55 protein-coding genes and 1 pseudogene (2 of these 56 only partly in view) are annotated in these 55,829 nt (G+C 69.3%); 23 read left to right on the top strand and 33 right to left on the bottom strand.

What is annotated here, in order from left to right; genetic code table 11:
• From AMYAL_RS0111555 to hppD, 4 genes are all read right to left on the bottom strand, one after another.
• Positions 1–1,432: the start of a DNA/RNA non-specific endonuclease gene (locus AMYAL_RS0111555; protein WP_026466970.1), read on the bottom strand. The gene continues 3,350 nt to the left of window position 1, outside the view; the window shows 1,432 of its 4,782 coding nt (coding positions 1–1,432); its start codon is at positions 1,430–1,432; its stop codon lies off the left edge, out of view.
• Entirely contained in the window at positions 1,432–1,746 is a 315-nt protein-coding gene (locus tag AMYAL_RS0111550) for a type VII secretion target (protein WP_005167944.1), read from the bottom strand. Before AMYAL_RS0111550 ends, AMYAL_RS0111555 begins: the two co-directional genes overlap by 1 nt.
• A gap of 33 nt (positions 1,747–1,779) precedes the next feature.
• A complete protein-coding gene (locus AMYAL_RS0111545) occupies positions 1,780–2,322 on the bottom strand; it encodes a YbaB/EbfC family nucleoid-associated protein (RefSeq protein ID WP_020631462.1) in 543 nt (180 codons plus the stop codon).
• A gap of 238 nt (positions 2,323–2,560) precedes the next feature.
• Positions 2,561–3,760 carry a 4-hydroxyphenylpyruvate dioxygenase gene (hppD, locus tag AMYAL_RS0111540; RefSeq protein WP_026466969.1) on the bottom strand — a complete coding sequence of 400 codons (1,200 nt, stop codon included), beginning with the start codon at positions 3,758–3,760 and terminating at the stop codon, positions 2,561–2,563.
• A 122-nt stretch (positions 3,761–3,882) separates the two neighbouring features.
• Here hppD and AMYAL_RS0111535 point away from each other — a divergent pair, with 122 nt between their 5' ends.
• A complete protein-coding gene (locus tag AMYAL_RS0111535) occupies positions 3,883–4,356 on the top strand; it encodes an Lrp/AsnC family transcriptional regulator (protein WP_020631460.1) in 474 nt (157 codons plus the stop codon).
• On the opposite strand, the gene AMYAL_RS0111530 is transcribed toward AMYAL_RS0111535, so the two are convergent.
• From AMYAL_RS0111530 to AMYAL_RS0111520, 3 genes are all read right to left on the bottom strand, one after another.
• Entirely contained in the window at positions 4,353–5,156 is an 804-nt protein-coding gene (locus AMYAL_RS0111530) for an MBL fold metallo-hydrolase (RefSeq protein ID WP_020631459.1), read from the bottom strand. The genes AMYAL_RS0111535 and AMYAL_RS0111530 overlap by 4 nt on opposite strands.
• A 140-nt stretch (positions 5,157–5,296) precedes the next feature.
• Positions 5,297–5,797: a transcription elongation factor GreA gene (gene greA / locus AMYAL_RS0111525; protein WP_020631458.1), complete on the bottom strand. Its 501-nt coding sequence runs from the start codon at positions 5,795–5,797 to the stop codon at positions 5,297–5,299.
• Between the two features lie 199 nt (positions 5,798–5,996).
• Entirely contained in the window at positions 5,997–6,452 is a 456-nt protein-coding gene (locus AMYAL_RS0111520; protein WP_020631457.1) for a DUF4307 domain-containing protein, read from the bottom strand.
• A gap of 145 nt (positions 6,453–6,597) precedes the next feature.
• Here AMYAL_RS0111520 and mca point away from each other — a divergent pair, with 145 nt between their 5' ends.
• Together mca and AMYAL_RS0111510 are read left to right on the top strand one after the other, a co-directional pair.
• On the top strand, positions 6,598–7,491 hold the full coding sequence (gene mca, locus AMYAL_RS0111515) for a mycothiol conjugate amidase Mca (RefSeq protein WP_020631456.1): 894 nt from the start codon (positions 6,598–6,600) through the stop codon (positions 7,489–7,491).
• The gene (locus AMYAL_RS0111510; RefSeq protein WP_020631455.1) at positions 7,492–7,821 is read left to right on the top strand and encodes a hypothetical protein; all 330 of its coding nucleotides are present in this window, start codon (positions 7,492–7,494) and stop codon (positions 7,819–7,821) included.
• Between the two features lie 466 nt (positions 7,822–8,287).
• Here AMYAL_RS0111510 and AMYAL_RS0111505 read toward each other — a convergent pair whose 3' ends face one another.
• Positions 8,288–10,780: a polynucleotide kinase-phosphatase gene (locus tag AMYAL_RS0111505; RefSeq protein ID WP_020631454.1), complete on the bottom strand. Its 2,493-nt coding sequence runs from the start codon at positions 10,778–10,780 to the stop codon at positions 8,288–8,290.
• Complete coding sequence (locus AMYAL_RS0111500; RefSeq protein ID WP_026466968.1) at positions 10,777–12,144, bottom strand: 3' terminal RNA ribose 2'-O-methyltransferase Hen1; 1,368 nt, start codon at positions 12,142–12,144, stop codon at positions 10,777–10,779. The genes AMYAL_RS0111505 and AMYAL_RS0111500 overlap by 4 nt, the downstream gene beginning before the upstream one ends.
• Positions 12,145–12,207: 63 nt before the next feature.
• On the opposite strand from AMYAL_RS0111500, the gene AMYAL_RS0111495 reads away from it, so the two are divergent.
• Positions 12,208–14,226, top strand: coding sequence for a thioredoxin domain-containing protein (locus tag AMYAL_RS0111495; protein WP_020631452.1), 2,019 nt, complete (start codon positions 12,208–12,210; stop codon positions 14,224–14,226).
• On the opposite strand, the gene AMYAL_RS0111490 is transcribed toward AMYAL_RS0111495, so the two are convergent.
• A complete protein-coding gene (locus tag AMYAL_RS0111490) occupies positions 14,207–14,692 on the bottom strand; it encodes a hypothetical protein (RefSeq protein ID WP_039795419.1) in 486 nt (161 codons plus the stop codon). The genes AMYAL_RS0111495 and AMYAL_RS0111490 overlap by 20 nt on opposite strands.
• A 181-nt stretch (positions 14,693–14,873) precedes the next feature.
• Here AMYAL_RS0111490 and AMYAL_RS0111485 point away from each other — a divergent pair, with 181 nt between their 5' ends.
• From AMYAL_RS0111485 to AMYAL_RS0111475, 3 genes are all read left to right on the top strand, one after another.
• Positions 14,874–15,434 carry a hypothetical protein gene (locus AMYAL_RS0111485; RefSeq protein WP_020631450.1) on the top strand — a complete coding sequence of 187 codons (561 nt, stop codon included), beginning with the start codon at positions 14,874–14,876 and terminating at the stop codon, positions 15,432–15,434.
• A 69-nt stretch (positions 15,435–15,503) separates the two neighbouring features.
• Complete coding sequence (locus AMYAL_RS0111480) at positions 15,504–16,859, top strand: glycoside hydrolase family 28 protein (protein ID WP_020631449.1); 1,356 nt, start codon at positions 15,504–15,506, stop codon at positions 16,857–16,859.
• 65 nt (positions 16,860–16,924) lie between these two features.
• Positions 16,925–18,811: an acyl-CoA dehydrogenase family protein gene (locus AMYAL_RS0111475; protein ID WP_020631448.1), complete on the top strand. Its 1,887-nt coding sequence runs from the start codon at positions 16,925–16,927 to the stop codon at positions 18,809–18,811.
• Here the strand turns inward: AMYAL_RS0111475 and AMYAL_RS0111470 are convergent.
• Positions 18,768–19,514 (bottom strand): potassium channel family protein, encoded by a 747-nt coding sequence (locus AMYAL_RS0111470; protein WP_026466967.1) that lies wholly within the window; start codon positions 19,512–19,514, stop codon positions 18,768–18,770. The two genes, AMYAL_RS0111475 and AMYAL_RS0111470, sit on opposite strands and share 44 nt — an antisense overlap.
• Before the next feature lie 38 nt (positions 19,515–19,552).
• The gene (locus AMYAL_RS47780) at positions 19,553–19,924 is read right to left on the bottom strand and encodes a pyridoxamine 5'-phosphate oxidase family protein (protein WP_084702316.1); all 372 of its coding nucleotides are present in this window, start codon (positions 19,922–19,924) and stop codon (positions 19,553–19,555) included.
• Between the two features lie 146 nt (positions 19,925–20,070).
• On the opposite strand from AMYAL_RS47780, the gene AMYAL_RS0111460 reads away from it, so the two are divergent.
• Both AMYAL_RS0111460 and AMYAL_RS0111455 read left to right on the top strand, forming a co-directional pair.
• Positions 20,071–20,487 (top strand): prevent-host-death protein, encoded by a 417-nt coding sequence (locus tag AMYAL_RS0111460; RefSeq protein WP_020631445.1) that lies wholly within the window; start codon positions 20,071–20,073, stop codon positions 20,485–20,487.
• The gene (locus AMYAL_RS0111455) at positions 20,484–20,909 is read left to right on the top strand and encodes a hypothetical protein (protein ID WP_020631444.1); all 426 of its coding nucleotides are present in this window, start codon (positions 20,484–20,486) and stop codon (positions 20,907–20,909) included. Before AMYAL_RS0111460 ends, AMYAL_RS0111455 begins: the two co-directional genes overlap by 4 nt.
• Before the next feature lie 7 nt (positions 20,910–20,916).
• On the opposite strand, the gene trhA is transcribed toward AMYAL_RS0111455, so the two are convergent.
• Entirely contained in the window at positions 20,917–21,558 is a 642-nt protein-coding gene (trhA, locus tag AMYAL_RS0111450; protein ID WP_026466966.1) for a PAQR family membrane homeostasis protein TrhA, read from the bottom strand.
• Positions 21,559–21,689: 131 nt separating this feature from the next.
• On the opposite strand from trhA, the gene AMYAL_RS0111445 reads away from it, so the two are divergent.
• The gene (locus AMYAL_RS0111445) at positions 21,690–22,466 is read left to right on the top strand and encodes an isoprenyl transferase (RefSeq protein WP_026466965.1); all 777 of its coding nucleotides are present in this window, start codon (positions 21,690–21,692) and stop codon (positions 22,464–22,466) included.
• Between the two features lie 60 nt (positions 22,467–22,526).
• On the opposite strand, the gene AMYAL_RS0111440 is transcribed toward AMYAL_RS0111445, so the two are convergent.
• Positions 22,527–22,775: a hypothetical protein gene (locus AMYAL_RS0111440; RefSeq protein WP_020631441.1), complete on the bottom strand. Its 249-nt coding sequence runs from the start codon at positions 22,773–22,775 to the stop codon at positions 22,527–22,529.
• A gap of 727 nt (positions 22,776–23,502) precedes the next feature.
• Between AMYAL_RS0111440 and phoH2 the strand changes: the two genes are divergently transcribed.
• Positions 23,503–24,789: an RNA 5'-3' helicase PhoH2 gene (gene phoH2, locus AMYAL_RS0111430; RefSeq protein ID WP_020631439.1), complete on the top strand. Its 1,287-nt coding sequence runs from the start codon at positions 23,503–23,505 to the stop codon at positions 24,787–24,789.
• A gap of 28 nt (positions 24,790–24,817) precedes the next feature.
• Here phoH2 and AMYAL_RS0111425 read toward each other — a convergent pair whose 3' ends face one another.
• Together AMYAL_RS0111425 and guaB1 are read right to left on the bottom strand one after the other, a co-directional pair.
• Positions 24,818–25,849: a glycosyltransferase family 2 protein gene (locus AMYAL_RS0111425; protein WP_026466964.1), complete on the bottom strand. Its 1,032-nt coding sequence runs from the start codon at positions 25,847–25,849 to the stop codon at positions 24,818–24,820.
• Between the two features lie 33 nt (positions 25,850–25,882).
• On the bottom strand, positions 25,883–27,322 hold the full coding sequence (gene guaB1 / locus AMYAL_RS0111420) for a GMP reductase (RefSeq protein WP_020631437.1): 1,440 nt from the start codon (positions 27,320–27,322) through the stop codon (positions 25,883–25,885).
• Positions 27,323–27,357: 35 nt separating this feature from the next.
• Here guaB1 and AMYAL_RS0111415 point away from each other — a divergent pair, with 35 nt between their 5' ends.
• Positions 27,358–27,831, top strand: a complete 474-nt coding sequence (locus tag AMYAL_RS0111415) for a DUF309 domain-containing protein (RefSeq protein WP_020631436.1) — start codon at positions 27,358–27,360, stop codon at positions 27,829–27,831.
• 73 nt (positions 27,832–27,904) lie between these two features.
• Positions 27,905–29,143: an NADH:flavin oxidoreductase/NADH oxidase family protein gene (locus AMYAL_RS0111410; protein ID WP_020631435.1), complete on the top strand. Its 1,239-nt coding sequence runs from the start codon at positions 27,905–27,907 to the stop codon at positions 29,141–29,143.
• Here AMYAL_RS0111410 and AMYAL_RS0111405 read toward each other — a convergent pair.
• Positions 29,087–29,812, bottom strand: a complete 726-nt coding sequence (locus AMYAL_RS0111405; RefSeq protein WP_020631434.1) for a Pr6Pr family membrane protein — start codon at positions 29,810–29,812, stop codon at positions 29,087–29,089. The genes AMYAL_RS0111410 and AMYAL_RS0111405 overlap by 57 nt on opposite strands.
• Positions 29,813–29,828: 16 nt before the next feature.
• On the opposite strand from AMYAL_RS0111405, the gene AMYAL_RS0111400 reads away from it, so the two are divergent.
• From AMYAL_RS0111400 to AMYAL_RS0111390, 3 genes are all read left to right on the top strand, one after another.
• Positions 29,829–30,743: an NBR1-Ig-like domain-containing protein gene (locus AMYAL_RS0111400; RefSeq protein ID WP_245192881.1), complete on the top strand. Its 915-nt coding sequence runs from the start codon at positions 29,829–29,831 to the stop codon at positions 30,741–30,743.
• Between the two features lie 87 nt (positions 30,744–30,830).
• Positions 30,831–31,265, top strand: coding sequence for a hypothetical protein (locus AMYAL_RS0111395; protein ID WP_245192879.1), 435 nt, complete (start codon positions 30,831–30,833; stop codon positions 31,263–31,265).
• On the top strand, positions 31,262–31,639 hold the full coding sequence (locus AMYAL_RS0111390) for a hypothetical protein (protein WP_020631432.1): 378 nt from the start codon (positions 31,262–31,264) through the stop codon (positions 31,637–31,639). The genes AMYAL_RS0111395 and AMYAL_RS0111390 overlap by 4 nt, the downstream gene beginning before the upstream one ends.
• 243 nt (positions 31,640–31,882) lie before the next feature.
• On the opposite strand, the gene AMYAL_RS0111385 is transcribed toward AMYAL_RS0111390, so the two are convergent.
• The 4 genes from AMYAL_RS0111385 to AMYAL_RS0111370 form a co-directional block, all read right to left on the bottom strand.
• Complete coding sequence (locus tag AMYAL_RS0111385) at positions 31,883–33,400, bottom strand: ATP-dependent DNA ligase (protein ID WP_020631431.1); 1,518 nt, start codon at positions 33,398–33,400, stop codon at positions 31,883–31,885.
• A gap of 47 nt (positions 33,401–33,447) precedes the next feature.
• A complete protein-coding gene (locus AMYAL_RS0111380) occupies positions 33,448–34,290 on the bottom strand; it encodes a helix-turn-helix transcriptional regulator (RefSeq protein ID WP_020631430.1) in 843 nt (280 codons plus the stop codon).
• A gap of 70 nt (positions 34,291–34,360) precedes the next feature.
• A complete protein-coding gene (locus tag AMYAL_RS0111375) occupies positions 34,361–35,104 on the bottom strand; it encodes a hypothetical protein (protein WP_020631429.1) in 744 nt (247 codons plus the stop codon).
• Positions 35,101–35,865, bottom strand: coding sequence for a hypothetical protein (locus tag AMYAL_RS0111370; RefSeq protein ID WP_020631428.1), 765 nt, complete (start codon positions 35,863–35,865; stop codon positions 35,101–35,103). The genes AMYAL_RS0111375 and AMYAL_RS0111370 overlap by 4 nt, the downstream gene beginning before the upstream one ends.
• Before the next feature lie 44 nt (positions 35,866–35,909).
• Here AMYAL_RS0111370 and AMYAL_RS0111365 point away from each other — a divergent pair.
• Positions 35,910–36,806 (top strand): annotated as a pseudogene (locus AMYAL_RS0111365) (DMT family transporter); the annotation flags it as partial.
• Here the strand turns inward: AMYAL_RS0111365 and AMYAL_RS51060 are convergent.
• A complete protein-coding gene (locus AMYAL_RS51060; protein WP_425332188.1) occupies positions 36,804–37,262 on the bottom strand; it encodes an SRPBCC family protein in 459 nt (152 codons plus the stop codon). The pseudogene AMYAL_RS0111365 and the gene AMYAL_RS51060 overlap by 3 nt on opposite strands.
• Positions 37,263–37,305: 43 nt before the next feature.
• Between AMYAL_RS51060 and AMYAL_RS0111360 the strand changes: the two genes are divergently transcribed.
• Positions 37,306–37,887, top strand: coding sequence for a TetR/AcrR family transcriptional regulator (locus tag AMYAL_RS0111360; protein WP_020631426.1), 582 nt, complete (start codon positions 37,306–37,308; stop codon positions 37,885–37,887).
• On the opposite strand, the gene AMYAL_RS0111355 is transcribed toward AMYAL_RS0111360, so the two are convergent.
• Positions 37,884–39,281, bottom strand: a complete 1,398-nt coding sequence (locus AMYAL_RS0111355; RefSeq protein ID WP_020631425.1) for a class II fumarate hydratase — start codon at positions 39,279–39,281, stop codon at positions 37,884–37,886. The two genes, AMYAL_RS0111360 and AMYAL_RS0111355, sit on opposite strands and share 4 nt — an antisense overlap.
• A gap of 113 nt (positions 39,282–39,394) precedes the next feature.
• Here AMYAL_RS0111355 and AMYAL_RS0111350 point away from each other — a divergent pair, with 113 nt between their 5' ends.
• Positions 39,395–40,384, top strand: coding sequence for an NAD(P)/FAD-dependent oxidoreductase (locus AMYAL_RS0111350; protein ID WP_020631424.1), 990 nt, complete (start codon positions 39,395–39,397; stop codon positions 40,382–40,384).
• A 4-nt stretch (positions 40,385–40,388) separates the two neighbouring features.
• On the opposite strand, the gene AMYAL_RS0111345 is transcribed toward AMYAL_RS0111350, so the two are convergent.
• The 6 genes from AMYAL_RS0111345 to AMYAL_RS0111320 all read right to left on the bottom strand — a co-directional run bounded on the left by AMYAL_RS0111345 (position 40,389) and on the right by AMYAL_RS0111320 (position 44,874).
• Positions 40,389–41,153 carry a S1 family peptidase gene (locus AMYAL_RS0111345; RefSeq protein ID WP_020631423.1) on the bottom strand — a complete coding sequence of 255 codons (765 nt, stop codon included), beginning with the start codon at positions 41,151–41,153 and terminating at the stop codon, positions 40,389–40,391.
• 9 nt (positions 41,154–41,162) lie between these two features.
• Positions 41,163–42,233, bottom strand: a complete 1,071-nt coding sequence (gene glpX, locus AMYAL_RS0111340) for a class II fructose-bisphosphatase (RefSeq protein WP_039793924.1) — start codon at positions 42,231–42,233, stop codon at positions 41,163–41,165.
• A gap of 85 nt (positions 42,234–42,318) precedes the next feature.
• Complete coding sequence (locus tag AMYAL_RS0111335) at positions 42,319–42,552, bottom strand: exodeoxyribonuclease VII small subunit (protein WP_020631421.1); 234 nt, start codon at positions 42,550–42,552, stop codon at positions 42,319–42,321.
• Entirely contained in the window at positions 42,549–42,950 is a 402-nt protein-coding gene (locus AMYAL_RS0111330) for a hypothetical protein (RefSeq protein WP_026466962.1), read from the bottom strand. Before AMYAL_RS0111330 ends, AMYAL_RS0111335 begins: the two co-directional genes overlap by 4 nt.
• The gene (xseA, locus tag AMYAL_RS0111325; RefSeq protein ID WP_020631419.1) at positions 42,947–44,212 is read right to left on the bottom strand and encodes an exodeoxyribonuclease VII large subunit; all 1,266 of its coding nucleotides are present in this window, start codon (positions 44,210–44,212) and stop codon (positions 42,947–42,949) included. The genes AMYAL_RS0111330 and xseA overlap by 4 nt, the downstream gene beginning before the upstream one ends.
• Positions 44,209–44,874, bottom strand: a complete 666-nt coding sequence (locus AMYAL_RS0111320; protein WP_020631418.1) for a lipid droplet-associated protein — start codon at positions 44,872–44,874, stop codon at positions 44,209–44,211. Before AMYAL_RS0111320 ends, xseA begins: the two co-directional genes overlap by 4 nt.
• A 152-nt stretch (positions 44,875–45,026) precedes the next feature.
• Here AMYAL_RS0111320 and AMYAL_RS0111315 point away from each other — a divergent pair, with 152 nt between their 5' ends.
• Positions 45,027–46,040 (top strand): 4-hydroxy-3-methylbut-2-enyl diphosphate reductase, encoded by a 1,014-nt coding sequence (locus AMYAL_RS0111315; RefSeq protein WP_020631417.1) that lies wholly within the window; start codon positions 45,027–45,029, stop codon positions 46,038–46,040.
• A 470-nt stretch (positions 46,041–46,510) separates the two neighbouring features.
• On the opposite strand, the gene AMYAL_RS0111310 is transcribed toward AMYAL_RS0111315, so the two are convergent.
• Positions 46,511–47,386: a DUF6542 domain-containing protein gene (locus AMYAL_RS0111310; protein ID WP_020631416.1), complete on the bottom strand. Its 876-nt coding sequence runs from the start codon at positions 47,384–47,386 to the stop codon at positions 46,511–46,513.
• A 227-nt stretch (positions 47,387–47,613) separates the two neighbouring features.
• Positions 47,614–48,528 carry a DNA recombination protein RmuC gene (gene rmuC, locus AMYAL_RS0111305; RefSeq protein WP_020631415.1) on the bottom strand — a complete coding sequence of 305 codons (915 nt, stop codon included), beginning with the start codon at positions 48,526–48,528 and terminating at the stop codon, positions 47,614–47,616.
• A 178-nt stretch (positions 48,529–48,706) separates the two neighbouring features.
• On the opposite strand from rmuC, the gene AMYAL_RS0111300 reads away from it, so the two are divergent.
• Together AMYAL_RS0111300 and AMYAL_RS0111295 are read left to right on the top strand one after the other, a co-directional pair.
• Positions 48,707–49,858 (top strand): exonuclease SbcCD subunit D, encoded by a 1,152-nt coding sequence (locus AMYAL_RS0111300; RefSeq protein ID WP_020631414.1) that lies wholly within the window; start codon positions 48,707–48,709, stop codon positions 49,856–49,858.
• Complete coding sequence (locus AMYAL_RS0111295; RefSeq protein ID WP_026466961.1) at positions 49,855–52,806, top strand: AAA family ATPase; 2,952 nt, start codon at positions 49,855–49,857, stop codon at positions 52,804–52,806. The genes AMYAL_RS0111300 and AMYAL_RS0111295 overlap by 4 nt, the downstream gene beginning before the upstream one ends.
• Positions 52,807–52,812: 6 nt before the next feature.
• On the opposite strand, the gene AMYAL_RS0111290 is transcribed toward AMYAL_RS0111295, so the two are convergent.
• Positions 52,813–53,313: a methylated-DNA--[protein]-cysteine S-methyltransferase gene (locus AMYAL_RS0111290; protein WP_026466960.1), complete on the bottom strand. Its 501-nt coding sequence runs from the start codon at positions 53,311–53,313 to the stop codon at positions 52,813–52,815.
• Between the two features lie 11 nt (positions 53,314–53,324).
• Positions 53,325–54,770, bottom strand: a complete 1,446-nt coding sequence (locus AMYAL_RS0111285) for a DNA-3-methyladenine glycosylase 2 family protein (protein WP_020631411.1) — start codon at positions 54,768–54,770, stop codon at positions 53,325–53,327.
• 105 nt (positions 54,771–54,875) lie between these two features.
• Here AMYAL_RS0111285 and ychF point away from each other — a divergent pair, with 105 nt between their 5' ends.
• Positions 54,876–55,829: the 5' portion of a redox-regulated ATPase YchF gene (gene ychF, locus AMYAL_RS0111280; protein ID WP_020631410.1), read on the top strand. It continues 129 nt past the right edge of the window; only the first 954 of its 1,083 coding nucleotides appear in the window; it begins with the start codon at positions 54,876–54,878; its stop codon lies beyond the right edge, outside the window.

The following is a 55,829-nucleotide window of genomic DNA, read 5'->3' as shown; positions in this document are numbered from 1 at the left end:
GGGTGTGACTGGGGGCGCTGCCGCTGTCGGCGCGGGTGTGTGGTGCCGGGGAGCCGCTGTCCGGGGTGTGGCTCGGCGAACCGCCGGTGTCCGCCCGATTCGGGCTCGGTGAGCCGCCGTCGTGCGCGCGGTTCGGAGTGCCGGAATCGCCGGGAGAGCCGCCGCCGTCGGAGCGGGCCGCGCTGGGAGAGCCGCCACCGTCCGGCGCGTCGCCGAGGTTTCCGTCCGAAGTGGACGGTCCGTCGCCATCGCCGGTTCGACTGGAAGAGCTTCCGTCCGAACGGGATGGCGATCCGCCACTGTCCCTTGTGGACGATGAGCCGTCGCCGCGGGTCGCGCTCGGGGAGTCGCCGTTCGAGCCGGAATCGCCGGAACGGCCGGAGTCGCCGTCGGAGCCGTTCGAGCCGTCGCCTGAACCGTTCGAACCGTCGCCTGAACCGCTGCCGGATCCGTCGCCGTCCGAGCCACCGGAACCGTCGCCGGATCCACTGCCGGAACCGTCGCCGTCCGGACCGTCCCCGGAACCGGTGCCGCCACCGTCGGGCCCGCCGGATCCACCGCCGCGGCCGCCGCGCTGGACGAAGCCGCCCGTCTTGATGTTCCTGGTGTTGATCACGTCCAGGCCGGTGACCTTGCCCGCGATCTTGCCGAAGACCTTGATGATCTTCTCGAAGACGTCGGCCAGCTTGCCCAGCAGCGGCGAGACCCGCCGCATCGCGTCGCAGAGTTCCTTGAGCTTGTCGGCGATCCTCGCGGCCCATTCGGCGATCGCGGTGACGGCCTGCGCGACCACCAAGGGCGTGCCGAAGCCGAGGGAGAACACCGTCTCCATGACCCAGGAGATGAGCTTGCCGACCGCGTCCGCGATCAGCTGGCGGATGAATTCGCGGACGAACGTGACGATCTCGCCGAAGATCATCACCACGGTGCTGATCGCGCCCGCGACCGTCGCCGCGCCGCTGATGGCCTCCGCCTGTTCCGCGGCCTGTTTGCGGTACTGGTCGGCCGCCTCGCCGGTCCAGCCGGTGGTGCCGTTCTTGACCGCGTTCGAGAGCTCGACCTGGCTGTCTTCCAGCTTCTTGGCGACGTTGCCCCAGGTCTCGGAATACGACTGGATCACCGGCGGATCGCCTGCCACCGCGTCCAGCATGTCCTTCAGCGGCTGCATGTGTTCCATCAGGAACGACGCCACCGACGACATCAGGTAGCCGAACGGGTCGATCGCGGCGCTCGCGATCTCGCCCGCGAGGCTCAGCACGCCGAGCCCGCCGCCGATCCAGTCGCCGTTCGAGATGCCGTTGAAGGCGTCCATGGCCGACTCGGCGACGCCGATTCCCGCGCCGTAGCCGTACTCGCTGTTCCCTGCCGTCAGCGGTCCGGGGCCGTCGCCATCGGTCGGCGCCTTCGCGACGAGCGGGTTTCCCTCGGGCATCAGTCAGGCACCTGCGCGTTCTTGAACTCGGCGGCGAAGTTCTCGTCCTGCGTCCGGTAGGCGTTGGACGCCGAACGCACGTTGTTCGCCACCGCCGTCGCGGCCTCGACGGCCTTGTTCAGCGCGTTGATGCCGAACTCCTCGACCGGGTCGAGCATCATCCGGAACGGCTGGCAGATGATGCCGTACGCATCGGTCGGCATGCTCACCTGTTGCGCGGCGTCGACCGCGCCGCGCAGCCCGTCGGCGATGCCGTCGATCTGCTTGGAGTGCGCGTCGAGGTCGGCGCCGAGTTCGTACCCCTTGCCTGCCATGGTTTCTCCCCTCTACCAGGCCGGATGAACGTGCTAGGAAAGAATGTTGCCGCCGAAGTCGTCGTCATCGTCGTCCTGCGTGCGGCGGCGGCGCGGGATCGGCTTGGGCTGGGGCGGAGCCGACGGCGCGGGCGGCGGGGGCTCTTCGTCCTCCGGGCCGAAGCGGTGGTGCCGCTCGGGCTCCGGCGGGGCGAGGTCCTCCTCCGGGGGAGCCTCCGGGAAGGTGCTCTGCGCTTCCGTGATGACCCGGTTCGCCGTCTCGTCCGTCGTGCCGACGGTCTCGGCCATCGCCTGCTGCAGCAGCTCGGGGATCCGGGACTGCGCGAGCTGCACGAGCCGCATGACCTGCGCCGAGACCTCGGCCATCCGCTTGCCGCTCGCGGCTTCGGAGATGACGAGGTTCTTGAGCAGGCCCTTCGCATCGACCGTCACTTCGACGGTGTTGTCCTTCGACCGCTCCGTCACGGTCTGCCCCTGCATGCGGGCGGCCATCGCCTGATAGCGCGCGGCGGTCTCCTGGATCTGCTTCGTCCAGTTGTCCACCATGCGTTCGCTGGCGTCGACGTTGTCCGGCATCGGGACCCTCTCAAGCTGCGTGCTGACGTCTTCACACTGACGGTCCGGAGAGGCCCCCGGTTCCGGTGTGCTCGAAGTTTAGTTCCCGTCCGGTGTACCACCCCCGGCCGACAAAGTTGGCCCCATCACGCAGCGAAAGGGCCCCTCACCGCACAAAGTGCGATGAAGAGCCCTTTCACGCCCTGCGAACTGCCGGGGTCAGAGGTTGCCTCGGCGCTGCGCTGATGGCGCCTCGCCGTTAAAGATTGCCTCGGCGCTCCTGCTCACGCTCGATGGCCTCGAACAGGGCCTTGAAGTTGCCCTTGCCGAAGCCGAGCGAACCGTGGCGCTCGATGAGCTCGTAGAACACCGTCGGGCGGTCGCCGATCGGCTTGGTGAAGATCTGCAGCAGGTAGCCGTCCTCGTCGCGGTCGACCAGGATGCGGTGCTCCTTGAGCTTCTCGATCGGCACCCGGACCTCGCCGATCCGCGCGCGCAGCTCCGGGTCGTCGTAGTAGGAGTCCGGGGTGTCGAGGAACTCGACGCCCGCCGCGCGCATCGCCTTCACCGTCGCGACGATGTCGTTGGTGGCCAGCGCGATGTGCTGGCAGCCCGCGCCGCCGTAGAACTCGAGGTACTCGTCGATCTGCGACTTCTTCTTCGCGATCGCCGGCTCGTTGAGCGGGAACTTGACGCGGTGGTTGCCGTTGGAGACCACCTTGCTCATCAGCGCCGAGTACTCGGTCGCGATGTCGTCGCCGACGAACTCCGCCATGTTCACGAAGCCCATGACGCGGTGGTACCAGTCGACCCAGTAGTCCATCTTGCCGAGTTCGACGTTGCCGACGCAGTGGTCGACGGCCTGGAACAGCCGCTTCGGCGCGCCCTCGGGGCGGACGATCTTGCTCTCGCGCGGCTCGTAGCCGGGCAGGTAGACGCCGGTGTACTTCGACCGGTCGATCAGCGTGTGGCGGGTCTCGCCGTAGGTCGCGATCGCGGCGATCCGCACGGTGCCGTGCTCGTCGGAGACGTCGTGCGGCTCCTCGAGGACGGTGGCGCCCTGCGCGCGGGCGTGGTCGATGCAGCGGTCGACGTCGGCGACCTCGAGCGCGAGGTCGATGACGCCGTCACCGTGACGGCGGTGGTGGTCGAGCAGCGGGGAGTCCGGCTTGACGCCGCCGGTGATCACGAAGCGGGCCGAGCCGGACTTCAGCACGAACGACTTGCGCTCGAAGTTCCCGGTCTCCGGGCCCGAGTACGCGACGAGCTGCATGCCGAACGCGACCTGGTAGAACCACGCGGTCTGTGTGGCGTTGCCCGCGATGAACACCACCGCGTCCATCGACTTCACCGGGAAGGGGTCGGTCGAAGAGTCGTGGTCGACGAGGCCGACGAGCTGACGCAGCTGGTCGTAGCTCACGTCGTCAAGAGCACCCTGGGGTTCCGCTGTGTGCGTCATGCCCTGAAGCATCCGAGGGCATGACAAAATGTGCAACGGTCAAAGATTTGGCTGCGCACTATGTCCAGTGAAGAAGTGGTCGGCGCAGTCATAGTGGACAACCTGTTCAGGAGGTAGGCACGATGTCGGACACCCCTGATGATCTGGACGCGCGGCTGCTGTTGTTGCTCACCGACTCGCCCCGGCTCGGGGTGCTCGAATGCGCCCGGCGTCTCGGCGTCGCGCGGGGCACCGTGCAGGCCCGGCTGGACCGGCTGACCGAACGCGGGATCCTCGGCGGGTTCCCGCCCGAACTCGACCTCGCGGCGATGGGATACGGGCTGACCGCGTTCGCCGTCCTGGAGATCGCTCAGGGCCGCCGGGCCGAGGTCGCGGAGGCGCTGTCCGCGATCGACGAAGTGTGCGAGGTCCACGCGACGACCGGTCAGGGCGATTTGTTCGTGCGGATGGTGGCGCGCAGCAACGACGACCTGCAGCGAGTGGTGGACGAGGTGGTCGGCGCGCCGTACGTGCGGCGGACGTCGACGTCGATCGCGTTGTCGACGCCGGTTCCGCCGCGCGTACGGCCGCTGCTGGAACGGCTGGCGAGGAGCTAGCTCACCTGGCCCAGGTACCGCTTCGCCGAGCGTTGGACGGCTTCGCGCCCGTCGGTGCGGATGATCGCGTCCCACCAGGCGCCGTAGATCGCTTCGAACTCGTACGGTTCGAGCATCTCGGCGGCGCGGCGGACGATCTCCGGGCGCTCCGGGATCAGGTTCGGGTAGCTGTACATCATGCCGACGAAGCGGCGGTCCGGGACGACCTGCAGGATGTCGCCCGAGAGCACCGCACCGCGGCCGTTCTCCCCGCCGGGCCAGTGCAGCACCGTCCCGCCGGCGAAATGCACGCCGAGGTTGATCAGCCGCAGGTCAGGGGCGACATCGAGGGTCGCGCCGCTCCACAGCTTGATCGCCGGGTCCGGCCTGCCGATCCACTGCTGGTCACCCTCGTGCAGGTACACCGGCACGTCGAAGGCGTGGGCCCATTCGACCATGGTGGTGTAGTAGTGCGGGTGACTGATCGCGATGCCGGTGATCCCGCCGAGTTCGCGGACCTTCGCGACCAGGTCGTCGTCGATGAAGCCCGCGCAGTCCCACAGGAAGTTGCCGGATTCGGCCTTGACCAGCAAGGCCCGCTCGCCGATGGCGAAGTTGGGCGTGGACCCGACTCCGACGAGACCGGGTCCCTGCTCCTCGATGCGAGCCGTGTACGTGCCACTGGCGCGAACGGTGTTCAGATCGGTCCACTGCTGCCCGGTCCGCGGGACGTACTGACGTTCGTCTTCGCAGATCGGGCAGTCGGACCGGGGTTCCGCGTACTGCATGCCGCAGGCCACGCAGATCGGTAGCTCGCTCATCGTTTCCCTCCAGATTTCTCCGGAGGTCACGCTAACGGCTCATATGCGCGCCCGGCCATATCGGGCCGGGCGCGCAGTGTCGCCGAAGGGGCGCCGGTTCGCTTCCGAGGCCTTCGGCCGCAAAGCGGCGCGCGGGCGGCTCACTTACCGGTGTACGGCACGGCCTTGACGAGCGTCACCTTCTGGATGTTGCCGTTGGGCAGCTCGTACTCGCGGGTCTCGCCCTCTTTGGCGCCGAGCAGCGCCTTGCCGAGGGGGGACTCCGGCGAGTAAACGTCCAGGTCACCCTCGGTGCCCTCTTCGCGGGTCGCCAAGAGGAAGTTCTCGTCCACGTCGTCGCCGTCGTAACGCACGGTGAGGACCTTTCCTGGTCCCGCGCTGCCGTCGTTGGCGGGAGCCTCGCCCACCTTGGCCGAACGGAGGAGTTCCTGGAGGTGGCGGATGCGGGCTTCGTGCTGGCCCTGCTCTTCACGGGCGGCGTGGTAACCCCCGTTCTCCTTGAGGTCACCCTCCTCCCGGCTGTCGTTGATCTTCGCGGCGATGACCGGGCGGAGCTCGATGTAGTGGTCGAGTTCCTGCTTGAGTTTGTCGTAGGCATCCTGGGTCAGCCAGGTCACCTTTGTGTCGCTCACGGTCACCATCTCCTAGTAGGGCCTGCCAGGCTTGGGTGTACAAGCCGGCCACCGGGCCGGCATGGCGCGACGGCCTGGCTGAGATAAAGGAAAAACACGGCCCGTCTTGGGCCGTGCCGGTAGATCAGAGTAACACGGCGCGAGGTATCGCCGCCGGAGGAATTCGGTCGCGCCTCGGCGTTGGGCGCCTGTTTCACCCCGTTGGCCGCTATGGCCTTGACAGGTACCGTGGTACGTCGTATGAGCATCCGAAGATATCAGCCGTGACCGGCTTTCCGATGCTCTTGATGGTGGTAGTCACCCTGCTGTTCTTCGAACCAGGCTGAATCAGGACCTCTTTACGGCCGCTCTCCGCCCCCGCTTTGTCACGGACCCGGACGACACACACGCCGGGACGGTTCACGTCGTCCCTGGTCACGTTGATGGTGATCTCCATCGCGTCGCCGGGCTTCTCGGCGAACGAGACGCGCTCGCCGTCGATGGGCGCGCTGCCGAAGTTCAGGTACATGGCGTACGCGATACCGCCGCTGACCAGCAGTGCGATCACGCCGAACACCAGGCGGCGCCAGCGGGCGGGCCGCGCGGCGCGGGTCTTGCCGTACCGGTCCTCCGGCAGGTCCGTCCGGGTGCTTTCCGCGGTGGGAGCGTCCTGTCCCGTGCTCAACGCGGGCCTCCCGGTTGGTGTCGTCGTGCTCGCAGGGACAATGGAGCCGTATGCGAGTGGTTCCCCTCGAGTATCCGCGCCAGGCCGGGCGGGCCATCAGGCAGGGTGGCAGGGGAATAGGGAACGAGAAGGGGACGTTCGGAGCATGGTGTCAGCCGATGAACCGTTGAAGTCACGCCTCCGCCTGATGGCGGTGCACGCGCACCCTGACGACGAGTCGAGCAAGGGCGCGGCCACGATGGCCAAGTACGCCGCCGAAGGGCACGAGGTCATGGTCGTGACCTGTACCGGCGGCGAAGCGGGCAGTGTGCTGAACCCGGCCATGGACCGTCCTGAAGTCTTGACCAACATGACCGAGATCCGCCGGGAGGAGATGGCCCGCGCGGCCAAGATCCTCGGCGTGAGCCACGTGTGGCTCGGGTTCATCGACTCGGGGCTGCCCGAGGGTGACCCGCTGCCCCCGGTCCCGGAAGGCTCGTTCGCGGTCATCCCGCTCGAAGAGTCCACCGGCGCCCTGGTGAAGGTCATCCGCGAGTTCCGCCCGCACGTGATCGTCACCTACGACGAGAACGGCGGGTACCCACACCCCGACCACATCCGCACGCACGAGATCTCGGTCGCGGCCTTCGACGCCGCCGGCGAGGCGGAGCGCTACCCGGACGCGGGCGAGCCGTGGCAGCCGATGAAGCTGTACTACGTGCACGGGTTCTCGCGCGCCAGGATGACCGTGTTCCACGAAGGCCTGCTCGCGCGCGGCCTGGAGTCGCCGTACGAGGAGTGGCTCAAGTCGTGGGACCCGGAGAAGGCCGACGTCATGGACCGGGTGACCACCCGCGTCGAATGCGGCGACTACTTCGAGCAGCGTGACGAGGCCCTCAAGGCGCACGCCACCCAGATCGACCCGAACAGCCGCTGGTTCGCCGTCCCGCGCGACCTGCAGCGCGAGGTCTGGCCGACCGAGGAGTACGAGCTGGTCCGCTCACTGGTGGACAGCACCCTGCCGGAGGACGATCTGTTCGCCGGCTTGAAGGAGGGCTAGATGAGTTTCGGTGTGCCGGCGTTCGCCGTCATCGGAGTGACGGTGTCGTCGCAGTTCCTGGCGCAGCAGCCCGGCAACGGCGACAACGGCGGCCAAGGCGAGGACTTCGGCAAGTCTTCGCCGGTGGGTTTCCTGATCCTGATCCTGTTCTTGATCGCCGTCGCGCTGCTGGTGCGGTCGATGACCAAGCATCTGAAGCGGCTTCCGGCGAGTTTCGACGAACCCGCCGAGGAGGCTCCTGCGGCTCCTGCGGCTTCTTCGGAGGCTGACGCGGAGAAGCCCGCCGAGTCCGCTGAGAAGGCGGAGAAGCCGGTCGCCAAATCCGACTGACGCGTCGTGAGCGGCGTTTCGGGTTCTGGCGGTCCTTACCGCTCACGACCGTCGCGAGGGCGGTTGTCGCGGTGTCCTGAAGGCCCCCTTTGAGACGTTGAACGTCTCAAAGGGGGCCTTCAGGACACCCATGCACCTCTGGCTCGTTCACGGCCCCTGCCCGGCTGACCCCGCGTCCAGTAAGGCCGGGCAGTGCCGCGAAAGCCACTTTCGGGACATCAGACGTCGCGAAAGTGGCTTTCGCGACACCCGCGGCTGCGAACTCACGTGACAGAAGGGACGACACGCGTGAGCCAATGGACGACACGCGTGATTGAACGGACGCCACACGCGGGCTGGCTGGGACACGCGAGTCGTCCCGCCAGACACACGTGTCGTCCATCCCGTCACGCGAGTCGTCCCAACGGACACACGACACCGCCACCTACCAAAGACACCCTCGGCTCTAACTCACGAGCGGTGCGGGTCAGAGGCGCGGGTCGACCGGATCCGACTCCAGCGCCAGCACCGCGAACACGCACTCGTGCACCCGCCACAGCGGTTCCCCGCGCGCCAGCCGCTCCAGCGCCTCCAGCCCCAGCGCGTACTCACGCAACGCCAGCGCCCGCTTCCGGTTCAGCCCGCGCTTGCGCAGCCGTTCGAGGTTCTCCGGCAGCGTGTAGTCCGGCCCGTAGATGATCCGCAGGTACTCGCGCCCGCGCACCTTCACTCCCGGCTGAACCAGGCCGCGCGTGCCGCGTGTCAGGTTCGCCGCCGGTTTGACGACCATTCCCTCGCCGCCCGCGCCGGTCAGCTCCAGCCACCAGTCGACGCCGCGCGCCACCGAAGCCGGGTCGGTGGTGTCGACGGCCAGTGTCCGCGTGCGTGTGAACAGGTCGCCGGTCAGCCGGTCCAGCAGTGAGAGGTGCCAGTCGTGCGGACGGTCGTGGTACGAGTGTCCTTCCGAGGCCAGCACCTGGAACGGCGCGAGCCGGACGCCGTCGAGTCCGTCGGTCGGCCAGCAGTACCGCCGGTACGCCTGCCGGTACGCGTCCACAGTGGACTCACGGGTCCGTGTCCGCGTCAGGAGTTCCGACACGTCGATCCCGCGAGCGGCGGCCGCGTCCAGTGCGGTGACGGCGGCGGGCAGCACGGACTGGGCAGCCGCGCCCACGGCCGCGTACTGGCCCGAGATCAGCGACCCCGCCTTCGCGCTCCACGGCAGCAACTCCGCGTCGAGCAACAGCCAGCCGGTGTCCAGCTCCTCGAACAGCTCCGACGCGGCTTCCCGCACCCCGGCGAGCAGCAGCGCGTTCTGCTCCGGCGTGAAGAACGGCCGCCCGGTGCGGGTGTAGACCGCGCCCGGTCCCTGGATCCCGAACCGCGCGGGAGCCACGTCGTCGGCACGGCACACGAGCACGACAGCCCGCGATCCCATGTGCTTCTCTTCGCACACCACGTGATCGACCCCCGCGGCGCGGAACTCGGCGAAAGCCTCCTCGGGGTGTTCGAGGTGGTCACCGGAGTCGGACGTCGAACACGGCGCCATGGTCGGCGGCAGGTACGGCAGCCAGCGCGGGTCGACGGCGAACCGGCTCATCACCTCGAGCGCGGCCGCGGACTGCTCGGCGGAGACCCCGACCCGGCCGTGATGCCGGGTCTCGACGATCCGCTTCCCGGTGACGTCGCCCAGCTCCAGTACGGCGGGCTCGCGTCCGCCCAGCGGCCGGTCCGGTTCGAGCGGGCGCGTCGGCTCGTACCAGACCTTCTTCGCCTTCACCGACACGACTTCCCGCTCCGGGTAACGCAAAGCGGTCAGCTTGCCGCCGAAGACGCAGCCCGTGTCGAGACACATGGTCCCGTTGACCCACTCCGGCTCCAGTGTCGGCGTGTGCCCGTAGAGGACCATCGCGGAACCGCGGTAGTCGCGCGCCCACGGCAGCCGCACCGGCAGGCCGTACTCGTCGGTCTCGCCGGTGGTGTCGCCGTAGAGCGCGGTGCTCCGCACCCGGCCGGACGCCCGCCCGTGGAACTTTTCGGGCAGGCCCGCGTGCGCGACGACGAGCTTGCCGCCGTCGAGGACGTAGTGCGCGATGAGGCCATCACAGAATTCGTGTGCCTTGGCGCGGAATTCCTCGTCCTGCGCGGCAAGCTGTTCCAGGGATTCCGCGAGGCCGTGCGCCACCTTGACCTTGCGCCCGTTCAGCGCGCGGACCAGTTTCTGTTCGTGGTTCCCGCAGACGACGAGCGCGCTGCCCGCCTCGGCCATCGCCATCACGCGGCGCAGCACGCCAGGCGTGTCGGGGCCGCGGTCGACGAGGTCGCCGACGAACACCGCGGTGCGTCCCTCGGGATGGACGCCGTCGGCGTAACCCAGTTCGGTGAGCAGTTCCTCCAGTTCCTCGCGGCAGCCGTGGACGTCGCCGATGACGTCGAACGGTCCGGTCAGCTCGCGGAGATCGTTGCGCAGCGGCTCGACGACGATCTCCGCTTCGGCGACTTCGGCTTCGCTTCGCAGCACGTGGACGCGGCGGAAACCCTCACGCTCCAACGACTTCAGTGAGCGGTGCAGTTCGCCGCGCTGGCGGCGGACGACGTGCTCGCCGAAGTCGCGGTCCGGCCGGGACTCGTTGCGTTCGTGGCAGACCTTGACGGGCAGGTCCAGCACGATCGCCGTCGGCATGACGTCGTACTCCCTCGCCAGCTTCAGCAGGCTCGCGCGGGAAGCGCGTTGGACGTTCGTCGCGTCGATCACCGTGACCCGGCCCGCTTCGAGCCGCTTCGCCGCGACGTAGTGGAGCACGTCGAAAGCGGCGGCCGACGCGCTCTGGTCGTTCTCGTCGTCGGCCACCAGGCCGCGGAAATAGTCGCTGGACAGCACCTGCGTCGGCGCGAAATGCGTCCGCGCGAAGGTCGACTTGCCGGAGCCGGAGGCGCCGACGAGCACGACGAGGGACATGTCGGGAATGGTCAGTTTCATGCCACGGCCTCCTTTCGAGACGTGAAGACCGCCATCTGGGTCGGCGGTCCTGATTCCTGGGACTCGTGTCCCACAGGCAGGTGGCGGACGTCGTAGCCGCGCCGTGCGGCGACCCCCTCGGCCCACGAGCGGAACTGCTCGCGTGTCCATTCGAAACGGTGGTCGGCATGGCGGAACCGGCCCTCTTCGAGGAATTCGAAGTGCCGGTTGTACTCGGCGTTCGGCGTCGTGACGAGCACGGTCCGCGGTGCGGCGACACCGAACACGGCGTGCTCCAGCGCGGGCAGGCGCTCCTCGTCGACATGCTCGATCACCTCCATCAGCACGGCCGCGTCGTATCCGGCCAGCGACGGATCCGCGTAGGTCAGCGCGGACTGCCGCAGCGTGATCCGCGATTTGTCTTTGAGGCGCTTGTCCGCGATGTCGAGCGCGCTCGCGGACACATCGACCCCCACGATCTCGGTGAACGACGGCTCTTTCTGGAGCACGCGCAGCAGCGCGCCACCGCCGCAACCGAGGTCGAGCACTCGCCGCGCGCCCGCCGCCCGGAGCGCCGCGAGCACACTCCCGTGGCGTTGCACGGCCAGCGGCTCCGGCCGGTCCGGCAGTTCGGTGACCCGTGCCTCGGCCTCGGCCGGAACGTCGCCCGCTTCGGCCAGCCGCGCGAGCGCGTACGACACGATCGGGCGACGCCGTTCGAGGTACCGGCTGGTGATCAGTTCCCGTTCCGGATGCCCGGCGAGCCAGCCCTCGCCGACCCGCAGCAGCTTGTCGGCCTCGTCCTGGCCGATCCAGTAGTGCTTGTCGCCGTCGAGAGCGGGCAGCAGGACGTACAGCTGCCGCAACGCGTCGACGACGCGCTGGGTCCCGGTCAGCCGGAGATCGACGTAGCGGGAATCGCCCCACTGCGGGAATTCGGGGTCGAGCGGGATCGTCTTCGCTTCGACCTGCCAGCCGAGAGGCTCGAACAGCTTGTGGACGACCTCGGCACCACCGCGCGCGGTCAGCGACGGGACCCGGATCTCCAGTGGAAAGTGTTCGTCGACCAGCTCCGGCCGGTTCGCGCACCGGCCTGCCAACGCCGTGGTGAACGCCGCCCGCAGGGCCACCGCAAGATACGAGCCGCCCGCGTAAGGCCGGTCGTTGACGTACTGGGTCAACGACGTCCCGCCGCCGCGCACGAGGCCGACCGGGTCGATCTCGACCAGCAGCGCGACGGTGCAGCGCTCGTCGGACGCCTTCGGGTAGAAGACGTGCGCCGTTCCGGCCGAGAGCGTGACCGGCTGCGCCTTCTCCGGATGTTTGTGCAGGAGAAAGCCCAGGTCGGTGGCGGGTGTCCGGGTGGTCGTCATGGTCAGCAACACCGGGTCAGTGTCGCGCACAAGGCCGTTCCGCGCGCCCGCATTTCCGCGTGCGACCCTGGTGACATGTCGAACCGCCTGAAGGCCGCGACCAGTCCGTACCTGCTGCAGCACGCCGAGAACCCGGTGGACTGGTGGCCCTGGGGCGAAGAGGCGCTGGCCGAGGCGAAACGGCGGAACGTGCCGATCCTCCTCTCGGTCGGCTACGCGGCCTGCCACTGGTGCCACGTCATGGCGCACGAGTCCTTCGAGGACGAAGCGACCGCGACGCTGATGAACGCGAACTTCGTCAACATCAAGGTGGACCGCGAGGAGCGCCCGGACATCGACTCGGTGTACATGGCGGCCACGCAGGCGATGACCGGTCAGGGCGGCTGGCCGATGACGTGTTTCCTCACCCCGGAGGGCGAGCCGTTCCACTGCGGCACCTACTACCCGCCGTCGCCGCGGCCGGGGATGCCGTCGTTCTCGCAGCTGCTCGTCGCGGTCGCCGAGGCCTGGGGCGAGCGCCCGGAGGAGCTGCGTTCCGGCGCTCAGCAGATCATCGCGCATCTGACGGAGAAGAGCGGGCCGCTTCCCGAGTCCGTTGTGGACGGTGTGGCGCTGGAGTCCGCGGCCGCTTCACTGGGCAAGGAGTACGACGCCGAAACCGGCGGATTCGGGGGAGCGCCGAAGTTCCCGCCGACGATGGCGTTGAACTTCCTGCTCCGTCATCACGAGCGCACCGGCTCCGATCTCGCCGCCGTCGAGCACACGGCGGAGGCGATGGCGCTCGGCGGGCTCAACGACCAGCTCGCCGGTGGCTTCGCGCGCTACTCGGTCGACGCGCGCTGGGAAGTGCCGCACTTCGAGAAGATGTTGTACGACAACGGTTTGCTTCTGCGCTTCTATACGCAGTTCCACGGCGTGACAGGGCATCAGTACGCGCGGAGGACGGTCGAGGAGACCGCGGAATTCCTGCTTCGCGACCTCGGGACGGCCGAAGGTGGCTTCGCGGCTTCCCTCGACGCGGACACCGACGGCGTCGAAGGGCTCACTTATGTCTGGACTCCCGCGCAGCTCGCCGAGGTGCTCGGCGAGGAAGACGGCGCTTGGGCGGCCGAGCTGTTCCAGGTGACCGAGCGGGGCAACTTCGAGCACGGCGCGTCGACATTGCGCCTGCGTGAGCCGCATCCAGAGGACGAAACGCGTTATGAGCGGGTCCGTGGCGCGCTGCTGACCGCCCGGAACGAGCGCCCGCAGCCCGCCCGCGACGACAAGGTCATCGCCGCGTGGAACGGGCTCGCGATCGGGGCGCTCGCGAAGGCGGGCTCGCGGCTTGAACGTCCACAGTGGATCGAAGCGGCCGCCCGCGCCGCGGCTTTCCTGATGGACACCCATTTCGTCGACGGACGGCTGCGCCGGACCTCGCGCGACGGCGTCGTCGGCACGACGGCCGGGGTGCTGGAGGACTACTCGTGCCTCGCCGAAGGTCTGCTCGAGCTCCATCAGGCGACCGGGGAACCGCATTGGCTCGCCGACGCGGTCACCCTGCTCGACCTCGCCTTGGCCCATTTCGACGTCCCGGAGTCGCCGGGCGCCTACTACGACACGGCCGACGACGCGGAAGTCCTGGTGCAGCGGCCGTCCGACCCGACCGACAACGCGAGCCCGTCGGGCGCTTCGGCACTGGCGAACGCGTTGCTGACCGCGTCCGTGCTCGCCGGGCACGACCAGGTCGGCCGCTACCGCGAGGCGGCCGAGCAGGCACTGGCCCGCGCGGGACGGCTCGCCGCCCACGCGCCGCGATTCGCCGGGCACTGGCTCACCGTCGCCGAAGCCGCCGCAGCCGGCCCGGTCCAGGTCGCCGTCGTCGGACCGGACGCCGCTGCGCGCGCGGACCTGCTGGCCGCCGCCGTCGCGTCGCTGCCGGACGGCGCCGTCGTCGTGAGCGGTACCCCGGACGCCGACGGGGTACCGCTGCTCGCGGATCGCCCGCTGGTCGGAGGTGCCGCCGCCGCGTACGTGTGCCGTGGGTACGTGTGCGAGCGGCCGGTCACCACCGCGGAGGACCTGCGCTCTCAGCTCACCAGTCCCACGACATAGCGCCGAAGCCGCCGCCGGTCTGCGGGGCCCCGGCAGGCTTCACCGTGACCTGGGGCTTCGGTTTCGGCTTGGCGGCCGTGGGCTTGGTGGTCTTCGGCGGCTTCGTGGTGCTGGACGGCGGAACCCCCACCACCGTGAACGTCCGGGTCGACTTGCGCCCGTCGGTGCAGGTGAGCGTCGCGACGTACTTGCCTGGCGTCTTCACCACGTGCCCGAACCCGCCGTATTTCCCGAAGTTCCCGCCGATGGTCCACCCGATCGGCTCGGCGAGACCGGGCGAGGTCACCGGGCCGTCCGGGGTGCAGCCGCCCGCCGCGGCCTTGGTCTCGGCGTAGATCTGTTCGCCGGGCCCGAGTTCGGCCGGGCCGAGATACCAGCTGGGATCGGTGGTCGCCGCGGCGGGCGCGATCACCGCCAGTTGAGCCGCTCCGCAGACGAGAGCGCCGATCATGGCTTTCTTCAGCATGAGGTTCCCTTCCTCGACGGCTGTCGGTGAGAACACGTCCGCGCAGGTCATCGGGTTGCCTCGGGTTTCGCCGGGGGAGAACACGCGTGAATACCGGCGATTACGCGCGTAGCGTCGGTAGCGTTGTAATCATGTAATCGCGGAGGCGAGCATGCACACCTACTTCAGGACGGCGAGACATATGGGACGCGGTGGCTGGAAGGGCCGGGGCGGCTGGCAGCAGGCGGAGATCCCGTCGGCGGACGACGCGGCGGCGTGGTTCGGCGGACGGCTCCCGGAGGGCTGGTTCACCGGGGATCCGCAGGTCACGGTGGATCGCGAGGAGATCGTCATCGTCGGCGAACTCCAGCCGCTCACCGGCGAGTACGCCGACGACGCCGCCCGCGCGGCGGCCGAGGACGGCCGGATCAGCCGGTTCCGCGAGGAGACCCGCGACGAGCGGATCGAGATCGCGCGCCAGGCCGAGCACCGGTATCAGCGCAAGGTCGCCTGGGGCGCGAGCCTCGGCGGCACGAGGCATCTGTTCACCACGCATTCGGCGCCGGTCATGACCAGGCTGCGGCAGCCAGAACGCCTGGTCCTCGACACCCTCGTCGACGCGGGTGTCGCGCGGTCGCGGTCGGAGGCGCTGGCCTGGGCCGTCCGGCTGGTCGGGGAGCATGCGGACAGCTGGCTCGCCGAGCTCCGGGAGGCGATGACCAAGGTCGACGATCTCCGCTCACAGGGACCGGACCTTTCCTGAGGCCGGGGTCCGCCCCTAGAGTCGGGATTCCGCCGTCTTCACCGAAGTCCTCTTGCGAAAGAAGGCGTCATGGACGGCAGATTCTCCCGGCGTTGGCTGATCAAGGGCGGTCTCGTGGTGGCCGCGAGCCCGCTGCTCGCGCCCACCGCCTCGGCGGCCCCGGTCCTTCCCTGGCCCGCCGCCGACGACATCGTCGCGCGGACGAAACGTCCGGTCTTCCCGGACCGGACGTTTTCCGTGCTCGATTTCGGCGCCAAAGGCGACGGCAAGACCGACAACACCGCCGCGATCAAGAAGGCGATCGAGACGGCCAACGCGCGTGGCGGTGGACGCGTCGTCGTGCCTAAGGGCACCTTCGTCACCGGCGCGGTGTACCTCAAGAGCAACGTGGACCTGCACCTCGCCGCGGGTGCGGTGCTCAGGTTCGGCTCCGACGCCTCGAAGTTCCCGAACGTGCTCACCCGCTACGAGGGCATCGAGTGCGTCAACCGGTCGCCGATGATCTACGCGTACAAGGAAGCCAACATCGCGGTGACCGGGCCGGGCGTCCTCGACGCGGCCGACACGGCTTCCTGGAACAAGGGCAAGGACCGTGACTACCTGGAATCGCTGGTGGCCAAGGGGATCCCGCCGGAGAAGCGGATCGTGCCCGGCTCCGGGCACGCCATGCGGTCCGCGTTCGTCGAGCCGTACGCGTGCGACACCTTGCTCATCGAGGGTGTGACGCTGAAGAACCCGGTGTTCTGGCAGCTGCACCCCACGCTGTGCCGGAACGTCACGATCGACGGCGTCCGCACCGACGCGAGCACCGCGCACTCCAACACCGACGCCTGCGACCCCGAGTCCTGCGACCACGTCGTGATCGTGAACTCCCATCTCGGCGCGCACGACGACAACATCGCGCTCAAAGCGGGCCGGGACGCCGACGGGCGCCGGGTCGGCGTGCCGTGCCGGAACATCGTCGTCGCGAACTGCGTGATGGACGGCAACTGGGGCGCGATCACCTGCGGCAGCGAGCAGACCGGCGGGATCCGTGACGTCTACGCGTACCGGCTCACCGTCACCGGCGAGACGAAATACGCGCTGTACGTCAAGTCGAACACCTTGCGCGGCGGCTTCACCGAGAACGTCAACCTCGACAGTGTCTCGGGCACTTTCGCCCGCTCGTTCGCGTACGTCCTGCCGGACTACAACGGCCAAACCGGCTCGTATGTCCCCCGGTTCGGTCCGTTCACCATCAGCAACTCCGTGAGCACGAAATGCGGGCAAGCCGCGTTCAACGTCCGGGGGTTGCCCAACTCACACGTTCGGGGTCTGCGGGTGCGCGATTGCCGCTTCGACGGCGTCGCGAGCACGGAGAACACCCTGGAGCACGTCGATGACCTGCGGTTCGAGAACACGACGATCAACGGGAAACCGGTCTGATTCGTGCTGCGCCCGCCGATGCGGTGCGGCAGGCTGAGGTCAGAACGCACCGCATCGGAGGAATCGTGGACACACCAGGACTTCCCGCGAAGATCGACCCGGACGCGCTGACCACCGTCCTCGATGGACGGTGGGCCGGGCTACGCCGGGCGGTGCGCGCGCAGATGGCGGCGGAAGACTTCAAGGACCCTGTCGACCTTGACGTGGAAGCGCACCGGGCCCAGGTCCTCGAATGGCTGCGCAAGCTCGCCGGAACCGACCGCCCCGGTCTCGGTTTCGACCCGGCGTACGGCGGTGGCGGCGACGTCGGCGGCTCGGTGATGTCGTTCGAGATGCTGGGCTTCGGCGACCTCTCGCTGATGGTCAAGGCAGGTGTCCAATGGGGTCTGTTCGGCGGCGCGGTGCAGCTGCTCGGTACCGAACGCCACCATGAGCGCTATCTGCGCGAGATCAAGGATCTGGAGCTGCTGGGCTGTTTCGCGATGACCGAGCACGGTCACGGCTCGGACGTCCAGCATCTGCGCACCACCGCGACCTACGACCCGGCCACGCGCGAGTTCGTCGTGCACACGCCGGACCGGGGCGCGATGAAGGAGTACATCGGCAACGCCGCCCGCGACGGCGAACTCGCTGTCGTGTTCGCGCAGCTGATCACCGGTGGTGAATCGCGCGGCGTGCACGCGTTCTTGGTGCCGATCCGCGGCGAAAACGCGAGTGGCGTCGAGATCGAGGACTGCGGCCGCAAGGCGGGTCTCAACGGCGTCGACAACGGGCGGCTCACCTTCACCCAGGTGCGGGTTCCGCGTGAGGCGCTGCTCAACCGGTTCGGTGACGTCGCCGAGGACGGGACGTACACGAGCCCGATCGAAAGCGACGGCCGCCGGTTCTTCACGATGCTCGGCACGCTCATCCGCGGGCGGGTCAGCGTCGCGGGCAGTGCCGGCAGCGCGACGAAACGCGCGCTGGCGCTGGCCGTCCGGTACGGCGAGCAGCGACGGCAGTTCGCGCGGCCCGACGGCGACGAGGTCGTGATCCTCGACTATCGCGCGCATCAAAGGAAACTGCTGCCCGCGCTGGCGACGTCGTACGCGCTGCACTTCGCGCAGGAAGCGCTCGTCGCGACGTTGAACGACATCGCCGAGGACGCGCCCGAGGAAGAGCAGCGAGAGCTGGAAGCACGTGCGGCCGGGATCAAGGCGGTCTCGACCTGGCACGCGACGGCGACCATCCAGGCCGCCCGTGAGGCGTGCGGCGGCTCCGGCTACCTGTCGGAGAACCTGCTCGCCGGGCTGAAGGCCGACACCGACGTCTTCACCACCTTCGAGGGTGACAACACCGTGCTGCTGCAGCTGGTCGCGAAGGGCCTTCTGACCAGCTACAAGGACCATTTCGAGGACCTCAGCCCGCTCGCGACCGCGCGGTTCGTGGCGGAGCAGTTCGTCGAGGCCGTGATCGAACGGACGTCCGCGCGCAAGGTCGTCGAGCGGCTCACCGACGCCGACGACAGCGACGTGCTGTACTCGCGCGAATGGCACCTGAAGCTGTTCGAAGACCGCGAAGAGCACGTACTCGGCGGCGTCGCGCAGCGTCTTCGTAAGGCTGCGTCGGATCCCTTCGGTGTTTTCAACGACGCGCAAGACCACGTGCTGCGCGCCGGGCGAGTGCACGTCGACCGAGTGGTGCTCGAAGCGTTCATCGCCGCCATCGAGCGCTGCGCCGACGCGGAGGCACGGGAGCTGCTGGAGCGGGTCTGCGACCTCTACGCGCTCGCGAACATCGAGGCGGACCGGGGCTGGTTCCTCGAACACGGACGCCTGACCTCCGGACGCTCGAAGGCCGTCACCGCCGCGGTGAACGCGTTGTGCGCCGACCTGCGCCCGCACGCGCGGACGCTCGTGGACGCCTTCGCTATCCCCGAGCAGTACCTAGCGGCTCCGATGCTGCGGGACTGACGCCTGCCCGCTGCTCGGCGAGCTCGGCCCGCAGCGCCTTGACCTCGCGGGTCAGCTCGTCGAGATGCTCGCGGGTGACGGCCTGCGCGTTCTCGTCGGCCTCGGTCACCCGGCGGATCAGCCACGACGCCAGCGTCGCGGTGACCACACCGAGCAGGGCGATCCCGGCCACCATCAGCCCGACCGCGACGACGCGTCCGGTACCGCTGACGGGATAGCGGTCGCCGTAGCCGACCGTGGTGATCGTCGTGATCGACCACCACACCGCGTCGGGGAAGTCGGTGATCGGCGCGTCCGGCTGTGTGCGCTCGGCGTCGAGTACGGCGAGCGCCGAACAGAACACGATGAGCGCCGTCGCGCCCACCGTGTAGACCACGACGCGGCCGCGCAACGACAACCCGGCGTTGCGGTTGAGGACGTTGAGCACCGTGACCAGCCGGAGCAGCCGCAACTGCCGGATCAACGGGAGCACGATGATCGCCAGGTCGAACAGGTTGCTCTTCAGGAACGTGCGTTTGTCCTCGGCGTGCTTGAGCCGGACGCCGTAGTCCAGGGCGAAGACCGCCCAGGAGAGCCAGGTGACGACCTCACACCAGACCCGGCCGGTGTGCCCGAGCGAGGGCTGGAGGATCGGCCAGGCGTAGGCGGCCAGGAACAGTACGGCGGCGGCGTTGAGCGGCCACTCCATCCGCTTTTCCCACATCGGACGTCTCCTCACCTGGCCTTTTCCAGGTGCGTACGTTAAGCGATGTCGAGGGCTGTGCCATAGAGTTTCTCGGCTCTGAGGGTGATGTAGAGCCTGTCACCGTCATCGGGTGTTCGCGTGACTTCGGAGAGTTCCGCTTTCCCTTCCACGACCGCGAATTTCCAGTGATCGGCGCTGGAGACGTAGAGCGAAGCGGTGGGGTTGTTGCGGAGCTGCTTGACCTTGAGGCGCTCTTCGGTCGTGCTGATCCGGATCTCGCGGGCTTCGGGGTCCCAGGTGTAGACGACCGTGGAGAGATGGGGGCGGCCGTCGCGTTTGAGGGTCGCGAGGGCGCCGAAGGTGTGCTCGGCGATGAAGGCGCTGAGGGCCGCTTCGTCGAGGGTTCGGGGCGTCGGGTTCTTGGCCATGGTGGTGATCATGGCTCTGGTGGTGGAGGTGCGGAAGAAGGCACTTTCCTGTGCCAGAGGGAACACGCGTGTGTCCGTCCAGGTCACCGGCGCGACGTACTTGACGTACTTGGGCAAACTGGTCGGGACTTGACCGGGAGGTCCCTTTGTCCGCTCTCCATTACGACAGCTACACCGAAGCTCGCGCGCATCTGAAGGATCTGCTGGATGCTGCGCAGAAGGGCCGTGTTGCCACGGTTCGGCGCGACTCGGTTCAGGCCGCCGTCGTGGACGTCGAACGGCTGCGGTACTTCCTTGCGTCGCTTCTGCCTGCGTCTGCGCAGGTCGTCGCCGAGGACGGCGGCTGGTCCGTGTTCATTCCGGGCTTGCCGGTAGCGGCGGACGGAGCCACTTTCGACGAGGCGCTGACCGAGATGGTCGACGCGCTGCGGGAGTACGCGGAAGACTGGCAGCTGCGGTTGCTGGACGCGCCGAATCACCGTGACAACTGGGGCCTGGTTCAGTTGATCAGCCTGAGCGACGACGATCAATTGCGCGATTGGCTGGCGGGTACCGCGCGGTGAATCGGCCACAACTCACCCGTAAGGACCATGAGTCGTTCTGTCAGGTCGAGGAGTGGCGCAGGGTTCGCGATGTCCGCGGCCGGACCGGTACGCATCACGTCACCTACGAACTCGGTCTCGTGGACGGCCGCATCCTGCGAACCCGGATCTCGCATCCGGTGGATCGGACCGGGTACGGGAAGAGCATCTGGAAGCACATCCTTCGCGACCAGCTCGATGTCGACGAGCCGTGCTTCTGGTCGTGCGTGCACGATGGCGTCAAACCCGATCGCGGAGTACCTGTTCCGCAGGCCGAAGCTCTTCCGGCTGATCTGGTGCACATGCTGCTCTCGCGGGTCGGTCTCACCGAATCAGAGGTCGCCGCGATGACCAAAGCCGAGGCCATCGCGAGGCTTCAACAGTTCTGGACCGAGAACAGCTGATCGCCAGCTAGGCGTACATCGCCAGCCAGATCGCGATGTAGTGCGAAACCGCCGCCAGCACCGTGCAGGCGTGGAAGTACTCGTGGTACCCGAAGGTGTCCGGGAAGTGGTTCGGCCACTTGACGGCGTAGAACACCGCGCCCAGCGTGTAGAACAGGCCGCCGACGCAGAGCAGGACGAGTGCCGCGATGCCGGCGTGCGCGCCCAGTTCGGGCAGGACGAAGACGGCGACCCAGCCCAGTGCGATGTAGATGGGCACGCCCAGCCACCGTGGCGCGTTCGGCCACAGCATCTTCAGGGTGACGCCGCCGATCGCGCCGCCCCAGACGATCGCGAGCACGATGTACCCGGTCGGCTGGGACATCGCCAGAAGGGTGAATGGCGTGTAAGTGCCCGCGATGAACAGGAAGATCATCGAATGGTCGGCGCGCTTCATCCATTCGTATGCTCGTGGGCTCCACAAGCGACGGTGATAGAGGGCGCTGACGCCGAAGACGCCCAGGACGGTCAAGCCGTAGACCGAAGTGGACAAAGCGGCCATTCCCGACACTGTGGACGCCGCGAGACTGATGAGGGCCGCGGCTCCGGCGACGGCGCCGAAGAAGGACCAGAAGTGGATGTGCCCCCGCAAGCGAGGACGCGTGTCCACCAAGGGCGTGGGGCCGGACGGCTGGGGTTCGGTCGCTACGCTCACTCAGCCAGGTTACGGCACCGTAGGTTTTTTGCCAGTGTCCGTGGCGCGTCCCACTGAGGCTCGCGGGGTGACTACTCTCCACTGGCGTGAGTCTTCGGTCCTTCTTGTCAGACGTCCTGTACAGCGCCTACGGCAGGCGCCTGATCCAGCAGGCCAAGGGGCGCCATCCACGCCACATCGCCATCATGCTGGACGGGAACCGCCGCTGGGCGCGCGAAGCGGGCTTCACCGACGTCGCCGACGGCCATCGCGCCGGCGCCAAGAAGATCGCCGACTTCCTGAGCTGGTGCAACGAGGCCGACGTCGAGGTCGTCACCATGTGGCTGCTCTCGACCGACAACCTCGGCCGCGCGGCCGAGGAGTTGAGCCCTCTGCTGAAGATCATCACCGACGTCACCGACGAGCTCGCCGCGCCGCAGACACCCTGGCGGCTCCGCATCGTGGGAGCCCTTGACCTGCTGCCGCCGGAGGTCGCGAAGGCCCTCAGCGCGGCCGCGGAACGCACCGAGGGGCGTTCCGGGATGGAGGTCAACGTCGCGGTCGGTTACGGGGGGCGTCAGGAGATCGCCGACGCGGTCCGCAAACTGCTGCTCCAGCACGCCGACGAGGGGACCTCGATCCGCGAGCTCGCGAAGATCCTGGACGTCGATCATATTTCCGAACACATGTACACCTCGGGCCAGCCGGATCCGGATCTGATTATCCGCACCTCGGGTGAGCAGCGGCTTTCCGGATTTCTGCTCTGGCAATCGGCGCATTCGGAATTCTGGTTCACCGAAGCTTATTGGCCCGCATTCCGCCGGGTCGATTTTCTCCGGGCGATGCGCGATTACGCATGGCGGCACCGGCGCTTCGGTTCCTGACCCGCGCATGACGAAGGCCCCGGAGTGCACTTCCGGGGCCTTCGACGTCCAGGCTGAAGATCAGCCGTGGTGGTGCTCCAGCGAGTGAGCCAGGAGCGACGGGGTCAGGACGACACCCGTGTAGGCGCCGGCGACCAGCGAGGCAGCGCCGTAACCCAGCGCGCCACCGCCCTCGATGAACGTGTTGTAGGCGTCGCCGAACGTCGGGTCCGGGGTGCCGGTGGTGTCGCCGGTGGCGGCGAACGCGGTCCCGCCGACCATCATGAGACCTGCGGCGACGGCGGAAACGAAACCAGCCTTCTTCAGCACTTCGCACTCCTAGGTAGAGATATTCAGGGGGTCGGGGGCACCGAATCCGGTGGGGGTGTCCCGCAGTGAGAAAATTACTCGCTATTCAGGCTCTGTGACCGTCTCGTAAGCCCATTGTGTGAGGCGAAAAAGGTTCATTTCACTCGGTCCGGTTCTCTGTCGCGGACACAAAATGCGGGCTGCTACCAAGCGTGGTAGAACCCTCGATCCCATCAGGTGAACGCCCTCTGTCGCGTTAATCCATCCGGGTCATGTCGACGTGTGTCCCTGAATGGAGATCATCACTACCCAGGGTGATGGTGGCCAGGCGTTGATGCCACGCGACCGACAGTGAGATGACGGTTTGGCGAATCACCGTGGTGGCTGCCTGCGCGATCGGCCGGACGCAGGTACCTTCCGAAAGTGAGAGTTCGCGTCCCATGCGGACTCTCACGGGAGGCCCTGGTCGTGGCGGTTGTCGACAGGGCGGCTCAGCCGCCCAGTGGATGCACGAGGGGGCCGGCACCCGGCCCTCGCGGCCGTGCCGGCTGACGTCGAAGGCGTCAGAAGGAGCGGTTAGCCAGGGAGGTGCCCGGCCCAGCGAGTGCGGGCGTGGTGCCACGCCCACGAGGGAGATGCCGTCGTGACTGCGCAGCGTTCACCCCGCAAGGCCTCTGGCCGTTCTTCGACCGGTGCCCCTGGCCCGGAGAAAGCCTCGATCTCGCCCGAATCCCAGCGGTCCACTTACGTGCTCGACACGTCGGTCCTGCTCTCTGACCCCTGGTCGGTGACCCGTTTCGCCGAACACGCGGTCGTGCTCCCGCTGGTCGTCATCAGTGAACTGGAGGCGAAACGTCACCACCCCGAACTGGGGTGGTTCGCGCGCGAAGCGCTTCGCATGCTCGACGACCTGCGTCGTCAGCACGGCAGGCTCGACGCGCCGATCCCGATCGGTGAGCACGGCGGCACCCTGCAGGTGGAGTTGAACCACTCCGATCCCACGGTGCTCCCGGTCGGTTTCCGCACCGACTCCAACGACCACCGCATCCTCGCCTGTGCGCTCAACCTGGCGGCGGAACACGCGTCGGTCACGCTGGTGACGAAGGACATCCCCCTGCGGGTCAAAGCGGGCGCCGTCGGCCTGGAAGCCGACGAGTACCGCGCGCAGGAGGTGACGCCTTCGGGCTGGACGGGGATGGCGGACGTGGACGTCCCGCAGACCCTGGTCGACGCGCTGTTCAGCGGGTCTTCCGCGGATCCGGCGGAGTTCGGGATGCCCGAGGTCGGTGAGCTGCCCTGTCACACCGGTCTGAGGCTGCTCGCGGGCAGTTCGAGCGCCCTGGGCCGGGTCACCGCGGACAAGCGGATCCGGCTCGTGCGGGGTGACAAGGAGGCGTTCGGCCTGCACGGCCGGTCGGCCGAGCAGCGGGTGGCGCTGGATCTCCTGCTGGACTCCGACGTCGGCATCATCTCGCTGGGCGGCCGCGCCGGAACCGGGAAGTCGGCGCTCGCGCTCTGCGCGGGGCTGGAATCGGTGATGGAACGCCGCCAGCATCGCAAGGTGGTGGTCTTCCGGCCGGTGTACGCGGTCGGCGGCCAGGAACTGGGCTACCTGCCCGGTTCCGAGAGCGAGAAGATGCAGCCGTGGGCGCAGGCGGTGTTCGACACCCTCGGCGGGCTGGTCAGCCAGGACGTCCTCGACGAGGTCTTCGACCGCGGGATGCTCGAGGTGCTCCCACTGACCCATATCCGCGGCCGGTCGCTACACGACACGTTCGTCATCGTCGACGAGGCGCAGTCCTTGGAGCGCAACGTGCTCCTGACCGTGCTTTCGCGGCTCGGCACGGCTTCACGGGTCGTGCTCACGCATGACGTCGCGCAGCGCGACAACCTGCGGGTCGGGCGGCACGACGGTGTCTCGGCGGTGATCGAGAAGCTGAAGGGTCACCCGCTGTTCGCGCATGTCACGCTGACCCGGTCCGAGCGCTCGCCGATCGCGGCGCTCGTCACCGAGATGCTGGAGGACCACGGATAGCCGATCGGGGAGTCCTCTTGGGACAGTCCTAAGAGGACTCCCCGTGCTTCCTTCGCACCGCGGCGAAATCGGCGTCGTGGGTAGGACCGCCCGAAAGGCGGTCCGGCGCGGCCGTGGAATAGAAACAGGAGATCGCCGGGACGACCAGCGGGTCGCGGTCCGCGGTGAGGCTCAGCAGGAGATCCCAGTCGTCCATTTCGACCAGTGACTCGTCGAAGCGGGCTTCTTCGAGGCCCGCGCGATGGGCGACGGCGCCGGTGTCGGCGAGATTCTCCTTGAGCAGTGCTTCGCGGCTGTACGGCTTCAGCAGCAGCCTCGGCAGCCCTTCGACATCGTCGATGACGTACCCGCCGTACGCGGCGGTGATCTCCGGATGGTCGCCGAACGTCCACGCCAAAGCCTTGAGCCACAAGGGATGCATGGTGTTGTCGTCGTCGAGATAGGCGATGACGTCGCCGGTCGCCGCGGCGAGGCCCACGTTGCGTGCGGCGCTGACCCGGTTGTGCGCCACGCGGATCGCGCGGATACGCGGGTCTTCGAGGGCCGCGAGCACCTTGGGCGTGGAGTCCGCGCTGGCGTCGTCGACGACGATCAGTTCCCAGTTGCCATAACGCTGTGCCCGGACCGACTCGATCGCGCGGGGCAGCAGCGCGGCGCGATCGTGGGTCGGCAGCACGACCGAGATCTTCGGCGTGGCGGCGAGTTCCCGCTGTTCGAGCCACTGGGTGAAGGTCTGGACGGCGCGGGCCGCTTCGAGTTGCCCAGTCCGGAGGTGCAGGCCCTCGAAAGCGATGTCATGGCTTTCGAGCCAGCCGTCGAGCGCTTCCTGCCGTGAGCCAAGGGCTTCCTGGCCGGCTTCGACGGTGGTGGTGCGCGCGTCGCCGTCCCGCAAGGCCCCGCCGTGGTCTTCGAGCCAGGCGGTGTGGTGCTCCAGCACCGCGCGCAGGCGATCGAGTTCCGCGGCCTGGTCCGCGAGGGTGGATCGCAGTGCGGCGATTTCCCCGTTTTCCGCGTGGCGGCGGTCCATCGCCGCCGCCACGATCCGTCTCAGACGTCTCACCCGACGCACCTTAGTGCTTCCAGGGCGCGGAAATCACCAGCCCGACGGCAGCGGGCGCCCTTCCGCGAAACCCGCGGCGGACTGGATGCCGAGCAGCGCGCGCTCGTGGAACTCCTCCAGCGTCCGCGCGCCCGCGTACGTGCAAGCCGACCGGACACCGGAGCCGATGGAGTCGAGCAGATCTTCGACGCCGGGCCGGGCCGGGTCCAGCGCCATCCGCGACGCCGAGATGCCCTCCTCGAACAGGCCCTTCTTGGCGCGTTCGAAGACGTTGTCCGTGCGCGTGCGGGCGCCGACGGCGCGCTTCGACGCCATGCCGAAGGACTCCTTGTACGGCCTGCCCTGCTCGTCGTGGCGCAGATCGCCGGGGGACTCGTGAGTGCCGGCGAACCACGAGCCGACCATGGCCGCGGACGCGCCCGCGGCCAGCGCCAGCGCGACGTCGCGAGGATGCCGCACGCCGCCGTCCGCCCAGACGTGTTTGCCCAGTTCACGGGCAGCGGCGGCGCATTCCGCCACGGCCGAGAACTGCGGGCGGCCGACGCCGGTCATCATCCGCGTCGTGCACATGGCGCCGGGCCCGACGCCGACCTTGACCACGTCCGCGCCCGCGTGGATCAGGTCGCGCGTGCCTTCCGCGGTGACCACGTTCCCGGCGACCACCGGGACCCGCGGGTGCACCGACCGGACGGCCTTGAGCGCGGAGATCATCTTCTCCTGGTGGCCGTGCGCGGTGTCGACGACCAGCACGTCGACGCCCGCCGCCAAGACGGCCTCGGCCTTCGCCGCGACGTCGCCGTTCACGCCGATCGCGGCGGCGACCCGCAGGTTCCCGCCGTCGTCGACCGCGGGGGTGTAGATCTCCGCGCGCAGCGCCGCGATCTCGGTCAGGACGCCCGCGAGCCTGCCGTTTTCGTCGATGCCGAGCGCGAGACCACCGCCGTGGGCGTGCAGGCGCTCGAACACCTCACGGGGCGGGGTGTCCAGCGGGACCGTGACGAGCGCGGGCTCCGCGACGTCGCCGAGCCGGGCGAAGCGGTCTACGCCGGCGCAAGCCGCTTCGTCGACCACGCCGACCGGTTTGCCGTCCTCGTCCACCACGACGACGGCGCCGTGGGCGCGTTTGCCGACCAGGTTCAGCGCGTCGGCCACCGCGTCGCCGCCGGTCAGCACGAGCGGGGTGTCCCACACGGTGTGACGGCTCTTGACCCAGGTGACGATTTCGGCGACGGCGGCCGTGTCGACGTCCTGTGGCAGGACGACGAGCCCGCCGCGCCGGGCGACCGTCTCGGCCATCCGGCGGCCCGCGACGGCTGTCATATTGGCCACCACGATCGGGATCGTCGCGCCCGTGCCGTCCACAGTGGACAGGTCGACGTCGAAGCGGGACTCCACGTCCGAACGGTTCGGCAAGAGGAACACGTCGTCGTAGGTCAGGTCGTGAGCGGGCCGGTGCCCGTCGAGAAAGCGCACGGGTCCCCAGGATACCCGCGTGGGACAATGTCGGCATGACCGACCGGGACCGTGACGAAGCCGGACGAGCCCGCAACGCGCGCCCTCGGGACGGTCTCGGCAGGCCGCTCCCGTACGGCGCCGACGGGGTCGAACGGCAGCCCGAGGGCATCGAGCGCAGCCCCGAGGACACCATCGCCGAGGCCCAGCGCCTGCTCGACGCGGGGCGCCCGTTCCACGCGCACGAGGTGTTCGAGGACGCCTGGAAGGCGACCGACGGGGCGGAACGGGAGCTGTGGCGCGGCCTCGCGCAGCTCGCCGTGGGCCTGACTCACGCGGCGAGGGGGAACGGGAACGGCGCGGCGTCGCTGCTGGAACGCGGCGCGGACAACATCGAGCCGTTCCGCGAGGCCCGGCCGCACGGGATCGACGTTCCGGGGTTGCAGGCCTGGGCGCGGGAGATGGCCGGAGAGGTGAAGGTGCGGATCCGGGTCGAGCCGGTGGCGCCCCGCCTGCTGGGCACACCTTGAGTACTCGACATACCGCGAGTATGTTACTTCGAGTAGGGATACTGCTCAGTAGGTAACGGCGGGAGAAGCGCGGATGAGCGAGCCCAGGGAATTGCTGGCCGAATCGCTGAAACTGCGCTGCGGCGCGATCCTGCCGAACCGGCTGGCCAAGGCCGCGCTGAGCGAGCAGCTCGGCGACCGCCGCAACCGGCCGACCGCCGAACTCGCCGAGCTGTACCGGACCTGGTCACGGGGTGGCGCCGGAACGCTGATCACCGGAAACGTCATGGTCGACCCGACGGCGCTCGGCGAACCTCGCAACGTCGCGGTGCCTCGGGAACCGGACGCGACCGAGTTCAAGCCGTGGGCGCGCTCGGCAGACGGGACCGAGACGCGGTTGTGGGTCCAGCTCAACCACCCCGGCCGCCAGAGCCCCCGCTTCCTCTCCCGTCAGCCGGTCGCGCCGTCGGCGGTGCCGTTCGGCGACCGCGGCATCCGGTCGGTGTTCGCGACGCCCCGCGCCCTCACCGGTGACGAGATCGAAGCGATCATCGACCGCTTCGGCGTGGCCGCGCGAACCGTCGTCGACGCCGGGTTCGCCGGTGTCCAGATCCACGGCGCGCACGGCTACCTCGTCTCGCAGTTCCTTTCGCCGCTGACCAACCAGCGCACCGACGGCTGGGGCGGTGACGCGCTCCGGCGGCGCCGGTTCCTGCTGGAGGTGGTCGCCCGGATCCGGGGCGAGGTCGGCGACGGCGTGCCGATCGCGGTCAAGCTCAACAGCGCGGACTTCCAGCGCGGCGGCTTCAGCGAGGAAGAATCGCTCGAAGTCGTCCGCGAACTGGGCGAAGCGGGCATCGACCTGCTGGAAGTCTCCGGCGGTACCTACGAGAAGGCCGCCATGATGGGCTCCGGCAAGACGAGCAAGGCCAGCACTGTCAGCCGCGAGGCCTACTTCCTCGACTACGCCGCGAAGGCGCGGCAGGTCACCGACGTCGCGCTCATGGTCACCGGCGGCTTCACCAGCCCTGAGGGAATGGCGGACGCGCTGCGCTCCGGGGCGCTGGACGTCATCGGGCTCGGCAGGCCGCTGGTCGTCGATCCTGCGTTGCCCGGCCGTCTGCTGGCGGGGGAGGACGTCCGTGCCGAACGCAAGGCGCCGAAGACCGGGATCCGGCTGGCCGACAGCCTGCTCGAGATCCAGTGGCACACCCAGCAGATGCACCGGGTGGCCGCCGGGAAACCGGTGGACCGGCGGCTCGGCGCGGTGCGGGCGCTAGTACGCGCCGGAGTCGCGGATCCGCTCAACGCCTTCCGGCGTGTCCGGGGCTAGTTCATCCACCGGGTCAGGGGCCAGGTAGTCGTCCGGTTCGTCGCGGCGGTTGAAGGTGCGGTCGAAACCGACCGCCGCCGCCGCGAGACCGATGAACAGCACGCCGATCAGCACGCAGTTGAACGCGACCCCGCCGTAACCGTTGATGCCGGGGTCGACGAACGGGTACGGGTAGAACCCGATGATCGCGCCGCGCACCAGCGTGACCGCGAGCCAGCCCAGCGGGTACAGCAGCGACCACGACAGGATCCGCCACGAGAGCTGGCCGCGCGGCCCGAACAGCAGCCAGCCCGCGACGCACATCAGCGGTGACACCTTGTGCAGCATCGTGTCGGCGAAAACCGCCCAGCCGTGCAGTTCGTAGAGGTCGGCGAGCGCGACCTGGAAGACGACCCCGGTCACGGTGATGCCGACGAGGCCGGTGAGCCGCAGCACGCCGAACAGCGTCGACCGGCCGGCGACGCCGAGCGCGAGCAGCAGGCTGCCGACGCCGACCAGGATGTTCGAGTCGATGGTGAAGAAGGCCAGCAGGTTGGCCACCCGTCCGGCCGGGGTGTGGAAGCTGCCGCCCTCGGTGCCTGCCGAGACCGGGATCTGGGCGGCGAGACCGGCGATCACCACCAGCGCGGTCGCGCCGAACCAGGCACGCGCGATCTTGGAAGCCTGCATTCTGCCTACTTTATGGGTGATCACACCGGAACGTCCCGTCACCACCACCCGCCGCCACTCGATCGGGGTCGGGACGGCGCCGGGCCGTCCCGGCCACCGGGTCATATCGTGGGAAACGATGGACGTCGAGCGCAGGCCCGGACGCCGCGGGCGGGTCGCGCGGGGTCCGGCGGAGGACAGCGGACCCGTCGCCGGGTTCGCGCGACGGCTGTGGGAGCTGAAACGCGCCGCCGGTGACCCGTCCTACGATCGGATGCGCGACGAGTACGGCGCGCTCGCGTCGAAGTCGGCGCTTTCGGCCGCCGCTCGCGGAGAGCGCCTGCCCAGCTGGGAGACCTCTTGGGAGTTCGTCCGCGTGCTGGCCGCCGGGGTGCTCGGCGGTGACGAGGACGAGGTCCGTCACGAATGGCGCGGCGAGTGGGAACGCGCGCGGGACGCGCTGACCGGTGCGGCGCCCGAACCGGTTCCGGAGCGTTCGCGGCGGACGGCGTTCGTCCTCGCCGGGGCCGTGGCACTCGTGCTCGTCGCGGCGCTGGTGTTCGTGTTCGCCGCTCCTTTCGGTTCCGAGCCCGCCGCTCCGGTCGGTGACGCGTCCGAGTTCGTCGCCGACGTGACCGTGCCCGACGGCAGCGAGGTCGCGGCCGGATCGACCTTCGTGAAGACCTGGGAGTTCCGGAACGCGGGAACGGTCGGATGGGTCGGCCGCTATCTGGTCCGCGCCGGTTCGTTCGGCAACCCCGGCGAATGCGGCACTCCCGAACGCGTGCCCGTCCCGCAGACCGCTCCCGGCGAACACGTGCGCGTCTCCGTCGAGGTCCGCGCGCCGGACAGTCCAGGGCATTGCCAGGTGTACTGGAAGATGGCCGACGACCAAGGGCACATTCTGTTGCCGAACACCCGTGCCGTGTTCTTCTCGGTCCGCGTCATTTGACCTTCGGCGCCGGTGGCCAAAGCGCTGACCTGCGTGGACATTGTTCCGGCGGCCATGGCCATTTCGCGGCCGTGAATCGCTTTCCGAGTGGCCGCCGTCGCCTTTAACGTCATCGGCGTTCGGGAATTCCGGAAGGGGATTTTCCGAAACACTCTCACATTATTCGCGGAAAGGGAATCCATGCGTCCGTACGTCAAGGTCGCCGCACTGGCCGGGGCCACGCTCACCGTGGCGCTCCTGCCGGTCACCGCCGCGCAGGCGGCTCCGGCGCCCGCTTCGGGCAGTGATCCGATCATTACCTGTGAATCCGGCTATCACGGCTGGATGCGCCGGGCCGGGAAGGACGCGATCTGCCTGAAGCCGGGCACCCGCACCTGGGACGTCAAGGTCTTCGAATGCGCCGGGGATCTGACGGTGCATTTCAAGAACGGCGAGAAGGCCTATTGCGGGGGGAACCTGAAAATCGGCCTCGACCTGGCCGTCCAGTCCAATGTCGTCAAAACCGTTGTGGGGAACCGATGAACAAGAAACTGCTCACCGTCGTCCCGGTCGCGCTGGCTGGCACCCTGCTGATGGCACCGTCCGCTTCGGCGGCGTCGAAGGTCTGTGAGGGCGGGCCGCTGATGGGCGCGTCGACCAAGGTCGTCGAGGTGAGCGCGGGGCAGAGCATCGACATCACCGTGCACAACCACGACTACCGGGGAATGCTCGTCCAGATCATCGACGACACCTTCGACAAGGGCCTCTGGAGCGGGGCCATCGCGCCGGGCAAGGAGCACACCGTCAAGCACGGCGTGCTCGGGGAGCCGCCGGTGTATCACAAGATCCGGTTCGAGGTGACTTCCAACCTCTCGAACAACTACACCTACAAGATCTCGTCGGATCGCTGCTACTGATGCGTTTCGTCCTCGCAAGCAGGTGACGAAACGCGGCGGTGGGCGGTGGGTCCAGGGTGGTCGTGAGTGGCGATTCGTGTTCTGACCCCACTTGCCACTCACGACCACCCGTGCCGACGCCGGTGTCCCAGGTAGAGGGTCAGGCGTGTCGCGAAAGCCACTTTCGCGACGTCTGATGTCCCGAAAGTGGCTTTCGCGACACTGACGGCGGCCGTCGCGCGCGCAAGGACCGCATCCAGAGGACTAACTGCCGGGTTTGAGGAGGCCGCGGACGGTGTCGATGGTGTCGGCGTCGGCGGCCTCCTTGTCCGGCCGGTACCGCACGACCCGCGCGAAGCGCAGCGCCAGCCCACCCGGATACCGCGTGCTGACCTGGGCTCCGTCGAGTTCGATTTCGACGACGAGTTCCGGCCGCACGTGCACCGCCCAGTCCGTTCGATGCGTTTCGATCTCCTGGAACGTCTTCGTCTGCCAAGCCAGCAGTTCGTCCGTCATGCCCTTGAACGTCTTGCCGACCATGATCGGCGGCCCGCCGCCGGGGTCGCGCGCGCCGAGATGCAGGTTCGACAGCGTGCCGGTGCGCCTGCCGTGACCCCATTCCGCGGCGAGTACGACCAGGTCGATCGTGTGCACCGGTTTCACCTTGAGCCACGCGCGCCCGCGGCGGCCCGCCGCGTACGGCGACGCGAGATCCTTGACCATCACGCCCTCGTGCCCGGCGGCCATCGCCGCTTCCAGCACCTCCGCGGCCGACGACGGCGCGATCTCGCCGGGGATCACGTGCTCACCGGCGACCTCGCGCAGCGCGGCGTTCCGTTCGGACAGTGGCGCGTCCAGCAGGTCCGTGCCGTCGAGGTGCAGGCAGTCGAAGAAGTACGGCCGCAGCAGCAACGCCTTGACCTGCTCCTCGCGGGTGCTCCCGAACCGGCTCATCGTCTCCTGGAACGGTCTCGGCCTGCCGTCGTCGGTCAGGGCCAGCGTCTCGCCGTCGAGTACCACCGACGTGCAAGGCAGTGAGCGCACGAGGTCCACCAGTTCGCCGACGCTGCCGGTGATCTCCCGCAACGTCCGCGTGTAGACGTGCACCTCGTCGCCGTCGCGGTGGACCTGGATCCGCGCACCGTCCATTTTGTACTCGACCAGCGCCTCGGCGTGCTCGGTGACAGCCTCTTCCAGCGACTCCGCCGGCGACGCCAGCATGGGCCGGATCGGCCTGCCCAGCGCCAGCTTGAACTCCGCCAGCCGTTCCCGGCCGCCGGTCATCGCGGCGAGGCCCGTCACCGGCAGCTGCCCGGACAGCATGAAGGCCCGCCGGACCTCCTCGGCCGGGATCTCGGCCGCCGCCGCGATGGCGTCCACCATGATCCCTTCGAGCGCGCCCTGCCGCAGCTCGCCGGTGAGCAGCCGGAACAGGAACTCCTGCTCGTTCTTCGTCATCTTGGTGAACAGCGCCCGCAAGGTGTCCGCGCGCAGCTTCACCGAGCCGGAGCCGGACGCCGCTCCCACCGTGCCGAGCGCCGTGTCGACCTCGGCCACGGTCAACGACGGCTCGGCGGCCGGAGCCGCGTTCAGCTCGGCCAGGGTCCGCCAGCCGGTGCCGACGCGGCCCTGCGTCGGCTGTCCGGTGAGGAACGCGACGACCGCGGGAAGCTCCAGCTCGCCCGCGGCGCGCAGCAGTGCGGCCAGGGTGGCGATCTTCGCCTTCCTGGACCTCGTGGCGGCCAGTTCGGCCGACGCGGTCACCACCGCGGTGAGCAACATGGGTCCATCATGAACCCGCGCACCGACAGTTTCGGCGCCGAGCGGGTTCAGGCGTGCGCGGGATCGGCGACCCAGCTGGCGAGCAGGCCGAGCGCCCGCTCGCTTTCGGAGCCGGGCTCGGCGGTGTAGATCACCAGGGCCAGGTCCGGATCGTCGGGCAGCCGCAGCGTCTCGTAGCGCAGCCGGAGCTCACCCACGATCGGGTTGATCATCACCTTCCACGAGTGTGCTTTCTCGCGCACGGTGTGCTTCGCCCACAGCTTCCGGAACTCCTCGCTGCCGAGGGAGAGTTCGCCGACGAGCTGGGCGAGGTACGGGTCGTCCGGGTACTTCCCGCTCTCGGACCGGAGGTTCGCCACGACCTCCTTCGCCACCGTCGCCCACTCCGGGTGCATCTCGCGGGCGTGCTCGTCGAGGAAGAACATCTTCGGGATGTTGCGCTCGCCGGGCGTCCTGCCGCCGAAGTCGAAGGACAGCGCGCCGCCGAGCGGGTTCCAGGCCAGCACGTCCAGGTAGCGGCCGAAGACGAACGCCGGGGACTGGATCGCGTTCAGCATCAGCTGCAGTTCGGGCCGGATCCGCTGCGCTCGCGGCCGCGCGGCGCGTTTGCGCTTCGGGGCGGCCAGATTGCGCAGGTAGGTTTCCTCATCGCGGTGCAGCCGCAGCGCCCGGCTCAGCGACTCGAGGACGGAATCGGACACGTTGCGCGCCCGGCCCTGCTCCAGCCGGGTGTAGTAGTCGACGCTGATCCCGGCCAGCTGTGCGAGCTCCTCGCGCCGCAGCCCGGCGACCCGCCGCTGGTTGAACCCGGTCGGGAGGCCGAGGTCGGCCGGATCCAGTGCGGCCCTGCGTGCCTTGAGGAAGTCGCCCAGTTCGGCCGTCTCGGTCATGGTGACGAGTATCCCGGATCCGGCGGGCCGAGTGCCTGGTCCTGCTGGGACCAGGCACGCGCCGGGTCTCTCACCGGTACGGGATCACCAGGTCGTCGCAGGATTTCTCATCGGGAAGGAGCGGCCGGAAGACGACGAGCAGGCTCGTGTCCGCCGTCTTCCACCGGGTCGCGGGGGTGGCGGCCTTGGCGAGGTCCTCGGCCCGGCGCGCGGATTCACCTTCCAGGACGACGCAAAGACCACCGTCGACAGGCCGCGTGCCGAACGGCGCGAACGGCCACGGCCGCGCGTCCGGGGCAGGGCGGCTGTCCGAAGCCCAGCCGATCGCGGCGATTCGCGTCGGCCGATAAGCCTTCGGCACGGTTTCGGCTTCCTTCGCCACGTCGGCCAGTTCGTCGCGGAAGCCGGCGAGTTCGCCGGACGGGTTCTCGGCGCGGACCTGGCGCCGCTTGCCTTCCTTGTCGTACAGCGTGAAAACCAGCAGATAGCCGTCGGTCGTGCCGCTGTCGTCGGGGACGAATTCGTCGCGATCCAGGCCGGCGCCGTGAGCCGCGCTGTAGACGTCTCTCACCGCTTGATCGTCCAGCCGCTTTTCGCTGACGACCTGAAGTGACCCCTCGGGTTCGCCGGGAACGAGCAGCCGCCCGCCGCCGTACAGGCTGAATTCGGGGAGCAGGGCCGGTTTCGGGCTCGGCATGCCGACATAGGCCTTGGCGCGCAGAAGCACCGTTTCCGGACCCGCTGGTGGCGGAGTCACCGTTCCGCAGGCGGAGAGGACGAACACGAGCGCCGCCACACTCGCGCGGCGGATCACGGGCGCCCCGTCTTCAGATCCGAACAGGATGTTTCGTCCGGAAGAAGGGGGCGGAAGGCGACCGTGTACGTCGCTTCACCGCTTCGCCAAAACGTCGTGAACCGAGAGGAATCAGCCAGCGCCTTCGCTTTCTCGACGACGTCTCCTTCGAGAAGGACGCAGCGCTCGCCCCTCACCGTCGGCGCATCGGCCAAAGGCGGGAAGGGCCACGGCCTGACGTCGTCTTTCCTGCCCGAGAGCGGTACCGCGGTGCCGATGGCGGCGACCTTCCTCGGCACGTAGGGCCGTCCTGGCCCGGCGGCGTCCGACACCTCGCGAAGTTCGTCCAGGTAATCAGCGGCCTCTCCGAGAGCGCCGCCTTCCTCGCTTCGGGGCGCGTAAGCCAGCAGCCGGTACTCGTGATCCCGGCCGCCGTAGATGGCGAATTCGGTGGCCATGGCATCCGAGACGTTGTTCGCGTGGAGCGTGCTGTCGCGCGCGAGCCCGGCGTCGTAGGCCTTGGCGTAGAGAGCTTTCATCGTGGCGTCGTCCAGTCGTTTCTCCCGTGCTTCCGGCCAGACACGGCCGTTTTTCTCCGCGACGAGCAGCCTGCCGTCGCCGTAGAGGGTGTAGCTCGGGAAGTCCCGGAGTGACGCGCCCCAGGTCTGATAGGGGGTCACCCGGACCAGCGCCACCGCCTGCCCGAAAAGTGGCGGCAACGGAGCGGGCTGCTGGCCGCAAGCGGCCAGCAGCAAGAGCACGAAAGCGATCCCCAGGCGCATACCCGAGAGACGGAAGCGGCGCCCTGTCCGGTTGCGTCCGACTTATGGTCCTGTCTGGTGATCGTGTTCTGGCTCTGTTCTTTGGGCCAAATCGTCGACATCGTGAAGACGTGGACAGCGAACGAAGAAGCGTGACGGTCGGCGTACTGGGGGTGCTGATCGTCGGCGCGTCCGTACCGGTGACGGGAATGCTCGACGGCTACCCGGTCATCACCGGGCAGGCGCTGCGTTACGCGCTCGCGGGACTGCTCCTGCTGGCGTGGGCGCGGCTGCGCGGACAGCCGATGCCGTTGCCAGGCAGGCGCGACTGGCCCGCGCTGATCGCCCTCGCGGCGACCGGGATGATCGGTTTCCAGGCATGCCTGCTGTTCGCGCAGCGTCATGCCGAACCCGGCCTGGTCGCCGCGTTCCTCGGCGGCACGCCGCTCGTGCTCGCACTCGCCGCCCCGCTGGCCAAGGGGAAACGGTCGTCGTGGGCACCGGTGACCGGGGCCGTGCTCGCCGGACTCGGGATCGCCGTGCTGTCCGGCGGCGGCGCGGCGCGCTGGCAGGGGCTGGTGCTCGCGGCGCTGGCGATGGTGTGCGAAGCGCTCTTCACGCTGCTCGCCGTCGGCGTGCTCGAACGCCTCGGACCGCTGGCGACCGCGACCTGGAGTTGTTGCGCCGCGGGCGTCGGCGGGGCGGCCGTCGGCACGATCGCCGACCCGGCCGGTGCCTGGGCGTGGCCGGACGGGCGCGAACTGATCGCGCTCGGCTATCTGACGGTCGTCGTCACCGCGATCGCGTTCCTCCTGTGGTACTCGGCGGTTTCGGCGCTGGGCGCGGACCGGGCCGGGGTGCTGGTCGGGCTGATGCCGGTCTCCGGGCTGGCCGTCTCGCTCCTGCTCGGCATGCAGGATTTCCGGTTCTCCCAGCTGATCGGGGTCGCGCTGGTGTCGTCAGGCGTCGTGATCGGCCTGCGCCGCCGCGAGTTCGACGAGCTTGGCGCACTTGACGTCGAAATGCTTCACGACGTCGCCGCCGATGACCCCGACCATGACCGCGCGCAACGGGCCGCCGATCGTGACCTCCTGGACGAACTCCGTCCCGCCGTCGGCCGAGGCCAGCCGGAGCACGATGTCCATGGTGCCGCGGGGAATCGGCTGGCGGACGGCGACCTCGCGGTCCTGGATCCAGGACGTGATCGTGAACGGCTCCGCGACGAGTGAATGCACACGGCCGCGAACGAAACCCGTCGGCACGAAGAAACCGGTCGAGCCCGGTTCGGCGGGACCGTGCAGTTCGACGGTGCCGAGGTCGGGATCCCAGTCCGGCCACCGGGTGAGGTCGCCGAGGGACGGCCAGAGCGCGGACGGCCGGGCGGGCAGGATTTCGCGGGAGGTTCTGGTCCAGGTCATACCCGGACGATATACGGAACTGGCAGTCTCGTAAACTGGGTGCATGGCGAGAGGCAGGCCGAGGGAAGAAGGAATCGACGACGCGGTCCGCGGGGCCGTGCGGGCGTTGCTGACCGAAACCGGTTACCAGCGCTGCACGATCGACGCGGTCGCGGCGCGGGCCGGGGTCGGCAAAGCCGCGGTGTACCGGCGATGGCGATCGAAGGCGGAACTCGTGTTCGCCGCGGTGGTCCATCCCGTCGAGCTCGAACCGCCGGAGGACACCGGCTCGCTGCGGGGCGACGTGGCGGCGGTCCTCGAGGTGATCCAGTCCTCTTTGGACAGCGCGGAACTACGGCAGGCGCTGCCGTCGCTGCTCGCCGACGTCCGGGCGGATCCGGTGCTGGAAGCGCGGTTCGGGGAGGTCTTCCTCGGGCGTGAACGCGAATATCTGGTCCTGATGCTGGAAAGGGCCGTCGCGAGAGGGGAACTCTCACGACGGCCCGATCCGGCACTCGTGCACGCGATCTTGCTCGGCCCGGTGCTGACGTGGCTGCACCTGTTCACCGAGACACCGCCTTCGGGTGGGCTGGCGGCTTCGCTCGCCTCACCACTCCACGCGGCTGTGGTCGCTCTCGGCGCTTAGCGGCCTCCGCGCGCCATGCGGAGCACGTCGAGGGCTTCGTCCAGCTGGGCCTCGGTGAGCTTGCCGTTCGCGACGTGACCGCGTTCGATCACGACCTCGCGGATCGTCTTCAGCTCCTTGAGCGCCAGCTTCGCGATCGCGGCGGCCTCTTCGTAGCCGATGTACTTGTTCAGCGGCGTCACGATCGAAGGCGAACCCTCGGCGTACTCCCGCGCGCGGTCGGCGTTCACCGTCACGCCCGCGAACACCTTGTCCGCCAGCAGCCGCGACACCGCCGCGAGCAACCGCGCCGATTCGAGCACGTTGCGCGCGATCACCGGCAGGTTCACGTTGAGCTGGAAGTTGCCCGCCGCACCCGCGAAGGCGACCGCCGCGTCGTTCCCGATCACCTGGGCGACCACCTGCAGCGTCGCCTCCGGGATCACCGGGTTCACCTTGCCCGGCATGATCGACGAACCCGGCTGCAGATCCGGCAGCGCCAGTTCGGCGAGCCCGGTACGCGGGCCGGAACCCAGCCAGCGCAGGTCGTTCGCGATCTTGTTCAGCGACACCGCGACCGTGCGCAGATGCCCGGACGTCTCGACGACGCTGTCCTGCGTCGCCTGCGCCTCGAAGTGGTCACGCGCCTCGGTCAGCGGGAGCCCGGTCACCGAAGCCAGCTCCTGCGAAACGGCCGCGCCGAAGCCTTCAGGCGCGTTCAGGCCGGAACCGACCGCCGTGCCGCCGATCGGCAGTTCCCCGAGTCGCGGCAGGCCCGACTTCAGCCGCTCGACACCGAACCTGACCTGCGACGCCCATGCGCCCGCCTCCTGGCCGAAGGTGATCGGCACGGCGTCCATCAGGTGCGTGCGGCCGGACTTCACGATGTCCGCCCAGTCGGCCGCGCGCGTCTCGATGGCGGCGGCCAGGTACTCCAGGGCCGGGACCACGTCGGACAGCACGGCTTCCGTCGCGGCGACGTGGATCGTCGTCGGGAAGGTGTCGTTCGAAGACTGCGAAGCGTTGACGTGATCGTTCGGATGCACGTCGCGGCCCAGCGCCTTCGACGCGAGCGTCGCGATGACCTCGTTGGCGTTCATGTTCGACGAGGTCCCGGAACCGGTCTGGAACACGTCGATCGGGAAATGCGCGTCGTGCTTGCCATCGGCGACCTCGTCGGCGGCCTTCGCGATGGCCTCGGCGACCTCGGCGTCCAGCACGCCGAGCTTCGCGTTGACCCGCGCGGCGGCGGCCTTGAGCAGGCCGAGCGCGCGGATCTGGGCGCGCTCCAGGCCCCGGCCGGAGATCGGGAAGTTCTCGACGGCGCGCTGCGTCTGCGCGCGGTAGAGGGCGTCGACGGGGACGCGCACCTCGCCCATGGTGTCGTGTTCGATCCGGTATTCCTGTTCAGCCATACCCCAAGTCTCGCGCAGCGGCTCCCGGCGCGCTCCGTGTCTTTCGGCACGCGAGCGCTAGGATCGAATGTGTTCTCGATCACGCCCCCCACCACCTTCCGGGAGAGTGCCGAATGAGCGAGTCCGCTGGGGAAACGTCGTACGACCTCGTCATCATCGGGGCCGGTCCGACGGGTCTTTTCGCCGCCTACTACGCGGGATTCCGCGGTCTTTCGATGGCCGTCGTGGATTCACTGCCGGAGGCAGGCGGACAGGTCACCGCGATGTACCCCGAAAAGATGATCTACGACGTCGGCGGGTTCGCCGAGGTCCGCGGCCGCGATCTGGTGCAGGGCCTGCTCGACCAGGCCGCGCCGTGGAAACCCGCGTACCTGCTCGGGCGCAAGGCCGAAAAACTCGAAAGCGTCGAAGACGGCATCACCATCACCCTCGACGGCGGCCAGGTACTGCGCGCGGGCGCGGTGCTGATCACCGCCGGGATCGGCGAGTTCACCCCACGTCCGCTGCCCGCCGGTGACGGCTGGCTCGGCCGCGGCATGGTCCACTTCGTGCCCGCGCTGCAGGCGCACGCCGGTCAGCACGTGGTCGTCGTCGGCGGCGGGGACTCGGCGTTCGACTGGGTGCTCGCACTGCATCCGGTCGCCGCGAGCGTCACCCTCGTGCACCGGCGCGCGAAGTTCCGCGCCGCCGAGTCGATCGTGCGGCAGGCGCGGGACCTCGGCGTGCGGATCGTCACCGACGCCGAGGTCACCCGGTTCCTCGACCGCGACGGCGCGCTGGCGGAGGTCGAGGTCCAGGCCAAGGGCGCAGAACCCGAACTGCTGCGCGCCGACACGGTGGTCGCCGCGCTCGGGTTCACCGCGGATCTCGGGCCGATCGAAAGCTGGGGGCTCCAGATCGACCACCGCGCGATCGCCGTCGACCCGACCATGGCGACCCCGCGGGAGCGGGTCTACGCGGCGGGCGACGTCGCGGCGTATCCGGGGAAGGTGAAGCTGATCGCGACCGGGTTCGGGGAAGCGGCGACGGCGGTCAACAACATCGCGGTCGCGTTGAACCCGGACGCGCATCTGTTCCCTGGGCATTCGAGCAACGCCGAGTAGGGCGTCACGCGGGCGGTGCGATCTTTTCCGCGATCCACTGCGCGTAAGCCACCACCGAAGTCGCGATCGACGGCGAAGTCGCGCACACCGGGTCGGCGTTGCCCGGACGGCTGATCGTGCCCAGCAGCACCCACTTGTCGTCCACCTTGGCGACCTCCGGCCCGCCGGAATCGCCGTAGCACGAGCCCGATTTCCCGCCGGGATTGTCGGTGCACAACTCGACGGCGCCGTCGAACTTCGCGGAACAGCGCACGCCTTCGACGATTTTCGTGTCCAGTTGCTGCAGCTTCGCGGGGCCCTTGCCGCAGCCCGAAGTCGGGCAGGTCTGGCCCCAGCCGAGCAGCCGCGTCGGCGTCCCCGGCGCCACGACCGCCCCGAGCGTGATCGGCGCCGCCTTCACCGGTGCGGCCAGCCGCACCAGGGCGAGATCGCCGCCGGCGTGCTCGGGGTCGGGGTTGTAGGACGGGTTCACGACGACCTCGGCGGGTTTCGCGATCTCGCCGCCCTGGGTGTTGTCGTTGCTGCCGATCCGCACGCTCAGGTTCGCCGGGTTCTTGCTCTCGACACAGTGCCCCGCCGTCACCAGCCAGTCCGCCGCGATCAGCGCCCCGGCGCAGAAAGCCTTGCCGGAGGCCGAATGCAGCGACGCGATGAACGGATACGGCTCGTCGGCCTCTCTGCCGCCGACGAGGTCGCCCGCACCCGTGGCCTGCCCGACCGGCGTGAAGATCATCGCCGCGAGCAGGACCACGAGCACGCGCTTGAGCACGGATTCTCCTTAGGGGAGCGGGGGAACGACGTCGTCTTCCAGTGAATCGTCGAGGTGGCCGTCGAAGTTGACGGACGAGTACGAGCGGAGTTTGGTCAGCCGGTGGTAGCCGTCGATCATCCGGACCGTGCCGGACTTCGACCGCATCACGATCGACTGGGTCGTCGCGCCGCCCGCGCGGTAGTGCACGCCGCGCAGCAGGTCGCCGTCGGTGACGCCGGTGGCGCAGAAGAACACGTTGTCGCCGCGGACGAGGTCGTCGTTGCCGAGGACGCGGTCGAGGTCGTGGCCCGCGGCCAGCGCCTTCTCGCGCTCCGCGTCGTCCTTCGGCCACAGGCGGCCCTGCAGTTCGCCGCCGAGGCACTTCATCGCGCAGGCCGCGATGATGCCTTCGGGGGTGCCGCCGATACCGAGCAGCATGTCGACGCCGGTGCTCGGCCGGGCCGCGGCGATCGCGCCCGCGACGTCACCGTCGGAGATGAACCTGATCCGGGCGCCCGCCTCGCGGACCTCCTTGATCAGCTGTTCGTGGCGCGGCCGGTCGAGGATGCACACGGTGACGTCGGAGACGCTGGAGTTCTTGGCCTTCGCGACCCGGCGGATGTTCTCCGCGACCGGGGCGGCCAGGTCGACCTTGCCCGCGGCGTCGGGGCCGACGGCGAGCTTCTCCATGTAGAACACCGCGGACGGGTCGAACATCGCGCCGCGTTCGGCGACCGCGAGCACGGCGAGGGCGTTCGGCATGCCCTTGGCCATCAGGGTCGTCCCGTCGACCGGGTCGACCGCGACGTCGCAGTCCGGCCCGTCGCCGTTGCCGACCTCTTCCCCGTTGAACAGCATCGGGGCTTCGTCCTTCTCGCCTTCGCCGATGACGACGACACCGCGCATCGACACGGTCGAGACGAGCTGGCGCATCGCGTCCACGGCGGCACCGTCACCGCCGATCTTGTCCCCGCGCCCCACCCAGCGGCCCGCGGCCATCGCGGCGGCTTCGGTCACGCGGACCAGTTCCATCGCGAGGTTGCGATCGGGCGCTTCAGGGCGTCGGGAAGAGCTGGCGGACGAGGTGGGGGTGGGCATGCTGCCTCCCGGATCAGGGAACTCGGCGGGGTCCCAGTCTCTCAGATACCCACGGTGGTTCGGTGGCTCAGGAGCATGGTGAACGTCACTGACCGTTGCCGGCCTCGTCCTCGACCGACGACAGCGCGGCCTCGATCCGCTCGCGTGCGCCTTCGAGGTGGTGCTCGCAGACCTTCGCCAGCTGCTCGCCCTTCTCCCACAGGGCCAGCGACTGTTCCAGGGACAGCCCGCCCGCTTCGAGCTCGCGGACGACCTCCACCAGCCTGTCGCGGGCCTGCTCGTAGCCGAGTTCGGCGGTCTCGCCACCGGGTTTGCTCACGCTGTGCTTCCTTCTACCGGACGTCGGTGCTTGCCGATACCCGCGCACACTACCGCGCCGGCCATGGCGTTGTCGTAACCCACGAAGGCGAGAGCGAACTCCTGACCATCACCCTCCGCGATCGCCGCGACCAGGTTCTCCTGGGCTCTCGCCACCCGTTTGCGGTGCAGGGTGCCGTCCGCGAACCACCATCGGGTGCCGACGTGCTCGGCCGTCGCTTCCGACAGTTTCCGCAGCTGGGCGTCGAGGCCGAGGTTGCCGACGAGTTCGCAGCCCGCCAGCAGCACCGTCCAGCATTCCGTGGCGGCTCGTTCGGTCAGCAGGGCGTTGCGCAGCACGTCGGGGGCGTCGGCGCGTCGCGCGGCGTCGACGGTCATGGGCAGGAAAATCGCCGTCAACGCTCCTCCTCCGGTACGCCCGAGACGACGGCGCCGAGCGCGCCGTCGACCACGCGGACGCGCAGGTTCGCGCCGTCCACGACCTCGGAGACGGACCGGAGTACCTGGAGGTTGCCTTCGGCGTCGGTGTACTGCACCACCGCGTAACCGCGTTCGAGGGTCGCCGCGGGGCCGAGCGCGGTCAGCCGCGCGCGGGCGCTGGCGATCTCCGCCTGGTCCTTGGCGAGCAGGGTGAGCATCGCGCGGCGACCGCGTTCGCGGTGGATCTCGACGTCGTCGGAGCGCCGCTGGATCGGGCCGAGCGGATCGGCGAGCACGGGACGGCTGCGTGTCTGGTTCAGCAACCTGACCTGGGTGTCCACCCAGCCGTGCAGGGCGCGGCGGCCGCGGTCGCGCATCTGGCGGACGCGCTGGGTCTCTTCGCGCACGTCGGGCACGATCCGCTTGCTGGCGTCGGTCGGCGTCGAGCAGCGGAGATCGGCGACGTGGTCGAGCAGCGGGGTGTCGGGTTCGTGCCCGATGGCGCTGACCACCGGGGTCCCGGCCGCCGACACCGCGCGGCACAGTGCCTCGTCGGAGAACGGCAGGAGATCTTCCACGCTGCCGCCGCCGCGCGCGATCACGATGACGTCGACGTCCGGGTCGCGGTCCAGTTTGGACAATGCCTGGAGGATCTGCGGGACGGCGAGCGAACCCTGCACGGCGGTGTTGATGACCTTGAACGCGACATGCGGCCAGCGGGCTTGCGCGTTGACCAGTACGTCGCGTTCGGCGGCGGACGCGCGGCCGGTGATCAGCCCGATTCCCTTGGGCAGGAAGGGGATTTTGCGTTTGCGTTCGGGCGCGAACAGGCCTTCGGCGGCCAGCAGCCGTCGCAGCCGCTCGATCCGCGCGAGCAGTTCGCCGATGCCGACCGCGCGGATCTCGTTGGCGCGCAGGCTCAGCGAACCGCGGTTCATGAAGAACGTCGGCTTCGCGTGCACCACGACGCTCGCGCCCTCGCGCAGCGGCGGTTCGATCGTGCGCAGCAGGCCCATCGGGCAGGTCACCGACATCGAGACGTCCGCCGACGGATCGCGCAGTGTCAGGAACGCGGTGTTGGTGCCTTGGCGCGCCGAGATCTGCGTGACCTGGCCCTCGACCCAGACCGCGCCGAGCCGGTTGATCCACTCACCGACCTTGCGCGCGACCGTGCGGACCGGCCACGGGTTTTCGGCCGACGTGGACGGACCCGCCGGCGCGGAGGTGGGTTCGGCGCTCACTGGCCTTCCGCGCCGTCGCCGTCGGCCTTCTTCACGTTCCCGATGCGCCGCGCCAGCATGCCGACGAACGACGCCCGGTCGGCGTTCGCCCGTTCGTAGGTCAGCAGTTCTTCCAGCTGCGCGAGATCGAACCGGCGCAGCCGGGCACGCAGCTGAGGAAGGGTGAGCGTGTCGTAGTCATCCAGCCCGGCGGGACCCGAGGTCACGGGCGCGCTCGCGCTGTCGAACTCGCCGTCGGCGTGGTCCTCGGCGAGCGCGCGCTCCTCCTCGGCCCACGGGTCTTCGGTGAGCGCTTCGAGTTCATCGAGAACACCGAGGTGACCGTTCACCTCGGCGCGCGGCTCGGGGACCTCGGTGTCCTCATGCAGCGGGATCACGCACGAGTCGCGTTCGTACCGGCGTTCCCCGAGGTCAGGCGGGAGGTCTTCGTCGAAGGTGGCCCAGCTGGGGGCGTCCTCGACCGGGCGGAGGCCCGACAGCGCGTCGTCGCCCTTGATGGCGAGCTCGGTGACGTGCTGCTGCACACGCATGGAGAACTGGAGCACCTGGCTGACCACCGTGACGGGGAGCCCGGTGAGCTGCTTGGGAAGTTCGCGAACCCGCTCGGCGGTGGTGACGGCGAGGCCCGCGGCGACCCGGAGGGGGAGCGGGAGAGGCTTCATACGTCTAGCCTGCCGTATCTGGTCCATCCTGCCCAACCGAACGGGTGTGTCGGCTCACAGGACGTGACTCCACGCACATACTTCAGGGTGGTTCCCTGGTCACCTGAACGTGAGTGCGAGGAGCCCCCAGGGCAGCCCGTACCCTGGGGGTCATGAGTTCTGCGAGTCCCGGAATCACGCCCGCCGGCAGTCCGACGATCACCGAGTCCGGTGTGCCGGCAGGTGGCAAACGTGTCCTGCTCGCCAAGCCTCGCGGTTACTGCGCGGGTGTCGACCGCGCGGTCATCGCCGTCGAAAAGGCACTCGAGCTCTACGGCGCACCGGTGTACGTGCGCAAGGAGATCGTGCACAACCGGCACGTCGTGGAGACCCTGCGCGACCGCGGGGTGATCTTCGTCGACGAGACCTCCGAGGTGCCGGAAGGCGAACTGGTGGTGTTCTCCGCGCACGGCGTCTCGCCCGCGGTGCACGCCGAGGCGGCCGAGCGCAATCTGCGGACCATCGACGCGACCTGCCCGCTCGTGACCAAGGTGCACAAGGAAGTCAACCGGTTCGCGAAGGACGACTACGACATCCTGCTGATCGGCCACGAAGGCCACGAAGAGGTCGAAGGCACCGCCGGCGAGGCTCCCGACAAGGTGCAGCTCGTCGACACCGCCGAAGACGTCGACAAGGTCGAGATCCGCGACCCGTCGAAGGTCATCTGGCTCTCACAGACCACCCTTTCGGTGGACGAGACCATGGAGCGCGTCGATCAGCTGCGGGACAGGTTCCCCGGCTTGGCCGACCCGCCCAGCGACGACATCTGCTACGCCACCACGAACCGCCAGGTCGCGGTCAAGGCCATGGCCGCCGAGTGCGACCTGGTGCTGGTGGTCGGCTCGACGAACTCGTCCAACTCGAAGCGTCTGGTCGAGGTCGCGCTGAAGGCGGGGGCGCGCGCGTCGCACCTGGTCGACTTCGCGCACGAGGTCGACGAAGCGTGGCTCGAAGGCGTCGAGACCGTCGGCGTCACGAGCGGTGCTTCGGTGCCGGAGGTGCTGGTCATGGACCTGCTGGCGTGGCTGGCCGAGCGCGGCTGGGGCGACGTCGACGAGGTCACCACGGCCAACGAGAAGATCGCTTTCGCGCTGCCGCACGAACTGCGGAAGGTCGGCAAGGCCTGAGGCTTCTTACGAAAAAGGGCCGTCCGAGGAGTTCCTCGGCGGCCCTTTTTGCTGGTCAGCGCGTTACTGAGGGGTAAGGCGCTGTGTCAGGTCGACATAGCGCCGAGCGGCTGGGCTTCAGGCAGAATTGCGACGCCCGATTTGAGTACTTTGCGCAGTACTGCGTGGGGTGTGAGTGGCCAGGACGGTCAGAACCGACAGCGTCTCAGCTACCTGCTGCCGGGCGGTTTCGTGTGTCTGGACGGACGACACGTGTGATCAGATGGACGACACGTGTGTCCAGACGGACGACTCGCGGCGAGGGCCTGCCGGCACGCGTGCCGTCCCGCCTATCACGCGTGTCGTCCATCGGAACACGCGTGTCGTCCGTCTGATCACGGCACCGCCGGCTCGCCCGCGAAGATCCCTGCCCTGGGGATTCGACCGGGCTTCGCCTTGCCCCCTCAAGAGGCAACAGCAAAGGTCCCTTGCTACCGCTCGTCGTCCCACGGGCGGCGGCGAGGTGGCTGACCACCACGGCGCGGGTCGTCCGAACGCGGCGGACGGCGCCGCGGGGCACCGGGCGCGCTTTCGCCACGTGGGTCGCGGCGGCGGGGTTCGCCGCCGTCTTCCGGGCGTGGCCGACGCGGCTGCCGTCCAGGAGGCGGCGGCTTGCGGGCACCGGGCTCGGCGTCGCGGCGAGGACGCCGCTCGTCGTCGGCGGGCGGACGGCGGCGGGGCGGCGCGCCTTCTCGCGGAGCACCGCGGCGGGAAGGCGGGGGCGGGGTCTGACCGGTCCGGGAGGCCGGACGGCCACGGCCCGGTGCGGCGGCCGCGGGGCGGGCCTCGGCCTTGGCGTCGTCGCGGCGTTCCGGTTTGGTGCCGCCCTTCACCTTCACCGGGGCATCGGGATCGCGTTCGCGGTAGATCCGGAAGAAGCCGATCGCCAAGGTGACGCCGGTGGTGATGGCCATCGTCGGGAACCCGTTGATCAGCGGGTTCCCGATGTCGAAGGCTCTCTCGATCAGGCTGGAGTCCTTGCTGTTGTCCGAGGTCAGGAGGATGACTCCCGGAACGGTCACAGCGAGGACCAGGGGCGGCTGCACCATCGGGCCGAACAGCCCTCTGCGCTGGACGGCGACCACGGCGGCCACCGCGCCGAGCGCGTAGAAGATCTTGAACAGCAGGCCCAGGTCCTTCTGCGTCATCATGTCGATGAAGGCGCCAAGGATGGCGAGCCCGAAGCCCACCAGGACGGCGGCCCACCAGGGCAGCCCGCGCCTGGCGCCGACGAGCGGACGCTCGTCCCAGGCTACGGGAACGTCGTCGGCATCAGGATCGCTCTGGCGATCGCGAATCGCGGTCACAGGCCCCACCGTATATCCAAGCTGCGGACATACCGCCAACAGGCGGTACGTCTATCGCCTGGTAGTGGTCATTCCGGACCACCCGGACGGACTGCCCGAGTGCTTTCCAGAGGTACTACGCGTAGGGGCTCGACAAGGTTGTCAGGCCGACCGAAACGGAGCCTCTGATTCCGGAAACCGCAGGTAGGAAACGTCGTCGCGTGAGTGGTTGGGACTGTTCTCACCACTCACGAGGCCGGTAGTTCGTCCCCCTTCCTGATCAAGGGAACCGGTGCCGGGCTGCCCGCCGCGTCGGTCAGCGGGGAGACCGTGCTCCGGAAACTCTCGAGCGCTTCCAGCTCCCGGCGCCGGGCCGAGATGAACCGCTGTAGATGGGTGCTCGACAGGTTCAGCGCGTCCACGGCGTTGCCCGCCGCCCGGTGCGCGGCCGCCGCACCCGCCCGCACCTGCTCGACGTCCTCGACCAGGGCCCGCTCGGTCGCGGCGAACAGCGCGGCGGAGGCCAGTACGGCGAATCCGGTCGGTCCGCAGAGAAAGACGCGCCTGTCCAGCAGCCAGCGCAGCAGTTCCGGGTCGGTGTCCAGCGCGGCGACCACGGCCGCGTCGGACGGGACGAACATGATCGTCCCGTAGATCGCGTCGGCCCAGCGCTGGTAGCCCTTGCCCGCCAGTTCGGCCGCTCGCGACCGGATCTGGCGCACGTGGACGCGCAGCGCGTCGAGCCGTTCTTCGGGGTTGTCGGTCTCGACCGCTTCGGCCCAGCAGGCCATGCTCGCCTTCGCGTCGACAGGCACCGTCCGCCCGCCGCCGACCCGCAGCACCATGTCCGGTTTCGCCGCGCCGCCGCCCGCCAGGTCCGTTTGCAGCGTGAAGTGCAGCTCCTCGCGGAGCCCGAGCGCGCGTGCGGTCTCCAGGAGGACCTGTTCGCCCAGTTCGCCACGGCCGCTGATCGAGGCGAAGGCGACCTCATACCGGCGTAGCGCGAGCTGCTGCTGATCCGCCTTCGCGCGTTCGGCGGCGACTTGTTTCGCCGCCGCGTCCGCCCGCCGCATGCCGTCGTTGTACAGCCGCCACAGCAACGCGACGGCGGCGAGCAGCAGAAGCGCGAGCACGACGGCCGCGGTGGTGATCACCGTCGCCACCGGTACCTCCCCTCCGGATCCGAGTCGGGAACATCATGGCGGAACCCACCGACAAAAACGGGACGATGCGGTCGCGCTCCGTATCTGACCTGCACGGTCCCCGGCGTGTCGGAAAGCGCACCGGCTTCAAGGGCGCGCCTCCCCTTCCCGGCCTGTGCGCGGCTCTACCTTGGGCTGCGTGAAGCTCCTGCACACGTCCGACTGGCACATCGGCCGTACCTTCCACGGCGCCGATCTGCTCGCCGAACAGGAAGCCGTGCTCGGTCACCTCGCCGATCTGGTGGTCGCCGAGTCGGTCGACGTCGTGCTCGTGTCCGGGGACATCTACGACCGCGCGGTGCCCTCGGCGGAGGCCGTCCGGGTGGCCACCACCGCGCTGGGCAGGCTCCGCGACGCCGGGGCGAAGCTGGTGATGACGCCGGGCAACCACGACTCCGCGCCGCGGCTGGGCGCGTTCGCCGAATTCGCCGCGGCGGGCGGGCTGTACCTGCGCGCCACCATCGACGGCATCGCCGAACCGGTGCTGCTGCCCGACGAACACGGTGACGTCGCCCTCTACGGCATCCCGTACCTCGAACCGGAGCCCGCGCGTCACGCCCTCGGCGTGCCCGAGGCCCGCGGTCACACCGGCGTCCTCACCGAGGCGATGCGGCGGATCCGCGAGGACCTCGCCGCCCGGCCGTCCGGAACGCGGTCGGTGGTGCTGGCGCACGCCTTCGTCACCGGCGGCGAGCCGACCGAATCCGAGCGGACCATCGCGGTCGGCGGCGTCGAGCAGGTGCCGGGTTCGGTGTTCGACGGCGTCGATTACGTCGCACTCGGCCATCTCCACGGGCCGCAGACCCTCGCCGAGCACCTGCGCTATTCGGGCAGTCCGCTGGCGTACTCGTTTTCCGAGACACGCCAACGGAAGTCGGTATGGCTGGTCGATCTCGACGCCGACGGTCTCGCCGAGGTCCGGCGCCACGAACTGCCGGTCCCGCGGCATCTCGCGATGCTGCGCGGCGAGCTGGCGGAACTCCTTGAGGACCCGGAGCACGACGAACTCACCGAACATTTCCTCTCCTTCACGGTCACCGACCGGGTCCGCCCGATCGACGCCATGCGCAAGCTGCGCGAGCGGTTCCCGTACGCGGTGCACATGGACTGGCAGCCGGAAGGCGGGCACGACGGAGCCGCGCTGAAGTACGCCGAAGCCGTCCGAGGGCGATCCGATGTTGAGATCACCCGCAGTTTTCTTGAGGACTGCCGCGGCTCCGAGCCATCGGAGAGCGAAGAGCGGCTGGTGCTGGCGGCGCTGGGCGCGGCGGGCAGGGAGCGCGAAGTATGAGATTGCACCGGTTGGAGGTCGCTGCTTTCGGCCCGTACGCGGGTCGTGAGGTGGTGGACTTCGACGTGCTCGGCGCCGACGGGTTGTTCCTGCTGCACGGCGATACCGGCGCGGGGAAGACGACGCTGCTCGACGCGATCGCGTTCGCGTTGTTCGGCACGGTCCCCGGCGCTCGCGGCGAGGTCAAACGGCTGCGCTGCGATCTCGCCGAGCTCGATCAGGTCACCGAGGTCGTCCTCGAACTGACCGTTCAGGGCCAGCGGATGCGGATCGCGCGCAACCCCGAGTACCAGCGGCCCAAACGCCGGGGCGAGGGGATGACCCTCCAGCAGGCGAAGGCGGTGCTGAGCTGGGTCGGCACGGTTCCCGCCGGGCACGTTGCCGAAGGCATCACGCGGATCGACGAGGTCGCGCGCACGGTCGAGCGGCTCATCGGCATGACGCACGAGCAGTTCTTCCAGGTGGTCCTGCTGCCGCAGGGCGAGTTCGCGCGATTCCTGCGGGCGAACACGGCCGAGCGCGAGGAGCTGCTGGAGCGCCTGTTCGGCACCGAGCGGTTTTCCGACGTCGAGAACTGGTTCGCGAATCTGCGCGCCGAACGCGGCCGCGAGCTGCAGGACAGGCAGCAGTCGCTGCGGGAGTGGGTCGCGCGGTTCGCGCAGGTCGCCCGGCAGGAGGCGCCCGAAGAGGGACAGGCCGAGTGGGTCGAGACGGTGCTCGCCGAGTCGTCCGAGCTCGTCGCCCAGGCACGGGAACGCGAAGAGAAGGCGCGGAAGGCCGCGAAGACGGCCGAGGCTTTGTGGCAGGAGAACCGGTCCACCGCGGAGCGGATCCGCCGGGTGCGCACCGCGTACACGCGTCTTGCGGCGATCGCCGAGCAGGCGGATCAACGCGCGGAGTGGGCGGAAGAGGTCGAGGCTGCCCATCGCGCGGCGGGAGTCGCCGCGGAGGCCGATCTGCTCGAACGCCGCTCGGGTCAGCTCGCCGACGCGGAGGCCGAGGAGGCGCTCCGGGCTCAGGAACTGCCTGACGCCGCGGACAGCTCCGCCGCCGAACTCCGCGCCCGCGCCGGCGAGGTGCGTGAAGAGGCGGGCGCGCTGGCCGAACTCGTGGCGGAAAGCGAGCAGCAGCAACAGGATCTGCTCCGCCGCGAACAGCTGAGCAGCGCCGCGAAGGAGGCGGAGAAGCAGGCCGAGGCATTCGCCGCCGAACTCGAATCCGTGCCGGAGCAGATCACGGCGTTGCGTGCCGAGGCGCTCGCGGCCGCCGAAGCCGAGGCGAAACTCGAAGGCGCCCGCACCCGGTTCGAAGAGTTGACCGCGCTGGTCCGGGACGCCGACGAGGCACCTCAGGCGAAGCAGGCCGTCGAGCAGGCGCGTGGATCGCTCGGCGACGCCCGCGACGTCCATCTACAGGCGCGGGAACATCGGCAGGACTTGCGTGAGCGCCGCCTCGACGGGATGGCGGCCGAACTCGCCGCCGGACTGGCCGCGGGTGCGGACTGCCCGGTGTGCGGGGCGACCGAGCATCCGGCGCCCGCCACGCATACCGGCGGTCTCGTCGATCCCGAGGACGAACGCCGCGCCGAAGCCGCCGAGCAGCAGGCCGACAAGCGACGCGAGAAGGCGCAGGCTTCGCTGCTGGAAGCCGAAGGACGGCTGAAGGTGCTGGTCGAGCGGTTGCGCGGACGCACCGCCGAGGCGCTGCGGGCCGAACTCGGCGAGGCGCGGGAGCTGGGCACGTCGCTGTCGGAAACGGCTCGCCGCAAGCCCGCCCTGGAGAAACGGCTCCTCGAACTGGAACGGAAGACCGAGCAGCTGACCGAACGCCGACGCGTGACGGGGCAGCGGGCGGCCGAGGCCGCCACCGAGGTCCGAGGCCTCACGGAACGGCTGGCCGAACGGGAACGACGGCTGGAGGCCGCGCGCGGCGAGTTCGCCGACGTCGCCACTCGACGGCGGCATCTGCTCGGCTTCGCGACCCGCCTCGGCGCGCTCGCCGAAGCACGGCTCGGTGTCGCGGGTGCCCGCGAGCGCCGCGACGAGCAGGCGAAACTGGTCGAAGAAGCTTTGCGGGCCAAGGGATTCGCGGATCTCGACGCGATGCGGGCCGCGTCACGGCCGGACGAGCAGATCACGAAACTGGAGAACAGCCTCGCCGACGCGAAGGTGATGGAGGAGTCCGAGCGGCGCGCGCTGGCGGCGCCGGAACTGTTCGGCATCTCGCCCGAGGACGAGATCGACGTCGTGGCCTCCGAGGAGGCGGCGCGGGAAACCCAGGGCGAGTCCGAACAGGCCTTCGCGGCGCTGCGCTCGGCCACGGCCCGGCACACGGACTTGACCGGGGTGGCCGAGCGGATGACGTCCTTGATGGCGGACCTGGCGCCGGTCGAAGAGCGGTACCTGGAACTGAAGGCGCTGGCCGAGGTGGTCAACGGACGCGGGCAGAACGCGCGGAAGATGTCGCTGCGCTCGTACGTCCTGGCCGCGAGGCTGGAGGAGGTCGCGGTCGCGGCGACCGCCCGCCTGCGGACGATGAGCCAGGGCCGCTACTCCTTCGTGCATTCCGACGCCGCCGGGGCCCGTGGCACCCGCGGCGGGCTCGGCCTCGACGTACTCGACGACTACTCCGGCACCGTCCGGCCCGCGAAGACGCTTTCGGGCGGTGAGTCCTTCCTCGCGTCGCTCTCACTGGCGCTGGGTCTCGCCGACGTCGTCGCCGCCGAGACCGGCGGAGCGCTGCTGGACACGCTGTTCATCGACGAGGGCTTCGGCACGCTGGACGCCGAGACGCTCGACATCGTCATGAACATCCTCGACGAACTTCGCGCCGGCGGGCGAGTGGTCGGGCTGGTCTCGCACGTGGAGGAACTGCGGCAGCGGATCCCGACCCGGCTTCGGATCCGAAAGGCGCGTACGGGCTCTTCGGTCGAGATCCACGCCGCCTGACGCAGATCAGGCTGCTTCGTGGCTCAGCAGCCACTGCTTCGCCGGGACACCCCACCGGAAGTTCCCCACGCCTCCACCGGTCCGCACCACCCGGTGGCACGGCACGAACAACGCCGCCGCGTTCTTCGCGCACGCCGACGCGGCCGCCCGCACCGCCGACGGATTCCCCGCCAGCGCCGCGTATTCCGCGTAGCTCACCGGCTCACCCGCGGGCACCTTCCGCAGGATCTCCCAAGCGTGCTCCCGGAAAGCGCCGGATCGTTGCCGCACCTCGATGTCGGCGACGGCGTCGAGGTCGCCGCCGTGGTACCGGCGGATCGCGGTGCTCACCGGTCCCAGGTCCCGTCGCTGCTTCACCTCGCCGGGAGCCAGTGACGGCGAGATCAGCGGCGTCAGTTCGCCGACGTCGCCCGTCCAGCCCGAGGCGAGTACGGCCCCGTCGCCCGCCACCACGGCGGTGAACGGGCCGATCTTCGTGTCCATTGTGGACCAATACGCGATGCTCATCGTTCTTCCTTTCAAGCTCGCCACAAGTACATGCCGGCGTACGAGGACCAGGGCTGCCAGGCCCGTCCGCGGTCGGCCAGCGCGGGTTCGTCGTCGGCGATCCCCAGCGCGGCCGCTCCCCGGCGCAGCGCGGGGTCGCCGGTCAGCAGGACGTCCGGTGCGCCGAGGACGCGCATCAGGACGTAGTCCGCGATCCGGGGCCCGATTCCAGGGAGGTCCAGCAGCTCCGCCCGCAATTCCTCGGGGTCGCGGCCGACATGGACCGAAACCCCGTCCGCCAGCGCGCGGGCCACCGCGGCCACCCGCTCCGGCCCGTGTCCGGCGATCTGGGCCGCAGTCGGGAACAGCGTCGTCAGCCCTTCCAGCGACTCGTCACAGCTGGGCATGCGCTCACCGAGGGTCTCGGCGAGCGACGCCGTCTCGGCGGGGGACAGCAGCGCGCGGAGCACGAGTTCGTCCCCGTCGACGGCGCCGGGCACCCGGATGCCGGGGATCGCCTCGACCAGCGGCGCGAGCGCCGGGTCGGCCCCGAGGACCCGCGTGACCGCCTCGGGATCGGCGTCTAGGTCGAGCAGCCGCCGCACTCTGGCCACCGCGCTGCTCAGGTCGCGCAGGTCGGTGAGCCGCAGGTCGCAGCGGACGTGGTCGTCCTTCGCGGTCAGCCACACCACGCCCGAGCCGTGCGCGAGCCGCAGCGTGCGCCCGTAGCCGGTCACCCCGGAAACGTCGCGCGTCACGTGCTCGACGCCGGGGATCGCCCGGTCGGCCAGGAAGTCCAGTACCCCGTCCGCGTCGAAAGGTTTGCGGAACGGCAGCCGCAGGCTCAGCCGGGTCCCGGTCGGCGCCTCCTGGGCCTTACGGCGACGCAGGCTCGCCGCACGAAGCTGCGAAGGCGTCGTCGCGAACACTTCGCGGATCGTCTCGTTGAACTGGCGGACGCTGGAGAAGCCCGCCGCGAACGCGACGTCGGTCAACGGCAGTCCGGACATCTCGATCAGCAGCCGGGCGGAATGCGCCCGGTGCGCCCTGGCCAGCGCCAGCGGCCCGGCGCCGAGTTCGGCGGTGAGGACGCGCCCGAGCTGGCGTTCGGAATAGCCGAGCCGCCGCGCGAGCCCCGGCACGCCGTCGCGCTCGACGGTCCCGTCCGAGATCAGCCGCATCGCCCGCGCGGCGAGGTCGGCCCGGATGTCCCAGTCCGGCGAGCCGGGGACGGCGTCGGGGAGGCAACGACGGCAGGCGCGGAAGCCGTTGGCCTGCGCGGCCGCCGACGTCGGGTAGAAGCGGACGTTCTGCTGCTTCGGCGTCGACGCGGGGCAGGACGGGCGGCAGTAGATCCCGGTGGTGGCGACGGCCATGATGAACTGGCCGTCGAACCGGGAATCACGGGCGGCGACGGCGCGGTAACACCGTTCGGTGTCGCGCCACACGGCCCGTTCGGCCAAGGTCTGCTCGGTCATGACATCGATCGTGCCACCAGGTCGAGGGCGCGGCTGGCGGAAATCCGACACCGCGATCAAGGCCTCGGCGGATAGGGCGGCGGGCGGCACGTAGACTCCTGGCCCGTGAGTCTCACCCTCGGCATCGTCGGCCTGCCCAACGTCGGCAAGTCCACCCTGTTCAACGCGCTGACCCGCAACGACGTGCTCGCGGCGAACTACCCGTTCGCGACGATCGAGCCCAACGTCGGCGTCGTCCCGCTGCCGGACCCGCGGCTGGACGAACTCGCCAAGGTGTTCGGCTCCGAGCGGACCGTGCCCGCCGTCGTGTCCTTTGTGGACATCGCGGGCATCGTGAAGGGCGCCTCCGAGGGGGCCGGGCTCGGCAACAAGTTCCTCGCGAACATCCGCGAGGCGAACGCGATCTGCCAGGTCGTCCGGGTCTTCGACGACCCCGACGTGATCCACGTCGACGACCGGATCGACCCGGCGAGCGACATCGAGACGATCAACACCGAGCTGATCCTCGCCGACCTGCAGACGCTCGACAAGGCGCTGCACCGGCTCGAGAAGGAGGCGCGGACCAAGAAGGAAGCCAAGCCCGCCCTCGACAACGCGGTCAAGGCCAAGGAGATCCTCGACTCGGGCCGGACCCTGTTCCAGGCGCAGAAAGAGGTCGACTTCGAGGTTCTGCGCGAGCTGAGCCTGCTCACCACGAAGCCGTTCCTTTACGTCTTCAACGCCGACGAAGGCATCCTCACCGACGAATCCCGTCGCGAGGAGCTGGCCAAGATGGTCGCCCCCGCGGACGCGGTCTTCCTCGATGCGAAGGTCGAGTTCGAGCTGCTGGAACTGGACGACGAAGACTCCGTGCGCGAACTGCTGGAGTCCGTCGGCCAGCACGAGCCGGGCCTCTACTCGCTGGCGCGCGCCGGTTTCCACACCCTCGGCCTGCAGACCTACCTGACCGCCGGCCCCAAGGAGTCCCGCGCCTGGACGATCCCGCAGGGCGCGACCGCCCCGCAGGCCGCCGGCGTCATCCACACCGACTTCGAGCGCGGCTTCATCAAGGCCGAGGTC

It is taken from the genome of Amycolatopsis alba DSM 44262 (genome assembly GCF_000384215.1).
In the GTDB taxonomy this organism is placed as follows: Bacteria; Actinomycetota; Actinomycetes; order Mycobacteriales; family Pseudonocardiaceae; genus Amycolatopsis; species Amycolatopsis alba.
The sequence above is the reverse complement of the archived record's forward strand: the minus strand, read 5'-3'. Positions and strand labels throughout refer to the sequence as shown.

Bases quoted from the DNA above. Each gene is read 5' to 3' on its own strand.
- AMYAL_RS51060 (WP_425332188.1), bottom strand. From the start codon at position 37,262: ATGACCTGGACCAGAACCTCCCGCGAAATCCTGCCCGCCCGGCCGTCC.
- AMYAL_RS0111470 (WP_026466967.1), bottom strand. From the start codon at position 19,514: ATGTGGGAAAAGCGGATGGAGTGGCCGCTCAACGCCGCCGCCGTACTG.
- AMYAL_RS0111530 (WP_020631459.1), bottom strand. From the start codon at position 5,156: ATGAGCGAGCTACCGATCTGCGTGGCCTGCGGCATGCAGTACGCGGAA.
- AMYAL_RS0111290 (WP_026466960.1), bottom strand. From the start codon at position 53,313: ATGAGCATCGCGTATTGGTCCACAATGGACACGAAGATCGGCCCGTTC.
- greA (WP_020631458.1), bottom strand. From the start codon at position 5,797: ATGGTGACCGTGAGCGACACAAAGGTGACCTGGCTGACCCAGGATGCC.
- hppD (WP_026466969.1), bottom strand. From the start codon at position 3,760: ATGACGCACACAGCGGAACCCCAGGGTGCTCTTGACGACGTGAGCTAC.
- AMYAL_RS0111415 (WP_020631436.1), top strand. From the start codon at position 27,358: ATGACCGACCGGGACCGTGACGAAGCCGGACGAGCCCGCAACGCGCGC.
- AMYAL_RS0111410 (WP_020631435.1), top strand. From the start codon at position 27,905: ATGAGCGAGCCCAGGGAATTGCTGGCCGAATCGCTGAAACTGCGCTGC.
- mca (WP_020631456.1), top strand. From the start codon at position 6,598: ATGGTGTCAGCCGATGAACCGTTGAAGTCACGCCTCCGCCTGATGGCG.
- AMYAL_RS0111390 (WP_020631432.1), top strand. From the start codon at position 31,262: ATGAACAAGAAACTGCTCACCGTCGTCCCGGTCGCGCTGGCTGGCACC.
- AMYAL_RS0111485 (WP_020631450.1), top strand. From the start codon at position 14,874: ATGGGACGCGGTGGCTGGAAGGGCCGGGGCGGCTGGCAGCAGGCGGAG.
- AMYAL_RS0111320 (WP_020631418.1), bottom strand. From the start codon at position 44,874: ATGAAGCCTCTCCCGCTCCCCCTCCGGGTCGCCGCGGGCCTCGCCGTC.
- AMYAL_RS0111355 (WP_020631425.1), bottom strand. From the start codon at position 39,281: ATGGCTGAACAGGAATACCGGATCGAACACGACACCATGGGCGAGGTG.
- AMYAL_RS0111380 (WP_020631430.1), bottom strand. From the start codon at position 34,290: ATGACCGAGACGGCCGAACTGGGCGACTTCCTCAAGGCACGCAGGGCC.
- AMYAL_RS47780 (WP_084702316.1), bottom strand. From the start codon at position 19,924: ATGGCCAAGAACCCGACGCCCCGAACCCTCGACGAAGCGGCCCTCAGC.
- glpX (WP_039793924.1), bottom strand. From the start codon at position 42,233: ATGCCCACCCCCACCTCGTCCGCCAGCTCTTCCCGACGCCCTGAAGCG.
- AMYAL_RS0111385 (WP_020631431.1), bottom strand. From the start codon at position 33,400: ATGTTGCTCACCGCGGTGGTGACCGCGTCGGCCGAACTGGCCGCCACG.
- AMYAL_RS0111535 (WP_020631460.1), top strand. From the start codon at position 3,883: ATGTCGGACACCCCTGATGATCTGGACGCGCGGCTGCTGTTGTTGCTC.
- AMYAL_RS0111295 (WP_026466961.1), top strand. From the start codon at position 49,855: ATGAGATTGCACCGGTTGGAGGTCGCTGCTTTCGGCCCGTACGCGGGT.
- AMYAL_RS0111405 (WP_020631434.1), bottom strand. From the start codon at position 29,812: ATGCAGGCTTCCAAGATCGCGCGTGCCTGGTTCGGCGCGACCGCGCTG.
- AMYAL_RS0111480 (WP_020631449.1), top strand. From the start codon at position 15,504: ATGGACGGCAGATTCTCCCGGCGTTGGCTGATCAAGGGCGGTCTCGTG.
- AMYAL_RS0111550 (WP_005167944.1), bottom strand. From the start codon at position 1,746: ATGGCAGGCAAGGGGTACGAACTCGGCGCCGACCTCGACGCGCACTCC.
- AMYAL_RS0111370 (WP_020631428.1), bottom strand. From the start codon at position 35,865: ATGCGCCTGGGGATCGCTTTCGTGCTCTTGCTGCTGGCCGCTTGCGGC.
- AMYAL_RS0111350 (WP_020631424.1), top strand. From the start codon at position 39,395: ATGAGCGAGTCCGCTGGGGAAACGTCGTACGACCTCGTCATCATCGGG.
- AMYAL_RS0111505 (WP_020631454.1), bottom strand. From the start codon at position 10,780: ATGAAACTGACCATTCCCGACATGTCCCTCGTCGTGCTCGTCGGCGCC.
- AMYAL_RS0111360 (WP_020631426.1), top strand. From the start codon at position 37,306: ATGGCGAGAGGCAGGCCGAGGGAAGAAGGAATCGACGACGCGGTCCGC.
- AMYAL_RS0111510 (WP_020631455.1), top strand. From the start codon at position 7,492: ATGAGTTTCGGTGTGCCGGCGTTCGCCGTCATCGGAGTGACGGTGTCG.
- AMYAL_RS0111545 (WP_020631462.1), bottom strand. From the start codon at position 2,322: ATGCCGGACAACGTCGACGCCAGCGAACGCATGGTGGACAACTGGACG.
- AMYAL_RS0111495 (WP_020631452.1), top strand. From the start codon at position 12,208: ATGTCGAACCGCCTGAAGGCCGCGACCAGTCCGTACCTGCTGCAGCAC.
- AMYAL_RS0111490 (WP_039795419.1), bottom strand. From the start codon at position 14,692: ATGCTGAAGAAAGCCATGATCGGCGCTCTCGTCTGCGGAGCGGCTCAA.
- AMYAL_RS0111315 (WP_020631417.1), top strand. From the start codon at position 45,027: ATGAGTTCTGCGAGTCCCGGAATCACGCCCGCCGGCAGTCCGACGATC.
- AMYAL_RS0111285 (WP_020631411.1), bottom strand. From the start codon at position 54,770: ATGACCGAGCAGACCTTGGCCGAACGGGCCGTGTGGCGCGACACCGAA.